The 57,671-nt window shown below is 66.7% G+C and carries 51 protein-coding genes (2 of these 51 running past the window's edge); 31 read left to right on the top strand and 20 right to left on the bottom strand.

Going from position 1 to position 57,671, the window contains the following annotated elements; genetic code table 11:
- The 3 genes from ISO16_RS17840 to ISO16_RS17830 all read left to right on the top strand — a co-directional run.
- On the top strand, window positions 1-106 hold the end of the coding sequence (locus ISO16_RS17840; protein ID WP_072633863.1) for a dienelactone hydrolase family protein. The gene continues 524 nt to the left of window position 1, outside the view; 106 of the gene's 630 nt are visible here — the last part of the coding sequence; the start codon falls outside the window, past its left edge; it ends in the stop codon at window positions 104-106.
- 219 nt (window positions 107-325) lie between these two features.
- Window positions 326-901, top strand: a complete 576-nt coding sequence (locus tag ISO16_RS17835) for a sigma-70 family RNA polymerase sigma factor (RefSeq protein ID WP_029546842.1) — start codon at window positions 326-328, stop codon at window positions 899-901.
- A complete protein-coding gene (locus tag ISO16_RS17830; RefSeq protein ID WP_072633862.1) occupies window positions 891-1,634 on the top strand; it encodes an anti-sigma factor in 744 nt (247 codons plus the stop codon). The genes ISO16_RS17835 and ISO16_RS17830 overlap by 11 nt, the downstream gene beginning before the upstream one ends.
- A 37-nt stretch (window positions 1,635-1,671) precedes the next feature.
- On the opposite strand, the gene ISO16_RS17825 is transcribed toward ISO16_RS17830, so the two are convergent.
- The gene (locus ISO16_RS17825) at window positions 1,672-2,091 is read right to left on the bottom strand and encodes a MarR family winged helix-turn-helix transcriptional regulator (protein WP_072633861.1); all 420 of its coding nucleotides are present in this window, start codon (window positions 2,089-2,091) and stop codon (window positions 1,672-1,674) included.
- A gap of 75 nt (window positions 2,092-2,166) precedes the next feature.
- Between ISO16_RS17825 and ISO16_RS17820 the strand changes: the two genes are divergently transcribed.
- From ISO16_RS17820 to ISO16_RS17805, 5 genes are all read left to right on the top strand, one after another.
- Entirely contained in the window at window positions 2,167-4,239 is a 2,073-nt protein-coding gene (locus tag ISO16_RS17820; RefSeq protein ID WP_072633860.1) for an MMPL family transporter, read from the top strand.
- Window positions 4,240-4,360: 121 nt separating this feature from the next.
- Window positions 4,361-4,714 carry an HPF/RaiA family ribosome-associated protein gene (locus ISO16_RS17815; RefSeq protein ID WP_006931507.1) on the top strand — a complete coding sequence of 118 codons (354 nt, stop codon included), beginning with the start codon at window positions 4,361-4,363 and terminating at the stop codon, window positions 4,712-4,714.
- A 568-nt stretch (window positions 4,715-5,282) separates the two neighbouring features.
- Window positions 5,283-5,405 (top strand): hypothetical protein, encoded by a 123-nt coding sequence (locus ISO16_RS28950; protein ID WP_006931504.1) that lies wholly within the window; start codon window positions 5,283-5,285, stop codon window positions 5,403-5,405.
- Window positions 5,406-5,636: 231 nt separating this feature from the next.
- Window positions 5,637-5,795, top strand: a complete 159-nt coding sequence (locus tag ISO16_RS17810; RefSeq protein WP_006931502.1) for a hypothetical protein — start codon at window positions 5,637-5,639, stop codon at window positions 5,793-5,795.
- Window positions 5,796-5,948: 153 nt separating this feature from the next.
- The gene (locus tag ISO16_RS17805) at window positions 5,949-7,385 is read left to right on the top strand and encodes a hypothetical protein (protein ID WP_195886168.1); all 1,437 of its coding nucleotides are present in this window, start codon (window positions 5,949-5,951) and stop codon (window positions 7,383-7,385) included.
- 234 nt (window positions 7,386-7,619) lie between these two features.
- On the opposite strand, the gene ISO16_RS17800 is transcribed toward ISO16_RS17805, so the two are convergent.
- From ISO16_RS17800 to ISO16_RS17745, 12 genes are all read right to left on the bottom strand, one after another.
- Window positions 7,620-8,414, bottom strand: coding sequence for an SDR family oxidoreductase (locus ISO16_RS17800; RefSeq protein WP_072633857.1), 795 nt, complete (start codon window positions 8,412-8,414; stop codon window positions 7,620-7,622).
- The gene (locus tag ISO16_RS17795) at window positions 8,411-8,908 is read right to left on the bottom strand and encodes a hypothetical protein (RefSeq protein ID WP_072633856.1); all 498 of its coding nucleotides are present in this window, start codon (window positions 8,906-8,908) and stop codon (window positions 8,411-8,413) included. Before ISO16_RS17795 ends, ISO16_RS17800 begins: the two co-directional genes overlap by 4 nt.
- Window positions 8,905-10,050, bottom strand: coding sequence for a thiolase family protein (locus ISO16_RS17790; RefSeq protein ID WP_006931494.1), 1,146 nt, complete (start codon window positions 10,048-10,050; stop codon window positions 8,905-8,907). Before ISO16_RS17790 ends, ISO16_RS17795 begins: the two co-directional genes overlap by 4 nt.
- Window positions 10,047-10,439, bottom strand: a complete 393-nt coding sequence (locus tag ISO16_RS17785; RefSeq protein ID WP_049904081.1) for a Zn-ribbon domain-containing OB-fold protein — start codon at window positions 10,437-10,439, stop codon at window positions 10,047-10,049. Before ISO16_RS17785 ends, ISO16_RS17790 begins: the two co-directional genes overlap by 4 nt.
- 3 nt (window positions 10,440-10,442) lie before the next feature.
- On the bottom strand, window positions 10,443-11,609 hold the full coding sequence (locus ISO16_RS17780) for an acyl-CoA dehydrogenase family protein (RefSeq protein ID WP_072633855.1): 1,167 nt from the start codon (window positions 11,607-11,609) through the stop codon (window positions 10,443-10,445).
- 5 nt (window positions 11,610-11,614) lie between these two features.
- Window positions 11,615-13,297 carry a class I adenylate-forming enzyme family protein gene (locus tag ISO16_RS17775; protein WP_083662361.1) on the bottom strand — a complete coding sequence of 561 codons (1,683 nt, stop codon included), beginning with the start codon at window positions 13,295-13,297 and terminating at the stop codon, window positions 11,615-11,617.
- Window positions 13,294-14,232 (bottom strand): SMP-30/gluconolactonase/LRE family protein, encoded by a 939-nt coding sequence (locus ISO16_RS17770; RefSeq protein WP_072633853.1) that lies wholly within the window; start codon window positions 14,230-14,232, stop codon window positions 13,294-13,296. The genes ISO16_RS17775 and ISO16_RS17770 overlap by 4 nt, the downstream gene beginning before the upstream one ends.
- A complete protein-coding gene (locus ISO16_RS17765; RefSeq protein WP_072633852.1) occupies window positions 14,232-15,368 on the bottom strand; it encodes a CaiB/BaiF CoA transferase family protein in 1,137 nt (378 codons plus the stop codon). Before ISO16_RS17765 ends, ISO16_RS17770 begins: the two co-directional genes overlap by 1 nt.
- Window positions 15,365-15,766, bottom strand: coding sequence for a Zn-ribbon domain-containing OB-fold protein (locus ISO16_RS17760; protein ID WP_072633851.1), 402 nt, complete (start codon window positions 15,764-15,766; stop codon window positions 15,365-15,367). The genes ISO16_RS17765 and ISO16_RS17760 overlap by 4 nt, the downstream gene beginning before the upstream one ends.
- On the bottom strand, window positions 15,763-16,941 hold the full coding sequence (locus tag ISO16_RS17755) for a thiolase family protein (protein WP_072633850.1): 1,179 nt from the start codon (window positions 16,939-16,941) through the stop codon (window positions 15,763-15,765). The genes ISO16_RS17760 and ISO16_RS17755 overlap by 4 nt, the downstream gene beginning before the upstream one ends.
- Window positions 16,942-17,161: 220 nt before the next feature.
- The gene (locus ISO16_RS17750) at window positions 17,162-18,274 is read right to left on the bottom strand and encodes an NDMA-dependent alcohol dehydrogenase (RefSeq protein WP_006931479.1); all 1,113 of its coding nucleotides are present in this window, start codon (window positions 18,272-18,274) and stop codon (window positions 17,162-17,164) included.
- A 31-nt stretch (window positions 18,275-18,305) separates the two neighbouring features.
- The gene (locus ISO16_RS17745) at window positions 18,306-19,811 is read right to left on the bottom strand and encodes an aldehyde dehydrogenase family protein (protein WP_072633849.1); all 1,506 of its coding nucleotides are present in this window, start codon (window positions 19,809-19,811) and stop codon (window positions 18,306-18,308) included.
- 279 nt (window positions 19,812-20,090) lie between these two features.
- On the opposite strand from ISO16_RS17745, the gene ISO16_RS17740 reads away from it, so the two are divergent.
- The 5 genes from ISO16_RS17740 (at window position 20,091) to ISO16_RS17725 (ending at window position 25,193) form a co-directional block, all read left to right on the top strand.
- A complete protein-coding gene (locus ISO16_RS17740; protein ID WP_006931474.1) occupies window positions 20,091-20,822 on the top strand; it encodes a GntR family transcriptional regulator in 732 nt (243 codons plus the stop codon).
- A 633-nt stretch (window positions 20,823-21,455) separates the two neighbouring features.
- The gene (locus tag ISO16_RS17735; RefSeq protein ID WP_170914006.1) at window positions 21,456-22,643 is read left to right on the top strand and encodes an MFS transporter; all 1,188 of its coding nucleotides are present in this window, start codon (window positions 21,456-21,458) and stop codon (window positions 22,641-22,643) included.
- Window positions 22,637-22,771 (top strand): hypothetical protein, encoded by a 135-nt coding sequence (locus ISO16_RS28945; RefSeq protein ID WP_268256877.1) that lies wholly within the window; start codon window positions 22,637-22,639, stop codon window positions 22,769-22,771. The genes ISO16_RS17735 and ISO16_RS28945 overlap by 7 nt, the downstream gene beginning before the upstream one ends.
- Window positions 22,772-22,886: 115 nt before the next feature.
- The gene (locus tag ISO16_RS17730) at window positions 22,887-23,666 is read left to right on the top strand and encodes an alpha/beta fold hydrolase (RefSeq protein ID WP_072633847.1); all 780 of its coding nucleotides are present in this window, start codon (window positions 22,887-22,889) and stop codon (window positions 23,664-23,666) included.
- A gap of 183 nt (window positions 23,667-23,849) precedes the next feature.
- Window positions 23,850-25,193 (top strand): MFS transporter, encoded by a 1,344-nt coding sequence (locus tag ISO16_RS17725; RefSeq protein WP_072633846.1) that lies wholly within the window; start codon window positions 23,850-23,852, stop codon window positions 25,191-25,193.
- Here the strand turns inward: ISO16_RS17725 and ISO16_RS29085 are convergent.
- Complete coding sequence (locus ISO16_RS29085; RefSeq protein ID WP_442800830.1) at window positions 25,108-25,587, bottom strand: alanine racemase C-terminal domain-containing protein; 480 nt, start codon at window positions 25,585-25,587, stop codon at window positions 25,108-25,110. The two genes, ISO16_RS17725 and ISO16_RS29085, sit on opposite strands and share 86 nt — an antisense overlap.
- A gap of 593 nt (window positions 25,588-26,180) precedes the next feature.
- On the opposite strand from ISO16_RS29085, the gene ISO16_RS17715 reads away from it, so the two are divergent.
- On the top strand, window positions 26,181-29,645 hold the full coding sequence (locus tag ISO16_RS17715; RefSeq protein ID WP_072633845.1) for a serine/threonine-protein kinase: 3,465 nt from the start codon (window positions 26,181-26,183) through the stop codon (window positions 29,643-29,645).
- Window positions 29,646-29,650: 5 nt separating this feature from the next.
- Here the strand turns inward: ISO16_RS17715 and ISO16_RS17710 are convergent, their stop codons facing one another.
- From ISO16_RS17710 to ISO16_RS17700, 3 genes are all read right to left on the bottom strand, one after another.
- Window positions 29,651-30,913, bottom strand: coding sequence for an MFS transporter (locus tag ISO16_RS17710; protein ID WP_083662358.1), 1,263 nt, complete (start codon window positions 30,911-30,913; stop codon window positions 29,651-29,653).
- Window positions 30,914-31,009: 96 nt separating this feature from the next.
- Entirely contained in the window at window positions 31,010-31,756 is a 747-nt protein-coding gene (locus ISO16_RS17705; RefSeq protein WP_072633844.1) for a GntR family transcriptional regulator, read from the bottom strand.
- Between the two features lie 9 nt (window positions 31,757-31,765).
- Window positions 31,766-33,052: an MFS transporter gene (locus ISO16_RS17700; RefSeq protein ID WP_083662357.1), complete on the bottom strand. Its 1,287-nt coding sequence runs from the start codon at window positions 33,050-33,052 to the stop codon at window positions 31,766-31,768.
- Between the two features lie 547 nt (window positions 33,053-33,599).
- On the opposite strand from ISO16_RS17700, the gene ISO16_RS17695 reads away from it, so the two are divergent.
- From ISO16_RS17695 to ISO16_RS17620, 16 genes are all read left to right on the top strand, one after another.
- On the top strand, window positions 33,600-34,970 hold the full coding sequence (locus tag ISO16_RS17695) for an MmgE/PrpD family protein (RefSeq protein WP_072633843.1): 1,371 nt from the start codon (window positions 33,600-33,602) through the stop codon (window positions 34,968-34,970).
- Window positions 34,971-35,088: 118 nt separating this feature from the next.
- The gene (locus tag ISO16_RS17690) at window positions 35,089-36,603 is read left to right on the top strand and encodes an aldehyde dehydrogenase (protein ID WP_072633842.1); all 1,515 of its coding nucleotides are present in this window, start codon (window positions 35,089-35,091) and stop codon (window positions 36,601-36,603) included.
- 62 nt (window positions 36,604-36,665) lie between these two features.
- Window positions 36,666-37,775 carry a zinc-binding dehydrogenase gene (locus ISO16_RS17685; protein ID WP_230304380.1) on the top strand — a complete coding sequence of 370 codons (1,110 nt, stop codon included), beginning with the start codon at window positions 36,666-36,668 and terminating at the stop codon, window positions 37,773-37,775.
- Between the two features lies 1 nt (window position 37,776).
- A complete protein-coding gene (locus ISO16_RS17680) occupies window positions 37,777-38,943 on the top strand; it encodes a CaiB/BaiF CoA transferase family protein (RefSeq protein ID WP_072633840.1) in 1,167 nt (388 codons plus the stop codon).
- Window positions 38,944-39,282: 339 nt separating this feature from the next.
- Entirely contained in the window at window positions 39,283-40,041 is a 759-nt protein-coding gene (locus tag ISO16_RS17675) for a GntR family transcriptional regulator (protein WP_006942123.1), read from the top strand.
- 495 nt (window positions 40,042-40,536) lie between these two features.
- Entirely contained in the window at window positions 40,537-41,730 is a 1,194-nt protein-coding gene (locus tag ISO16_RS17670) for an IS110 family transposase (protein WP_072633838.1), read from the top strand.
- A gap of 380 nt (window positions 41,731-42,110) precedes the next feature.
- Entirely contained in the window at window positions 42,111-42,209 is a 99-nt protein-coding gene (kdpF, locus tag ISO16_RS17665; protein WP_065923246.1) for a K(+)-transporting ATPase subunit F, read from the top strand.
- Between the two features lie 7 nt (window positions 42,210-42,216).
- Window positions 42,217-43,917 (top strand): potassium-transporting ATPase subunit KdpA, encoded by a 1,701-nt coding sequence (gene kdpA, locus ISO16_RS17660; RefSeq protein ID WP_072633837.1) that lies wholly within the window; start codon window positions 42,217-42,219, stop codon window positions 43,915-43,917.
- A 94-nt stretch (window positions 43,918-44,011) separates the two neighbouring features.
- Window positions 44,012-46,102 carry a potassium-transporting ATPase subunit KdpB gene (gene kdpB / locus ISO16_RS17655; protein WP_072633836.1) on the top strand — a complete coding sequence of 697 codons (2,091 nt, stop codon included), beginning with the start codon at window positions 44,012-44,014 and terminating at the stop codon, window positions 46,100-46,102.
- Between the two features lie 5 nt (window positions 46,103-46,107).
- On the top strand, window positions 46,108-46,767 hold the full coding sequence (locus ISO16_RS17650; RefSeq protein ID WP_044476248.1) for a potassium-transporting ATPase subunit C: 660 nt from the start codon (window positions 46,108-46,110) through the stop codon (window positions 46,765-46,767).
- Window positions 46,768-46,774: 7 nt separating this feature from the next.
- Window positions 46,775-49,321 (top strand): sensor histidine kinase, encoded by a 2,547-nt coding sequence (locus ISO16_RS17645; protein WP_072633835.1) that lies wholly within the window; start codon window positions 46,775-46,777, stop codon window positions 49,319-49,321.
- On the top strand, window positions 49,318-49,998 hold the full coding sequence (locus ISO16_RS17640; protein WP_072633834.1) for a response regulator: 681 nt from the start codon (window positions 49,318-49,320) through the stop codon (window positions 49,996-49,998). The genes ISO16_RS17645 and ISO16_RS17640 overlap by 4 nt, the downstream gene beginning before the upstream one ends.
- A 124-nt stretch (window positions 49,999-50,122) precedes the next feature.
- Window positions 50,123-53,422: a bifunctional lysylphosphatidylglycerol synthetase/lysine--tRNA ligase LysX gene (lysX, locus tag ISO16_RS17635; RefSeq protein ID WP_072633833.1), complete on the top strand. Its 3,300-nt coding sequence runs from the start codon at window positions 50,123-50,125 to the stop codon at window positions 53,420-53,422.
- A gap of 68 nt (window positions 53,423-53,490) precedes the next feature.
- Window positions 53,491-54,090, top strand: coding sequence for a histidine phosphatase family protein (locus ISO16_RS17630; protein ID WP_072633832.1), 600 nt, complete (start codon window positions 53,491-53,493; stop codon window positions 54,088-54,090).
- A gap of 203 nt (window positions 54,091-54,293) precedes the next feature.
- Window positions 54,294-54,638, top strand: a complete 345-nt coding sequence (locus tag ISO16_RS17625) for a YtxH domain-containing protein (RefSeq protein ID WP_072633831.1) — start codon at window positions 54,294-54,296, stop codon at window positions 54,636-54,638.
- Window positions 54,639-54,786: 148 nt separating this feature from the next.
- A complete protein-coding gene (locus tag ISO16_RS17620) occupies window positions 54,787-54,942 on the top strand; it encodes a hypothetical protein (RefSeq protein WP_006942148.1) in 156 nt (51 codons plus the stop codon).
- Between the two features lie 19 nt (window positions 54,943-54,961).
- On the opposite strand, the gene ISO16_RS17615 is transcribed toward ISO16_RS17620, so the two are convergent.
- On the bottom strand, window positions 54,962-55,255 hold the full coding sequence (locus tag ISO16_RS17615; protein ID WP_072633830.1) for a putative quinol monooxygenase: 294 nt from the start codon (window positions 55,253-55,255) through the stop codon (window positions 54,962-54,964).
- 62 nt (window positions 55,256-55,317) lie between these two features.
- On the opposite strand from ISO16_RS17615, the gene ISO16_RS17610 reads away from it, so the two are divergent.
- On the top strand, window positions 55,318-56,232 hold the full coding sequence (locus tag ISO16_RS17610) for an SDR family NAD(P)-dependent oxidoreductase (protein WP_006942155.1): 915 nt from the start codon (window positions 55,318-55,320) through the stop codon (window positions 56,230-56,232).
- 45 nt (window positions 56,233-56,277) lie between these two features.
- Here ISO16_RS17610 and ISO16_RS17605 read toward each other — a convergent pair whose 3' ends face one another.
- Window positions 56,278-57,111 carry an alpha/beta fold hydrolase gene (locus ISO16_RS17605; RefSeq protein ID WP_072633879.1) on the bottom strand — a complete coding sequence of 278 codons (834 nt, stop codon included), beginning with the start codon at window positions 57,109-57,111 and terminating at the stop codon, window positions 56,278-56,280.
- Window positions 57,112-57,390: 279 nt separating this feature from the next.
- Window positions 57,391-57,671, bottom strand: partial view of a MerR family transcriptional regulator gene (locus tag ISO16_RS17600; protein WP_072633829.1) — the end only. The gene runs 451 nt beyond the window's last position; 281 of the gene's 732 nt are visible here — the last part of the coding sequence; its start codon lies off the right edge, out of view — the gene reads right to left on this strand; its stop codon occupies window positions 57,391-57,393.

Raw genomic sequence — 57,671 nt, 5'->3', positions numbered from 1 at the left:
CCACTTCCTGCTCACCAAGCCGGGCTGGTGGCATGCCGTCACCGCCGAGTTCCTCCGTGAATCCCTGGCCCCGGCCGGCCGGCGGGCAGGAGGAGACCATGCCTGACACCCCGCGCGACGTCGCAGTGATCGGCAGCGGTGGCGTCGGCCAACCGGAACGGGCCGGCGGCGTCGCGCTCGAGAATTCGTCCCGGAGGTGATCGCCTTGCTCGATTCGACTCTTGCCTCGCCCGCCGGTCCCAGCCCCCCGAACGGCCCGGCCGACGGTGGCTTGAGCCGTCCGAATCGCCCGACTAGGCTTTCGCTCGATGAGCGGACAGGGCCGATGACCGGCGTCGGCGGACGTACCGACACACTCGATGCGCTGCTCGCGCGTGTGGCGGTGCAGGACGCGGCTGCCTTCGCCGAGTTCTACGACCTGACCCGTGCCCGCGTGTACGGCATGATCCTGCGCGTCCTGCGCGATCCCGGCTACAGCGAGGAGACCGCGCAGGAGGTGTACCTGCAGGTGTGGCGCTCCGCCTCCGGTTTCGACGCCGCGCAGGGTTCGGCGCTGTCCTGGCTGATCACCCTGGCGCACCGCCGGGCCGTCGACCGGGTGCGGTCCGAGCAGTCCGGGGCCGACCGCGAGGCCCGCTACGGCGCGAGCAACGTCGACGCGGCGTTCGACGTCGTCAGCGAGGAGGCGGTCCGGCGCGAGGACCGGCAGCAGGTCGCCCACTGTCTGGGCACGCTGACCGATCTGCAACGTCGCTCCGTCGAACTGGCCTACTTCGGTGGGCTGACGTACCGCGAGGTGTCCGAACAACTTTCGGTCACGCTACCGACCGTGAAATCGAGAATCCGAGACGGACTGCTCCGTCTGCGCAAGTGTCTGGGGGTGCAGGGCGATGACGAGTGAGGCCCGGCCCGGTTTCGGCGATGTGGACCGCGAACTGACGGACCTCGCGGTCGTGTACGCGCTCGACGCGGTGTCCGATGCCGAACGCCGCAGCATCGAGGCCCGAGTGGCCGAAGCCGATCCCGAAGTGGCGGCGGCGTTCGCCCGGGAGACGGCGGCCGTCCGGGAGACCATGGCCGTGGTGTCCGCGTCGACGGCCACCGAGCCGCCGGCAGGTCTGCGCGAGCGTCTGCTGGACGCGATCGCCGCCGAATCCGGTCCGCCGGCCGCACCGATCTCGCTGGACGAGCGACGCGGCCGGCGCCGCAACTTCCTGCTCGCCGCGGCGGCCGCACTGCTCGTCGCCGTGGGCGGATTCGCCGTCGTCACCCAGGTGCAGGAGAACACCGCACCCACCTCGGCACAGGTGTTCGCGGCGGAGGACGTGCGCACCACGTCGGGTGAGATCGAGGGTGGCGGAGTCGCGACGGTCGTGTACTCGAAGGAAGCCGACGCCGGGGTGCTGGTGATGAACAACGTGGCGCCGCCCGCCGAGGGCAGCGTCTACCAGATGTGGCTGATCACCCCCGAGGGCCCGGAGTCCGCGGGCATCATGGACGCCGAGGCGGTGGCGCCGTCCACCACGGCCGTCCTCGAGGGGGTCGGGCATTCGACCGCCCTGGCATTCAGCGTCGAACCGCCGGGCGGGTCGGCGCAGCCGACGCAGATCTTCGCCCAACTGCCGCTGGGCTGACCCGAGGGGACAGACCTGCCCGCACCTTCGCGGCGGCTCAGCGCTGTGCCGATCGGACCAGTTCGATCAGAAGGGAGCGCAAGGTGTCGGGGTCGGACACCACCGCGGTCGGCTGCGCATCGGTGCGCTCGAGTTCGATCATCGCCCGGTACAGCTCGTATCCCGATTCGGTGATCCGGACGCGCATGCGCCGCTCGTCGGCGGGATCGACGGTGCGCGTGGCGAATCCGGACCGCTCGAGGTGCTCGACGGTCCGGCTCATCGTCTGGTCGGTCACGCGGCAGGCCCGGGCGATCTCCCGCTGGGAGCGTGGACCGTCGGCGATCGTGTGCAGGGCCACCAGCCCGGCGTGGGTGAGACCGTGGGCGCGCAGAGTCGACTCCCAGGCCTGCTCCACCAGCCGGGCGGCCGTGGACAGCAGCCGGCCGGTCGGCCAGCTCTCGAGATCGTCGGTCATGAGATACCTTTTCACTATTGTTCAGTTAGCTGAGTAATCTGGGCTCGGCGTATTTCGAATTCTCCTGGAGGAAGATTGAACACCGTCACCGCGCCGGCCCGTTCACCTCGTCGCATCCGCTGGCTGCTTCCGGCGCTGCTGCTCATCGCGTGGCTCGCGATCGCCGGCGCCGGCGGCCCCTTCGCCGGCAAGCTCAGCGAAGTCCAGCAGAACGACAACAGCTCGTTCCTCCCGGCCTCCGCGGAATCCACCCGGGCGGGCGAGCTCTATGCGGACTTCACCGACACCCGGTACGTGCCCGCGATCGTCGTGGCCGAACGCCCCTCCGGCATCACCCCCGACGACCTCGCCTACCTCGCGGGGGCGTCGGCCGGCCCGCCGCCGGTCCCGGCGCAGGACGGTCAGGCCGCACGCATGATCGTCCCGATCGACAGCACCGGAGAGGTCGGGGACGCCGTCGACGAACTGCGCGCCGAGCTCGCCGATCCGCCCGAGGGGCTGACGGTCTACGTCACCGGTCCCGCCGGGCAGATCGCCGATCTGACGACGGCGTTCGAAGGCATCGACGGCCTGCTGCTGCTGGTCGCCGGTGGTGTGGTGCTGCTGATCCTCGTCGTCGTCTACCGCAGTCCCCTGCTGCCGTTCGTGGTGATCCTCTCGGCGGTGTTCGCCCTCACGCTGGCGAGCCTGCTCGTGTACCTGCTGGCGGGCGCCGACGTCATCGCCCTCAACGGACAGAGCCAGGGCATCCTGTTCATCCTCGTCTTCGGCGCCGCGACCGACTATGCGCTGCTGCTGGTGTCCCGCTACCGCGAGGAACTGCGCCTCGAGCAGGACCGGTTCGCCGCGATGCGCACCGCGTGGCGAGCCACGCTGGAGCCGATCGCCGCGTCGGCGGGCACCGTCATCGCCGGCGTGCTGTGCCTGTTGCTGTCCGACCTGAACTCCAACCGCGGCCTCGGCCCCGTCGCCGCGATCGGCATCGTCGCCTCGTTCGTCGCCTCCATGACGTTCCTGCCGTCCGCACTGGTGCTCCTCGGCCGGGCCGCGTTCTGGCCGAAGCGGCCGACGGCCGACCCCGACGCCGATCGGGACGACCTGGCGTCGGCGCATCGGTTCTGGAACGGGCTCGCACAGCGGGTCGGCGCCCATCCGCGGCGGATCTGGGTGGTGTCGAGCCTCGTCCTCGTCGGCTTCGCGATGCTGCTGCCGCAGTTCAAGGCCGACGGCGTCGCCCAGTCGGAGATCTTCCTGCTCGAGACCGACTACGTGACCGGCCAGGAGATGCTCGGCAGGCACTTCGACGCCGGCACCGGCTCCCCCACCGTGATCATCACCCGCGAGTCCGCGGCCGGCGACGTCGCCGCCGCCGCCCGCGTCGAGGGCGTCACCGAGGTGGCGCCGGTGACCGGCCCGGACGGTGCGACGACCGTCGTCGACGGCCGCGTCGCGCTGCAGGCGACCCTCTCGGATCCCGCCGACTCGACGGCCGCCGAGAACACCGTCGAGCGCATCCGCGACGCGGTCGGCGGAGTGCCGGGGGCCGAGGCCCTCGTGGGCGGGACCACGGCGGTCGATCTGGACACCAAGAACACCGCCACCCGCGACCGCACGGTGATCATTCCCGTCGTCATCGCGGTGGTGCTGCTGATCCTGATCCTGCTGCTGCGGGCCCTCGTCGCGCCGGTGCTGCTGATGCTGACGGTCGTCGTGTCCTTCGCGGCGACCCTCGGCGTGTCGTCGCTGGTCTTCGACCATCTGCTCGGGTTCCCCGGCGCCGACCCGGTGGTGCCGCTGTTCGGCTTCGTCTTCCTCGTCGCGCTGGGCATCGACTACAACATCTTCCTGATGACCCGGGTGCGGGAGGAGAGCGCCCGGGTGGGCACCCGGCGCGGCACGCTGCGGGCCCTGACCGTGACCGGCGGGGTGATCACCTCCGCAGGCATCGTCCTGGCCGCAACGTTCTCGGCGCTGGCGGTGATCCCGCTGCTGTTCCTCGCGCAGATCGCGTTCATCGTCGCGTTCGGCGTGCTGCTCGACGCACTGCTGGTCCGGTCGCTGCTCGTGCCGGCACTGACGATCGACATCGGAAAGCGGATCTGGTGGCCGAGCACGCTCGCGCGCAGGGAACCGGAGGAGGTGGGCTGACACGGCCGGCCTGGTTGCTCACCCGTACCGAGTTCGGGTGGAATCGACACGACGCAGCGCGCGAAGGCACGGAGAACGACCTCCGGCCGTACCGACGCGCTCGAGAAGGAGACAGCTCGCGATGCAGATCCAGCTCAACAAGGACAGCCACATCCAGATCGACGACGACATCGCCCGTCGCCTCGAGGAGGAGTTGGAGTCCGCACTGAACCGGTTCGCCGACCGGATCACCCGGGTGGAGATCCACCTCAGCGACGAGAACGCGGACAAGTTCGGCACCACGGACAAGCGTTGTCTCCTCGAGGCGCGGATCGCCGGCCAGCAACCGATCGCGGTCACCCACAACGCGGGATCGGTGAAGGAGGCCTTCGACGGCGCCGTGCACCGCCTCCGCAGCCTGCTCGATTCCAAGCTCGGCCGCTCGACCGACCACAAGGGCGGCCCCTCCATCCGTCACATGGAGGTCGACGAGTAGACGACTCTCCCGGGAGTCGTCGGGACGAGAATCGCCGCGCCGCAGTTCCTCGTTCCGCACGGTCGACCGTTCAGGACGGCACGACGTGTCCCGCAACACCGCCCCCGACGGCATTGCGGGACACGCCGGGAGCCGCCGACCCGGCACGGCAGGTATCGCCGGCGCGGACACGACCCCACGGGACCGAGCGTGTTCAGCTCAACCCGACACCGAGACCGAACGTCACGCTCAGCCACTTGAGGAACGCGCTGAATGCAACGCCCAGATCGAATCCGGCAGACATCGGACTCTCCTTCACCCTCGAAGATCCCGACCCGACCTCAGTGTATTACCCTCGAAAGAGTCACACCACCAACGGATTTCGGGCAAATACCCCGGAGGGGACTTCTCGGGCGGTGGCGCGTGCTACGGCCCGAACCCCCACCACCTCGAAAACAGCGCGTCTCCGGCGGCACCGCCACCGCGGGCGGGCACCGACGCCGGGCGCCGTTCCGGCGAACTGGACTTTATTTTTTTGTTGGGTATGGTCGTGGCCAGTTTGCGATTGCCGATTCGGAAAGGATTGACAATGGCCGCCAAGCCCGCCGTCAAGAGTTCCAAACAGTCCGCCCGCACCCTGAAGGAGCGGCGCGCGGAAAAACGAGCCAAGGCGCTCGAGTCCACCCAGTTCCTCCGCAAGCGGAAGAGCTGACCGCGGATCGACGACGACCGATCCGAACGAAATGGATTTCACAACAACAGTTCTCGAGAGACTCTACGCGCAGCTCGGAATCGAGATCGCCCTCGTGGACCCCGGGGACGAATTCCTTCCGGGATATCACCGGGGAATTCGGACCGCGCGCCTGTACGTCCTCGACGAATTGGCTCGCCATTCCGCACTGCCTGCCACCATCAGAAAAACGACGAGAGAATCGCATCTCCCATGAACACGGCACAGCACGCGCTCGGGAGAATTCGAGCGAACCTGGAAAATGATCTGGAGACACTCGCCCGCGCCGAGCACACCCGCGGGTTCCGCCGGGGACTGCGTGAGGCGTTGACTCGCGTGACGGAACTCGAGGACGCCACCGCCGCGGGCTGACCCTCCGGATCCCTCCGCCCCGGCCCGGGCGCTGCGTCCCCGGGCCGGGGCGGAGCGCTTCGCGCCGGAGGCGCCGACCTCGTCCCCGTGCCGAAAGCGAAGAATCAGATGCCGCGCCGGTATACCGATGTTGTTGCCACGCACGCCGAACCGATGCCCTCCCCGGCTCGGGCCGGGGTGCTGAAGGTGATGTTCCTGCCGCTGGACGTAGCAGCGAGCAGGCTTCCTCCCGCCGCCGTTCCCGCCGTTGCCGGCACGGAGCCGTTCCTCCCGGCACGCATAGCCGACGCGCCCGGTGCCGATCACGTCGAGCAGGCACCGAGCCTGCTGGCGTTCCGGCACCTCACGGATCCCGGCGACGGCCCCGTCGCCTTCGGACCGGTCCGGCGTCCGGCGGCGGACACTCCACCGTCGGCGCCCGGCCGGACCCGTGTCGGCGCGCCCGGCGCGTGTGCGTCCCTGTGGGAGGTGCCCGGCGGCGGACTGGTGCTGGTGTGCGAGGAGTTGACCGCCGAGGCGCCCGGCACCGTGCTGACCTGGCACAGCGATCCCCTCTTCGACGGTGCCGACACCGGATTCCGTCGTGCGCTCGACGCATTTCTGGCGCCGTTCCGGGTGACCGCCGATGCCGGCCTGGTCGACGTGTTCCCCCGGCTCGACACCCGGCTGCCCGACCCCGCGGTGTACCGCCCGCTCCGCGAGGTGGTCGTTCGCACCGCTCGTCCGCTTGCGGCCGAGCGCACCGTCGAGGGACTGGTCGTGGAGGTCGCCGGGGACGGGTCCGATGCGGTGCGCCGGCTCGTCGGACCTCCCCGCTCCGGCACCCTCGCCGACGGGGTGTCGCGGGCATCCGGACGGTTGCTCATCTGGCATCCGGAACCGTTGGCCGATGCGCCGGTGCGGGCCGGGGCGCGGCTGGGCGTCCGCGACGACGCCCGGGCGATGCTGGTCGATCTCGGCGCCGCAGACCGTCACGGTTACCTCGGGGACGGCACCCGCGAGATGCTCTACCACCTGATCTGCTGGGTCGGCGCCCGGGCACACCTGCACACCGATCGGCGCCGGCTGCTCGGGCACCTGCGCACCCACCGCTCACACGACCGTGCGCAGCTCCTCACCGCGCTCGACGAGGTGGCCGACGTGCGTGCGCGCCTGGTCGAGGTGGCGCTGCTGTGCGCTCCCCCCGACGACGCCCCGGGACGGATCGCGCCGACGCGGTTGCGCTCGTTGCTCGCGCACCGGGCGAGCGCGGAGATCGACGGGGCACAAGCCGAGTTGACCGAGCTGTGCGCCACCGCCGACCTGGTGCTGCACCGGCGCCTGCACACCGCTCGCCCCCGGCCGCAGCCGCTGCCCCCCACGCCCGCCGTCCTGTCGGCGATCGCACTTCCGGCAGCGGCGACGGCGGCGCTGCTCGTCCCGCTGCAGCATCTGCACCCCCCGGCGCTCGTGCCGGCCGCCGTGTCCGCCGCCCTGGCCGTGGCGTTCCTGGCGGCGCCGCGACGAGACGGTGATGCCGCCGGACTCGTGCCGTTCCGGCGTCGGGGCCCGCGGGCGCTGCGCCGCAGGGACGCCGGACCCGGGGTGTAAAGAATTCGTCAGGACATCGGCCGCGGGCGTCAAGATTCCGTATGGATCGCGGTCCACGGACGGGCGCGGTGCGACAGTCATCGGTGACATCGGCTACCAGCGTGGCGACGACCTTGTTCGTAAGATCGTTCGGATTCGCGTAAACGGGATTGGAAGGCATGCTGACCCTTTCGTGGTGTTCTGGCTTCAGCTGAAAGGGCGGTCTTCTGCGCAATGTCCGGACGGGTCTTCTCGTTACGCGGAGACGGTGTCCTTTCTGATCGAGCCGCTGATGCTTCGACCCCCGCATACCGGAATGCTCTGCCCGGTCACGTAACCGGCGTTGGCGTCGCCGAGGAAGGCAACCGCGCGGGCCACATCGATGGGCCGTCCTACCCGGCCGACCGGGATGGAGTGCCGGACCCGATCGAGGATGTGGGCGGGCATCGAATTCGACATCGGTGTTTCGATGAACCCGGGTGCAATGCAGTTGACGGTGATGCCGTCGGGCGCCAGGGACAACGACAGGCTTCTACTCACGCCGGCGATCCCACCCTTGGAGGCGGCATAGTTGGTGGAGCCGAAGTTGCCCAGCCAGGCACGCGAAGTCAACGAGATGATCCGGCCACTTCCTGAGCAGCGCAGCGCTGGCAGAGCTGCGGCGGTGGTGGTCAGCATCCCGATCAGATTGACCTCGATGACCTGGCGGAAAACCGCGGGGTCCATTTTCTCGATGCGGGCGTCCTTGAGGATTCCCGCGCAGTTCACCAGAACGTCGAGTCCACCGAGATCGGCGACGGTGGCATCGACCGCGGCTTGTATGGACTGCCGGTCGGCGAGGTCTGCGGCTCGGGCCGACACAGCTACACCGGTTGCGTCGGCGATGTCGTTCGCTACGGTTTGCAATGCAACTTCGGAGATGTCCGACAGCCCTAGGCTGTATCCGAGTTCGGCCAGGTGTTCGGCGATACCCCGTCCGATGCCGCCCGCAGCGCCGGTGATGAAGGCGACACGAGCACGCGGCGTGGATTGCTGGTGGTCGGGGTTCATGGGTGCAGCCTCCCGAGGTCGGCGCCATTGGCGGCGTAAATTTCTTGGCCGGTCACCGCAGTGGCATGCTCAGCGGTCACCGTGGCGATCAGCTCGGTAACGGCCGGCTCGTTGGGGTCGGTGTCGAAGAAGATCGCGTTCGCGGCACCGCCGTGCCGCTGCAACTCGATCGCGACCGACCGGACGAAGCTGATCAGAGCCCCCGTAACCGCGCAATCCAATGGTCTGAGCGGATCCCCCAAGGCCGCAGACGCGGGGGCGAGGACGACCACCCGACCGCGACCGTGTGTTCCGGTTATCGACGGCCAGTGATGCTGAACGGCGGAGAACGCGGACAGCAGCGGATGTGCCACCGCATGCTCGAGGTCTGCGGTGTCGAGCGTCTGATCACCGTCTGCGCCGCGGAAGACGAGCACCACTACCGGGGAGGCGGCTACATCGGCGGGGTTCGCGGGATCGGTGAGGTCGATTGTAGTGACCGTGGAGGCAGTCATCGCGTCACCAGCAGGACTGTGACCGAGCCACCGTCGGTGCCGCTGACGGTGCCTCCCTTGCAATAGGCGAGCCCGACGTTCGCTTCGTCGACTTGCCGTCTACCGGCTCGGTGGGTGAGTTGCCAGGTGAGCTCGCAGATCTGCGCGACGCCGGTGGCACCCACCGGGTGTCCACGGCTGAGGAGGCCGCCGCTGGCGTTGACGGGAAGTTTGCCCCCGATCGAGGTGTTACCGCTCTCTGTCCATCGCCCACCCTCACCGACCGGGACGACGCCGAGGCCTTCCAGGCGCACGATCTCGGCGATGGTGAAGCAGTCGTGCATCTCCACCAGGTCGATGTCTTCCGGCCCGTATCCGGTGATGTTCCACGCCTGTTCACCCGCTCGACGAGAGACGTCCTCGTCGTTGAGGTTGGTGTCGGCAGTGACGATTTTGCCGCTGACCAGGGCGCAGCCGGCGATACGCGGAGCTGATGAACGCCCTAGTCTGGCGAGACCGGCCGCACTGCACAGAACCACTGCGGCGGCACCGTCGCTGATGGGACTGCAATCGAGAAGTCCCAGTGGCTCGGCGATGGTGCGGGCGTCGAGAACTTCCTGCAAACTGATCGGTCGCTGGTATTGAGCGAACGGGTTGTGCACCGAGTGGGCGTGATTCTTCACGGCCACCGCGGCGATCTGCTCGCGAGTGGCACCGTGGTCGGACATATACCGCCGCGCACTCATTCCATGATTGGCGGCCATGACCAGGCCGTTGATGGCATCGAGGTCCGTCGGGTCGGGCATGACGCCGCCGGAGACACGGTCGGTCATCTTCTCCGCACCGATGACCAAGACGATGTCATACAGCCCGGCCTTGATCGCGATCCACGCTTCGCGGATCGCGGTCGCCCCGCTGGCGCAGTAATTTTCGTGGTTGGAGACGGGAAGTCCGCCAAGACCCATCTGCGCCGCGACGCGTTGACCGGCGACCGGGCCGCCGAACACGTGCCCGACGTAGACGGATTCGATATCCTTGGTGGTCACGCCCGCGTCGGACATCGCTTCGCGGGCAGCGCCGACGGCGAGTTTCTCGAACGTGATGTCGACGGGGTATTTGCCGAATCGCACCATGCCGGCGCCGGCGATGTAGGTCTCGCTCATCGGTTCTCCTCGGTGCCCCGGAATCGGTACCACCACAGTGGTTCTCCGGAGGAATCGGTCTTCAACGTAAACAACTCGACGGCAACTTCGTCGTCGATCGCGACGGTGCCTGTCGCCGCGCCCAACAACCGGACACCGTCGTCGAGATCGACGGTCACCAAGGTGTAGGGCGTCTGTAACGGGGGCGGAGCCTGGTGAACGATGGTCCAGCTGGTGACTCGACCTCGGTCGGCCAGAAGGACGTTGTCGACGGCGTCGGCGCCGCAAATGGGGCACAGCGGCCGCTCCGGGAACGAACGCCGGCTGCACGCCCGGCAGGCGATACCCTTGAGGCCCTGGGGCTCCAAGCTGACAACGTCGCTTCTCAGTGGTGAACCCGTGGAAGTCATGGGCTACATTCCGCCTCTCTGGACCAGCTGCGCTGCAATGATGTTCTTCTGAATTTCATTCGTACCCTCGCCGACGATCATCAGGGGGGCGTCGCGGAAGTACCGCTCGATGTCGTACTCGGTCGAGTAGCCGTATCCGCCGTGAATGCGCAGCGCGGACAGCGCGACCTCCATCGCGGTCTCGGAGGCGAACAATTTCGCCATTCCCGCCTCCATGTCACATCGGAGTCCGGCGTCGAATCGACTGGCGGCAAACATGGTCAGCTGACGCGCGGCAGTGAGTTTGGTTGCCATGTCGGCAAGTTGGTGACCGATTGCCTGATGCTTCCAGATCGGCTTGCCGAACGACTGCCGATCCTGTGCGTATTGCAGCGCGTCTTCGAGCGCGGCGCGGCCGACCCCGAGGGCGCGGGAGGCGACCTGGATCCGGCCGGTCTCGAGGCCCTTCATCATCTGGGCGAAGCCGTGGCCCTCGGCGCCGCCGAGTACGGCCGAAGAGGGAACTCGGAAGTTGTCGAAGGAGAGCTCGCAGCTCTCGACGCCCTTGTATCCGAGCTTGGGGAGGTCACGCGAGACGGTCAGTCCGGGGCCGTGCTCGACGAGCAGGATGGAGATGCCCTTGTGCGTCGGGGTGGCCTGGGGGTCGGTCTTGCAGAGCAGGGCGATGAGGCCGGAGCGGCGCGCATTGCTGATCCAGGTCTTCGAACCGTTGACGAGGTATTCGTCCCGTTCGAGGCGTGCATGGGTACGCATCGCCTGGAGGTCGGATCCGCCGCCGGGTTCGGTCAGGGCCATGGTCGCGCGCAGTTCGCCGGTGGCCATCCGAGGAAGGTAGGTGGCCTTCTGGTCGGGGGTTCCGAAGGTGGTGAGCAGTTTCGCGACGACGGTGTGACCGCCCATGGCGCCGGCCAAGCTCATCCAGCCGCGCGAGAGCTCCTCGGTGACCTGGACATAGCACGGCATCGAAACCGGAGCGCCCCCGAACTGCTCGGGAATGGCCAGCCCGTAGATGCCGATCTTCTTCATCTGTTCGATGAATTCCTCGGGGTACTCGTTCTGGTGTTCCATCTCGTGTACGACTGGCTTCACATCGCGGTCGATGAAGTCGCGGACGGTCTGGACGAGGAGTTGTTCTTCCTCAGGGATGTCGATATTCACGTGAGAGTCCATCTGCGTCAGTGGTCGGAGAGCGGAGTGTCAACCGCCGGGGTGGGCATCCCGGCGGCGTCGAGCCCGAGTTCGGTGAGCGCAAGTTCGCGCAGGCGGGCCTTGGGTACCTTGCCGCTCGCGACCCGCGGGAAACTGGCACTGGTTCCGTAGATCACGTGGTGCGGGGCCTTGTACTTGGCGGCTCTGCTGCGGACGTGGTCCTGGATCCGGTCGAGGGTGACGTCGTCTCGGTCGGCGTCGACGAAGACAACGATCGCCTCCCCGCGCGCGATGTCGGGAATGCCCACGGCATGCACTTCGCGGACGCCGGCGATCTCCCCTACCAGAAGTTCCACTTCGAGTGGGCTGACGTTGATGCCGCCGGGCTTCATCATCTCCGAGAGCCGGGAGTGGAAGTGCAGGTATCCGTGCTCGTCCATGTATCCGAGGTCACCGGTGCGGAAGAAGCCCTCGGGTGTCATGACCTCACGATTGCGGTCGGGATCTTTGTAGTAACCCCGCATGACGTGGCCGCGGATCAGGATCTGTCCGATTTCACCGGTCGGTACGGGCTCGTCGGTATCCGGGTCGGCGATGCGGATGTCCCAGTCGGGGAGGGGACGCCCGATGGTGTCCTCGGCCCGCTCGACGGGGTCGTGGGCATCGGTCAGCGCGCACAACCCGTAGGACTCGGTCAATCCATAAATGCTGGTGCCCAGGGTCAGCCCGAGTTCGGTGCGGGCGAGTCGACGGTCCGCCTTGCTCAGGCCGAGGACACCCTTGCGAAGGCTGAGTTGGCGGCGAGCGCAGTCGGGATGGTCGACGAGGCTTCGGGTCATGTTTCCGAGCCCGTAGTACGCGGTGCAGCGCTCACGTTCGAGCAGTTCGAGGGCTCGGCCCGGTTCGTACACCTCCATGAGAACCACACAGGCGCCGTGGGTCCAGGTCGCGCCGAGGGCCTGGATGACACCGAGTCCGTAGAACAGCGGTGTCGCGAGGAACGACCGGTCGTGTTCGTCGAGCGCCTGCCGTTCGCCGATGTTGAAGGTGTTGACGATGGCGTGGTGATGTTCGAGCGCGACACATTTCGGTCGCGCCGTGCTGCCGCTGGTATAGATCAGGTACGCGAGGTCGTCCGGCTCGACTGCGGCTTCCGCATCGGCCAGCGCGTCGTCGCTGATCTGTTCTCCGCAGCCGAGGAACTGACGGAGCGATACGGCAGCCGGGAGGCGGTGCTGCCCGAGCTCGACGACGTGGTGCAAGGCCGGCAATTTCGTGTCATGGAGTATGCCGTCGGGGCCGGGTGCCTCGGTGACCGCCGCGACGGTGCCCGCGACGATGGGAACGTAGTCCGTATCGCGAAGCCGATCGAAGAACAGCAGGACCTTCACGTCACCGTGGTCGAGCGCGTACGCGAGCTCATCGGTCTTGTACCAGGTGTTGATGGGCACGACAACTGCGCCTATCCGCGCCCCGGCCATCGCGGTGTACAACCATTCGGGGCGGTTTCCGGCCAGTATTGCGATCGAGTCACCACGGCCGATTCCCATGGCCAGCAGCGCCTTCGACCATTGGCTGACCCTGTGATCGAGTTCGGCGAAGGTGGTGGCCGTCCCTTCGAACGAGATCGCGGCCCGGGTGGGGAAGCGGTCGGCCATTTCGTGCAGCAGGGCCCCCCAGGTGCGAGCGGCAGGAGCTGATGCGGTCATTGGAGTTCCTCGCGGTGTGCAGGCGACGAATCGGGTGGGGCCGGAGAAGAAGGCGGGGTGGGTAAGCCGGAGGTTTCGACAGGGAAGGCGAGTACGCGCCCGCCCTTGGCAACGGTGACGATCAGACGGTCGAGCGCGTCGCCGGCGAAGCAGACGCTGGTGGGCATCGTTCCTACACCGATCGCCAACTGCTCACACATCTGGCCGGTCGAGTCGAAGTAGGTGACCTTTCCCGATTTGCTGCCTGCTACCCACAGACCGCCCTGAGCGTCGATGGTGATGCCGTCGGGGGTCGAGACGGTGATTTGCGGGAAGTCATGATCGACGGTCGCGCTGTGTGCTGTGACCACATAGCGGCGTACCCGATTACGAGCGGTCTCGGCGACATACAGGTGTTCCGGGTCGGGCCCGAACGCAATGCCGTTGGGAAAGAAGACGTCGTCGAGAACGACTGAGGCGTGATCGGCCGCGGGGTCGTACCTCCAGACGCGACCCGGCAGGGCTGCGCTGCCGAAGCCGTGGCCGTTCGGGTCGGTGAACCAGAGGGCGCCGTCCGGTCCGAACGTACAGTCCGACGGAGCGTGAACCCTTCCGTTGAAGATGGTGCTCGGCGCGGCGGCCGCCCGGTGATCCCAGACCTGGATGGACGGCGAGACCGGCACCTGTGATCGGGTGGGCATCGCGCCGCCACCATTCTGGGTGATCCACAGTCGCCCGTCGCAGCCGAGAGTCATGCCATTGGGTCCACCACCGGTTTCGGCGACTGCCACAGCCGGGCGCCCGTCGAGGAAGATCTCGTACAGCGCGCCTCGACTGACGCTCGTGACGAACAATCGGCCGTCTGTGGTCCATACGGGCCCCTCGGTGAAACCGATGTTCTTCCCGAGTGTCAGGCCGTCGTGGACTGTTCTGCGGATAATTGTCGGTGCCGCCATCAGTGCTGTCCTGTTCTGATTGTCGCCGGTGCCGCGCGGACGGTCGACGCCCAACGCGTCATCAGGGTCTCGGCTGGCTCTGTGTTCTCGCCGCGGCCACCGGCGGTGCCCGGTGTTCTGCTGTAGCGGGGAGCGGGCGCCGGCTCGACGCGATCACCACGGACGAGGGTGTTCCGAAACTGCATATGCGGATCGGTCACCGCCTCGTCGAGCGCGAGAACGGGGGATACGCACGCGTCGAGTTCGGCGAAGACCAGTGTCCATTCTGCGCGCGTTTTCATCCGGAAGATTCGCGCAAACAGGTCCTTCATGGCGGGCCACTGCGCCCGGTCGTGCTGTGCCGGTAGGTCGGCGTCGGCGAGCCCGAGACCGAGGAGCAGTCGCTGGTAGAACTGCGGCTCGATGCTGCCCACGGCCATGAAGGCGTCGTCCGCGGTCCGGTAGACGTTGTAGAAGTGCGAACCACTGTCGATGCTGTTCGTGCCGGGTTCGCCCGACCAGTTCCCGGTGGCCTTACGGTTCCAGATACCGCTCATGAGCAGGCTGGTTCCGTCGATCATTGCGGCGTCGACGACCTGGCCGGTACCGCTGGATACCCGCTCGTAGAGTGCGGCGAGGATTCCGGTGACCAGCAGCATCCCGCCGCCGCCGTAATCGCCGACGAGGTTCAGTGGCGGAACAGGGACTTCGCCCTGGCGGGCGATGGACCGGAGGGCACCGGTCAGGGCCAGGTAGTTGATATCGTGCCCAGCGGTAGCGGCGAGTGGCCCGTCCTGCCCCCAGCCGGTCATTCGGGCGTAGATCAAGGCCGGGTTGCGGTTCAGGCAGGTGCCGGGTCCGAGCCCAAGCCGTTCCATCACGCCCGGCCGGAATCCTTCGATGAGTACATCGGCGTGGTCGATGGCCTCCAGAGCACGGTCGCGATCGTGTAGGTCCTTCAGATCGAGGCTCAGTGCGGTCCGTCCCCGGCCGAGGATGCCGGGGTCGTCGGTGCGCTGCCCGGGCCGGTTGATGCGCAGAACTTCCGCGCCGGCGTCGGCGAGCATCATCGCGGCGAACGGTGCCGACCCGAGTGCGGCAATCTCGACGACGCGCAGTCCACGGAGCGGGCCGAGGGAGGGGGCTGTGTCGGTCATGTGCCTTCCTTGTCGGCTGCGACGAAGATCAGGTGCGACTCTCCGTCGTCGATGGTGGTGAAGTCGGCGCGGACTCGCTGCCCGATCCAGAGAGAGGACATCGGCGCGCCGACGACGTTGCCGTAGATCCTGGCGCCCTCGTCGAGTTCGATGACCGCGACGACGTACGGGCTCGGCAGGTAGAAGTCGGTCAGGTAAGTCCTGTGGAAGGCGGCGTAGGACCACAACCGGCCCTCACCGCTCACCGTGGTCCACTGCGGGCTTTCCGTGTTTCCGCAGCGAGTGCAGGCCGCTTTCGGGGGGAACTGATGGTTTTCGCAGGCTGCGCATGCGCTGATCAACAGCTCGTGCCGGGCCAGTCCTTCGAGGTGGGCGGTCAACGAATAGCGGGGGTTCATGCCTGTGCTCCGTACACGACCGAGGTCACCACGGGAGCGGCGCACAGGTACTGAGCGATGGTCGCATCGTGCACCTGGCGGTCGCCGCACGTTTTCCTCAACTGGCGGATGGCCTCGACGTTCAGCCCCCACCCTTGCATGTAGCTTTCCGACAGATGTCCGCCGGAAGTGTTGATCGGCAGTTCACCGCGCAGTCCGATGCGGCCGTCCTGGATCCATGCTCCGGACTCGCCGGGAGCGCAGAATCCGAGGCCCTCCAAGGTAAAGAGCACATTGGGGCTGAAGTTGTCGTATGCCATCAGGACGTCCACGTCGGCCCGAGTGCAATCGGCCATTGCATACGCTTGTTGCCCGGCGGTGCCGATTGCCTCGCGCCAGAAGTCGTCCGGCGGGAAATCAGAGTTGCGCAGCTGCCCTTGTTGTCCGAACCCCAGGACGTGAACGGGTGGTTGAGCGCAGTCGCGGGCCCGGTCCGCTGAGGTGAGAATCATGGCCACGCCGCCGTCGTTGATCAGGCAGTAGTCGTAGATCTTCAGCGGTTCGACGATGAAACGGGACTCGAGGTAGATCTTGTGTGAGATGGGATCTTTGAATACGGCTTGCGGATTCCGCGATGCGTGCTCTCGCAGGGTGACCGCAACCTGCGCCAGTTGTTCGGCGGTGGTGCCGTACTGCGCACAGTGCCGCTGGAACATCATCGCGTAGAAGGCTCCGGGCGAGGTCATCCCATACGGCAGGGTCAACGCCGGGTTGGTGCCGTATCCCTCGGCGGCCGCGCTGGCGCTCGCGCCGCCGCCTCCATAGGTGTGCCCACCCGAGCGCCCGTTGTTGCCGTACACCAGCGCGACGGTGGAGGCCACTCCGGTAGCGATGGCCAGCACCGCCATCTGGATGGCGACGCCGGTCATGCGTCCCTCCGCCGGCAGCTGCGCCGACCAGCGGGGCTCAATTCCCATCCGCGAGGCCACCACCTCGTAACTACTCACCCGGTTCACGATCAAGCCGTCGAGGTCGTGCGCGCTGAGTCCGGCATCGGCAAGTGCAGCCTCGAGGGCGGTCAAGCCCAAATCGTCGGCGGAGGAACCCGTGAAATTGCCGAATTCGGTCGTGCCGACCCCAACCACTGCGGTGGCCGCGCGAAGTGCGGCGCGATCTGCGTGACGGTGCGTGTGCACTACAACTCCCGATTTGATAAATGATACGTACGGACAAATTCACTGTGACATGCCCGCGGTGTTTTCGCAAGAGGGTGGACGTGAGGGTTGTACCGTATACCTTTGTGCTGCTGAGGCATTGGGCTAAGAGTGAGTTCACCGGATGTGCGAGCATGCCACGGCGACCTTCCGGTCCCTTGTGAAGAGACCGGAAGGCCCCAAGCGGCCGCGGTAGAAGCGCTCAGAGTGAGAAGTCGATGATTCCGCGGATGTTCTTACCGTCTCGCAAGTCCTGATAGCCCTGGTTGATCTCGGCGAGCTTGTAACGGGTGGTGATGAGTTCGTCGAGTTTGAGCTGTCCTGCATCGTAGAGTCGCAATAGCCGGACGATGTCGTACTGCGGGTTCGACGAACCGAACAGAGTGCCCTTGATGGTCTTCTCCATGAACACCATTTCCTGACCCGACACGTGGACGGTGAGGTTGGCGGCATTGGACACGCCCGTGACCACGACCGTCGAGCCCTTCCCGATCACCTTGAATGCTGCGGTGATGGTTTCCTCGTCCATGGTGCCGATCAGCACGAGGGCCTGATCGGCACCCTGGCCCCAGGTGAGTTCATCGACCTTCGCATGTGCTTCCTCGGCGTTGGAAAAGACGTGAGTCGCTCCGAATTTGAGCGCGGTGTCTCGCTTGAATTCGACGGGGTCAACACAGACGATGTACTTCGCTCCGGCGTGCACCGCACCCTGAACCGCATTGACGCCCAATCCGCCGATGCCGTAGATCACGGTGGTGTCACCGGGGCGAACGTTGCCGGCATTGACGGCGGTGCCCCATCCGGTCGGGACGCCGCACCCAACGAGCACTGCAGAGTCGAGGGGAAGCCAGTCGTCGACCTTCACGACCGAGTACTCGGACACGGTCGCGAGTTCCGAGAAGGCGCCGAGCATACAGAAGGCGCTGTAGTCGGTGCCGTCCTTGTGTAGGCGGAAGGTGCCGTCCGGCATGCTGCCTTCGAGAATTGTCGATCCGGCATCGCAGAGATTCTGGTGCCCGGTCGAGCAGTACCGGCAGATGCCACAACTCGGGGTGAAGCTGCAGACCACGTGGTCTCCGACAGCGACCTTCTTCACGCCTGGGCCGATCTTCTCGACGATGCCCGCGGCTTCGTGCCCTCCCACCATCGGATAGCGCACCGACAGATCTCCGTCCATCATGTGCAGATCCGAGTGGCACAGTCCAGCCGCGGACATTCGCAGCATGACCTCCCCGGGCCCGGGATCGTCGATGTCCAGTTCCATGATTTCGAACGGGGCGTGGGGTGCGGTCAGTACGGCGGCGCGTGTCTTCATTGTTCTTCCGATCGTCGTTCGAAGGATTTTCTCAGCTGTGCATGGTCCATACGGACTTGGTTTCCAGATATCCGTCGAGGCTGTCCGGGCCCAGGTCACGGCCGTAGCCCGACTGGTGGAACCCGCCGAACGGAGCTGCTGGATCGGTCAGCCCCCAGCCGTTGACGTAGACGGTCCCGGCCTGCAGTCTGCGCGTCATCGTCTGGACGGTATTCACATTCGTCGTCCAGATACCCGCGGCCAAGCCGTAGTCGCCGGCATTCGCCCGCTCGATGACCTCGTCGATGTGGTCGAAGGCGAGAACGACGACAACCGGACCGAAGATCTCCTCACGTGCGCATTCCATGTCGTCGGTCGCATTGGCGATGATCGTCGGAGGGTGGAAGTGCCCGGTCAGATCGCCGGGAACCTGCGCAGCCTGATAGACATTGGCGCCCTTGATTTTTGCACGTTCGACGTATCCCCGGACGCGCTCGAGTTGCGCATTGTTGACCAAAGGGCCGAAATCGACACCCTCGTCGAGTCCATGTCCGATCCTCAACTGCCCGGCGATCGCGGTGAGTTGCTCGACGACCTCGTCATGGATGTCTCTGTGTACAAACAATCGTGATGGTGCGCTGCAGGTTTGACCGGAGTGCCAGAAGATGCCGCCCGCAGAACCGGTCAACGCCTCCGTCACGTCGGCGTCGGGCAGGATGATGTTGGCGGACTTGCCACCAAGTTCGAGTGTCACCCGTTTGACGTCGGCCGCGGCTTGGCGAGCGATGTGCTTGCCGACCTTCGTCGAGCCGGTGAATGTGAGCTTGTCGACCCCAGGATGGGCAACCAAGGCTTGACCAGCGGTCCCGCCGGTGCCGGGAACGACGTTGAGCACGCCGGGGGGCAGTCCGGCCTCGCCGGCGAGTTCCGCCAGCCACAACGCCGACAGGGGCGTTTCTTCGGAAGGCTTGAGGACCATCGTGCACCCGGAGGCAAGTGCGGGGCCGATCTTCCATCCGCACAGCAGAAGTGGGAAGTTCCATGCGGTGATCGCGCCCACCACTCCGACCGGTTCGCGTTCGGTGCGCACGTGGATACTCGGATGAGATACCGGGACGGTCGAACCGACGATTTTGGTGGGCCAGCCGGCGTAGTAGTGAAACGCCCGCGCGGCGAACTCGACATCGATGTTTCGTGCTGCGCCGAGGACCTTCCCTGCATCGAGGACCTCGAGCTGAGCGAAGTCATCGGCGTGCTGGTAGATCAGATCGCCGATCCGGTGGAGGATGCGTCCGCGGTCGAGGGGGCTCATCTGCCGCCACGGGGCCGACTCGGCAAACGCGCGCCGGGCCGCGTCGACCGCGTCGGCGACGTCGTCCACTCCTCCGGAAGCCGCAACCGCGATCTGGCGCCCGGTTGCCGGGTCGAAGACGGGCATCTCCTCGCCGGTGCGCGCTGCACGCTGTCCGCCATCGATGAAGACGTGCGGGGCGATCCTCAGACGGTTGACGACAGCCGAGGAGAGAAGGTGATCGGTCGATGCGATGGGTGTCATCATGCCTCTCAGATTGGATATGTGATACATCAGATGTGACTCACGTTACGCCCGCGTGGCCTCGAAGTCGAGTCCGGCCCCGGCGCCGCGGACAGCGAAGTGCCGAGCCAGGAGAAGCGGCCGGCTGACGAACTGCACGAACCCGCTGTTCAGAGCCGTCGATGCGCTACTTGGGGATGATTGGCGTGCGGCGGCGTGTTGCACGCGGCGATGCGTCAGCGGCGCCCCCTACGGATCACGTACACTAGCCCGTGTTGATGATTGATCAAATTAGGAGTCGAGATGACTGCGTCTGACGCCGGAATCGATCTACCGATTCGTGCTGCACAGAACGGTGGCCGGCGTGAGGACGCTCGTCCGCAGGTGGCGCGACGAAACATGAGTGGTCAGGTCGTCGACTACATCAAGAATATGATCTTCGACGGGTCTCTGATTCGGGGACAGCGAGTGCCGCAGGACCAAATCGCCAAAGATCTCGGCGTCAGTCGTCTGCCGGTTCGGGAAGCGCTCATCACTCTCGAGGCCGAAGGATTGATCGACTCCGAGCCGCATCGCGGTTCTTATGTTGTCCCCATCCGGCGCGAGGACATCGACGATCACTACCGGATCTACGGAATGGTGCAGGGGCTCGCGTCACGACGCGCCGCGTCCCGTATCACCCAGCCAACGCTTGCCCGGTTGCAGGAGCTACACGAACTCATGCAGAACAGCGACGATCCTGACGTGCTTCATAACCTGAACTGGGAGTTCCACGCCCTCATCAACCAGACGGGTGGCAGCCGGCGCCTGTTGTCGGTGCTGCGGCAGCTGGCCAAGAACCTGCCACGGGCCGTGTACGAGGCACCGCCCGGCGCGAGTCCCGAAGCCACTCGGAGTCACCAGAAAATGCTCGACGCCTTGAAGCGTGGGGACGGGGCAGCAGCGGAGGCTGCGTCGCGCGAACATGTTCAGTTCGAGGGCGAGTACGTGATAGCCAAGCTCAAGCGCGACGGCATCCTCGCCGACGACGACTGAGGACGGCGAACAGACACGTCGGAAGACGGCGCAGGTCACCGGCCGGGCTGAGACGGTGAACCGGCCGGTGACCTGGCGGGCGAGTGCGTCCGAAACTCGGCAGGTCGAGTTGCTGCTGCATCCACCCCAGCGCGATGGCTTCGGCCCATGTACGCGCGCGCGTAACTTCCGCTCTCGACCGTTCGATGATGTCCAGCGCGTCCAGGGCCCGCGCCATCGACGTGGGAAGAAACGCGGTGAGCTGACCACGGATGTGAAGAGCCGCGCGTCGGGCTGCCGGTCATCCAGCCCGTCTGAACGCCGGGCCCCTCATGGCACGGTGGAGGACGGACCATCCGCTGCGCCGAGATAGGTCTCGTTCCGCGAGTGACAGCGATCGGCCGGGGTGTCGGCACTCCCCCGCCTTCCTTCCTCGTAGGAGCAGGTAACTTGTATCAAATATCCGGGGGATATTCGTCGACATGAACCCTAGCCACACTGCCCTGGCGGTAAAAGTACCAGTTCAGAGCGGTCATACGTGCCACTCCCGATCTCCCCGTGGCTGCACACTTGATAAATGATGCAAAAAACCGCAGACTGTGTGGCGCACGCCACTGCGTGATCCCCTCCTCCTCGATGTCCCCAGGAGCCCCGATGCCAGAAACAGCCATCGACGATGGTTTGCGCGAACGCCCATCCACTCCACTTTCCGCGGAGAGCAACCGCCTGAGGCCCTACCACTGGGCTGTCATGGTGCTCGGGGTGCTCGGCTACGCGACCATCGCCGCCGACGCCGCGATTTTCCCCACGAGCTATCCCCTCATCCAGCAGAGTCTGGGGTTCTCCGACAATGCCGTCGGGTACATCTATGCGGCCGGATTCTTCACCTGCGGCGTCATCGCCATGTTCCTCATCGGCCCGTTGACGGACCGCTTCGGTCGTAAGCCACTCTTCGTCGCAGCTATCGCAATCTGCTCTGCGTTCACTATTCTTGCTGGATTCTCTTGGAACACTCTGTCATTCGGTGTAATGCGATCGATCGCAACAGTCGGGTACGTTTCGTGGGGACTGGCCACCGTGCTCATTGCCGAGTCAGTACCTGCGAAGCACCGGGGATGGATGACCGGGACCGTACCAGTGGGGTGGGCCATCGGATTCGGAACATCAGCCTTCTTCTCCGAACACATCGCAGCCAGCATGGGATGGCGGGCGGTGTTCTGGATCGTCGGCGTACTCCCCTTGGCCTTCGGTATCGCGGTCTTCTTCGTCATCAAGGAAACACCGCACTTCCAGGACCTCCAGCATGCCCGTCGGACGGGGGCGAGCAAGTTCCACGTTGACGTCGCCAAGACGGAGAGAAGTGTGCTCGCTCAGCTGTGGGCAGCGGATATGCGTCGCCGCACCATCGGAGTAACCCTGTTCTTCCTCTTCATCGTGCCCCAATACGCCATCATGTCCTATTTCGGACTGAGCTTCCTGCAGGCGAAGGACATCTCGTTTCTCGAGGCCAACCGCGCAATAACCTGGGCAAACTGGCTCGGTATCGTCACCATCCTCGCCGCCAGTTTCCTCACGCGGGGCAAAGGCGCCCACTACACCCTCACGTCCGTCGGAGTGCTCGGATCTGTCTGCGCCATCTTCATGGTGTACCTGGCCACACCGTCGACGATCTTGCCCTGGTTCGTCGTCTACGTCTTGATCACCATCGGGCTATGGGGCGGATCCTCGAACTTCTTGCAGAAGCCTTTCCCACCCGTATTCGTGGCACGGGTGGAGCATGGGGTTCTGGCATGTTGTGGGCCAGCTACGGAACTCTTGCGCTCATCGTCGCTCCATTGCTGACCGTCTACAGCTGGAATGTACTGGTCATCGTCTTCGGTGCCGTACTGCCGCTGATCGCGCTGATCGGCCTGTGGCTGGTTCCGCAACCGAAGGCGCTCAACTCCAACCTCGAAGACCTGCTGCACTGACATGTTCCCCCGCACACTCCGAGCGATCCGGAGGATTTCGGCGCCGTTGTCGAACACAACCTCCCCGTGCCTCGGCCCTCCGCCTCAGGCCCAATGACATGAAAGGGAAGAGCCGATGAAGGTTTTCGACGTTGTAGACCAGGGACACGGACCAACGGTGCTCTTCTCCCACGGCACGCTCCTGGATCGGACCATGTACACCGAGCAAACCGCTGCTCTGGCCGATCGCTACCGAACCATCGCCTACACCAGCAGGGCCGGAACATCGGAGTATGCCACCGACTACGACCTCGACTCGCTGGTCTCCGATTGCCTGGAGGTGGCCGCCCGAGCAGGAATCGACCGATTCGTACTGGTGGGAATGTCCGTGGGCGGTTTCATGGCGATCGAACTGGCCCTGAAGCACCCTGAACGGCTGGCCGGGCTGGTCCTGATGGACACGATGGCTGACGCCTATACCAGCGAGGAGAAGGCTCGGTTCGCCGATGTATTCCGACCCATGAAGAGCGAAGCCCCCATCTCCGCAAGCTTCGCACAAACCTTCGTTCCCATCATTTTCGGCCCGCAGGCCATCGCGAACCGTCCCGATTTGGTCGATTCGTGGGTGCGCAAGTGGCGGACCAGACCATCGCGGTCGGTGTGGGGCGAATACAACTCGTGGATCGGCAAGCACGAACGCCTTTCCCGCCTGCCGGAGATAGAGATCCCGACCCTCATCGTGCACGGTGAGGACGACAACGGCATCGACATTGCAGCTGCCGAACGGATGCATGCCCGGATACCGGGCTCGGCCTTTGCCCGAATCCCAGGCGCGGGTCACTTGGTGACTGAAGAAAGCCCCGATGCCGTGACAACCGCGCTGACGACCTTCCTCGATGCCCTACCGCGTTGGTAGATCCGGCCGGACAGTCATCGAGCATCCGTGGACTACCTGGTCTCCCGTCGAGCATCGTCGTCACCGGTGCCGATCATGATCGACGGAGGACAGTCCGCGTGAACGTTGCCCGACTCCCGGAAACCGTGCACTACGCAACGGTTGCCGCTTCCTCACATTACTGTTCTCTCTGGAGGAACCATCATGAGCGTGCCTGAAAAGCGCTCCACCACAAAGATGCTTCGTGTAACTGCAGCAGGATTCGCCGGCACCGCACTCGAGTACTACGACTTCTTCCTGTACGGCACCGCCGCAGCCCTCGTGTTCGGACCCCTGTTCTTCCCGTCATACAGCCCACTGGCGGGGACCCTCGCCTCCTTCGCGACTTTCGCGGTGGGATTCCTGGCGAGGCCATTGGGCAGCGTGCTCTTCGGCGGAATGGGTGACAAGGTCGGCCGGCGCAAGACGCTCGTGGTCTCGCTGTTGATGATGGGCACCGCAACGGTTCTGATCGGCATACTTCCGACATTTGAGCAAGTCGGCTGGCTTGCACCGCTCCTGCTGGTCACTCTCCGTTTCGTGCAAGGCATCGCGATGGGCGGAGAGTGGGGTGGAGCTGCACTGATGCTCGTCGAGCATTCACCCCCGCGCCGGCGCGGGCTGTATGGCAGCACCGTCCAGATGGGGGTGCCCGGTGGACTCCTGTTGTCGACCATCGCCGTCACCGTCAGTGACCACATCTCCGGCGACGCTTTCGAAACGTGGGGATGGCGGATTCCGTTCCTGCTCAGCGCCGGACTCTTCGCCATCTCGATGTTCATTCGCCTCGGCGTCGAGGAAACCCCGGACTTCACCGAACTGCAGAATGCATCGGCCCAGCAAAGCACCCCGGTGCGCACACTACTGCGCAGTCAATGGCGGGACGTCGCATGGGCCGCGGGCGTCATTGCTCCCGGAGGCATCCTGTTCTATCTGGTTTCCACCTATGCCGTCTCCTACGGCACCACCATCTTGGATATCAGCCGTACCACGATGCTCAATGCACTGCTCGCCGCATCGATCGTTTATTTGATAAGTCTGCCGGTATCCGGTCATCTGAGTGACCGGTTCTCACGCCGTACTGTCCTTCTCGCCGGGTGCTTCACCGCCCTGTTCGGAGGGTTCGTGCTGTTCGCACTGATGAACACCGGATCGGGCTGGGCCGCGTTCTTGGGTATCACCTTCATGCTGGCGGTGGTGCATTCGGCACTGCAAGCCCCGCAGCCGGCCTTCCTCGCGGAACGATTCAGTGCCGATGTCCGGTTCAGCGGCGTCGCGTTGAGTCAGGCACTGTCGGTCAGCGTCATCGGCGGCACCGCCCCCTTCATGGCGACGCTGTTCTATAGCTGGACGCACTCCACCTGGCCGATCTGCACCTGGCTCGCACTCTGGAGCGTGGCTGGGGCCGTCTCGACGATCGCGCTCAGCAGGAGACCATGTGCGATCGACGATGCCGGGCAGCGACCGGCCGATACCGACCGGGAACACCGGCTCGGTGCGACACGTTAACTGACCGGCACTCACGACAATTTCCGCGGGTGTGCTGTTCCGTCCGCTCGGTGGACAGCGCACCCGCGGCGCTCTGAACCGTAAATATGTTGCGCGCCAATGATATAACGCCACTCGATCCGACTACGCAGTCCGCCGAGGATCTCGGCGGGGGTCGTCCCGAACGCGCGAGCCCACCGATGCGCGCCCCCGGTGGTGCCCTCAGTTCCTCGAACAACACCGCACGATCTCCTTCCGTGACATCGGTGTCCGTCCCGAGGTAGACCACAATCCGATCCATGCACACCAGCCCGATCCGAGGGCGCCACCTACCGCCCAGCAGCACCGGCATACTGCGGCCAGCGCACGCGCGCTCCCGTCCGCGTGCCCCACGGGCAGCAGCGCGACCGAACAGTCCCTCTCTGCCACCCGACCGAGGTCGGCATGGACCGGATCGAAACGCAGGTCACCGCGGCACCTGCTCGAGGTGAACGTTCGCAGTTGACGGCCACCTGATCCCTCGCGGCGGTCCCGTGCCGTGCCACCGCTATTACCCGGCCAACGCACTGACCGCGATCTTGCACCGCACGGTGGCTGTACGCGTCTGGCTCGACTGCCGCCATCGACGACGCCGGCGGGGTCGGAGCCGACAGGGCCATCGTGCTGCGGGAGACGGGGGCGAGGTTCACACAGGCTTCGATGACAGGTCGTCGGTCCTTCAGAGATGCGGTGCTGGGAGCGCCATCGTTATCCCAGTAACGATTGACACGGTTACGGCCCTCGATTCGATGCTCCGCACCCGCCCACACAGGGTGGGGGATGACGGGTAGTGCCGCGGACGAGGCCGCGAATCCTGCTTGACCCCTCCTCAGCCACCATCGCGGTCATCGAGCGTGTATTGACGCGTTCAGGGCCGGTTCGGTCGGCTACCAGATTATCCTTGATTCAGTAGGCGCGAGGTGGGTGATGAGCCGATTCAAGGCACCAGGTGCCGGTTCGAGGTCGTAGGTGGCCGAGACCGATCCGGGGGCAACGCAGCGCGACCAGACTGCAGCCATCGCCACGGAGCTGGCTGCGGAGGGATTCGAGGGCGCCACGGAGATCGGACGGGGCGGCTTCGGTGTGGTTTATCGCTGCGAAGAGCGGGCTCTCGATCGCGTCGTAGCGATCAAGGTGCTCACGACCTATCACGACCCGGAAGGCGTGGATCGCTTTCTCCGTGAGCAAAGAGCAATGGGACGCTTATCCGGGCACCCCAACATCGTCACCATCTATCGCGTCGGGACGACGGGTGCCGGTCACCCGTACCTCGTCATGCAGTACCACGAGCCGGGCTCCCTCCAGTCGCTGATCGAGTCGGGTCCGATCCCCTGGCCCCGTGTCCTACACCTCGGTATCAAGGTGGCCGACGCGCTCGAGACTGCCCACCAGCAATCCATCCTGCACCGAGACGTCAAACCCGCGAACATCTTGATCGACACCTACGGAGAGCCGCAGCTGACAGATTTCGGCATCGCGCGCATAGCCGGCGGGTTCGAGACCGCGGCCGGTGTCGTCACCGGGTCACCCGCCTACACCGACCCCGACGTGTTACTCGGGCGTCCCCCCAGCCCGGCGAGCGATATCTATAGCCTCGGAGCCACCCTGTTCTGCGCGCTCACCGGGCACGCGGCCTTCGAGCGGCGCCGCGGAGAGTCTCTGATCGACCAGTTTCGGCGCATCACCAATCCGAGCGGCTCCCTGCTACGCGACTGGTATGGAGAGATTCCGGAGGAGGTCTGCACTGTGATCGAGCACGCGATGGCACGCGATCGCGGCAATCGTCCCCGCACGGCAGCCGACTTCGCCGACCAATTACGCCGCGCCCACCACAACGCCGAAGGGAGCGCGACAGACTCAGGTGCCGCTCCGGACTACGCTTCACCAGCGTTCGGATTCGGATTCCCGGCACCGCACTCACGGACCCCGATGCCCTCCGGCCGGTACTCGGCACCCCCAACACCCGCCACCAGATTCCGACCCCCACCACCGAGCCGTACGCTGGTCACCCGGGACCGTCTGATGCAGGCCCTTCACACCGATCGACGGCGACGCCTGACCGTCATCCACGCACCCACCGGCTACGGAAAGAGCACCGTAGCGGCACAGTGGCTCCATCAGCTCGCCGACGAGGGCATTGCCACCGCATGGCTGACCATCGACCGAGACGACGACAATCCTCTCTGGTTTCTCGCACATCTCATCGAAGCCATCACCACCGCGTTGCCGGCCTTGGCGACCGAATTGCGTGACACCTTCGAAGCACACGGTGACCGCGCGTGCCCACACGTGCTGACAACGTTGATCAACACACTGCACGATCAAGACCAACACCTGGCTCTCGTCCTCGACGACTGGCATCGGGTCTCGGATCCCTCGAGTGTGGCTACGCTGACGTACCTGCTGGACAACGGTTGCCACCACGTCCAGATCATCGTGACCAGTCGCACGCAAACTGGACTGCCGATGAGCCGGATGCGCGTTCGCAACGAACTAGTCGAGATCGATTCAGCAGTATTGCGATTCGACGAAGAAGAAACACGCAGCTTCCTCATGGAAGCCTCGGGACTGGACCTGGCAACAGAGGACATCGCCGACCTGGCGAGGTCGACCGACGGCTGGGCCGCCGCCATACAGCTGGCGTCGATTTCTCTGCGCTCGTCCGCGGACCCTGCCCAGTTCATTGCACACCTCTCGGGCCGCCACCACGCGATCGGTGACTTCCTCGCCGAGAACGTCCTCGACTCCCTCGATACGGATACGCGCGCATTCCTACTGGCCACCGCCATCCCCGACCGCATCTGCGCCGACCTGGCCTCGACCCTGACCGATGTGCGACGCGGTCAGGCGATGCTCGAGCTGATCGAAGCGCGTGACCTTTTCTTGCGCCGAGTCGACGACGAAGGGCACTGGTTCAGATACCACCACATGTTCGCAGAATTTCTGCGTGGCCGACTCGACACCGAGTTCCCCGGGCGATCGGCGCAGTTGCATCGATCCGCATCCACCTGGTTCGCCGAGCACCGCTTTCTCAGCGAAGCAGTCGATCACGCACTGCGTGCCGGCGATACGCCCGGTGCAGTGAAACTGGTCGAACGCGACGGGACGTATCTGCTCGAGCATTCGCAGATGTCGACGTTGCGTGGACTTGTCGACAAGCTGCCGACAGACAGCACAATGTCCAATCCGCGGCTGCAACTCGCCGCCGCGTGGTCGAACATCCTGCTCTACAACCCCGGCCCCGCTCTGCAGGCACTTGACCGCGTCGATACCGCGCTCACCCACCTCAGCGCGTCGGAGACCCCCGCGCTGCGTGCCGAAGCCTCGGTGATCAGAGCGGTCGTGGAATTGCGTGCAGACCGAGCCTCGCGAATCGACGACTTGGTGCGTCCGTGTCTCGATCGTCCCGATGACTTCCGGCCGTGGGTCGTATCCGTCGCAGCGAACGTTGCGACGTTCGCCAAGATCTGTCGGGCGGACTACCGCGCCGCCTATGCCCTTCAGCACTGGGCCGCAGCGTATCACCAGCGGAACAACGGACCGTACAACTCGGTACACGGACACTGCTGGGTGGGTATAGCGGCCTTCGAGCAACTGGATGTGAAGCTGGCGGAAGCGAGTTTCCGCACCGCGATGAAGATCGCTCAGCAAGTGGATGGTCGACGCTCCTACACCGCTCGGTTAGCCGGCGGGCTCCTCGGTGAAGTTCTGTACGAACAGGGACACACCGCCGAGGCCGAGCGCCTACTCGACGACGGATACGACCTCGGACCACACGCGGGCGCTGTCGACTTGAAGATTGCCCGGTACGTCGTCGGAGCCCGGATCAAAGTGATACTCGGCGACCGGTCAGCGGCCGTTGCACGACTGGACGAGGGAGCACGATTCTCCATGCAGAGGCAACTGCCGAGGCTCTACAGCTCCATCGTCAACGAATCGGCGCGCCTGGATCTCGTCCTACCATCCTCAGATGCCTCGCAAACTGCAGATCTCACCTACGCCGAACGTGCGGAGCAGGTGTCCGGTCTCGACGAGGTTATCGCGCAGAACCGGGAGGAGGCGGCCATCACGCGATTGGTGCGAACCGGATCCCTGGCGAATACCGAGCTCGCATGCCGGTGGGCCGGAGAGTGGGCGGAGCGACTTGCGGGCAGCGAACGCCACCGGGCTGAGCTACGGGCCCGCAGGCTGCTGGCCGGCTGCCTCGCCGCATCCGGCCGTAGCGAAGAGGCTGGAAGCCTGCTCACCGGGGTAGCAGCCCAATGCGCGAAAGCCGGGTTGGTGCGGTTTCTCGCCGATGGCGGAGTACACGTCATGGACACCCTCCGACAAATCGCCGGCAACGTCCATCCCCCCAGCCGTCCGCCGCTGTCGTCGGACCTGCCGGACGAATTCGTGTCGGCCGCGCTCGCGGCTGATGCCGGCCTGCCCTGAGCTCCCTACCGCAGGGATGACACAGCGCCCTCGGTGCTGTGTTGAATCGATCGTCGGGCCCCGGCTCCTGCGGAAGAGACGAGGATCAACCCCGCCCCGATGACGAGCCAGATGGCCGCGGCAAGCATGCCGATCCGGAAACCCCAAGGGCTGACCACCGAGGCGAGGGCTGGTCCGGCGCTGGCACCGAGAAAGGTGAAGGATCCGTACAGTGCCGTTGCACCGCCCGTTTCCTCCGGACGCACCTGCACCAGAAGGGACTCGACAATGGCTGACGCCGTAGCGGAAATCGCCGCCACGAGCAGCAACACCGCTATCGACAGTCCTATCAAGTAGTCCGACGACACCGATCCGGCGGCCACGGACATCGCCGCCACACCCAACGCCGCCGCGCCCCGGCGGGCCGGTCGCCACCGCCTCAGCACTCGACCCAGAAATGGAATGACGAGAAGTGCTGGCACGGTGATCAAGCGCAGCACCTGCAGGGCCTCGGGATTTCCGGCAACCGACGGCGGGCCCACCAGCGAGATGGTGGTGAAAACGCTGACATACCCACCGAGGAATGTGGCCGAAGCACCGAACAGCGCGACCAACCGCCACCTGCACAGAATCGTCACCAAGACCCCGAAGAGCCGCGCACCACGAGGGTGGCCGATGGCCCGCGCCCTCGGAACGAACACAACAACGACCACGGCGGCCACCGCGAGCGCACCCGCACCGAGCACAAAGACCGCGCGCCAACCGGCCGCAACAGCGATCACCTGTGCGGCGACGGGAACGACTGCCGCCGCTCCGAGGAAACCGCTGGTCAAACAGCTCAAAGCCAGCAGACGCTGGCGCGGATCGATGTTCTCGGCAATATACGTGAACGCGGCGGGGGCGAAGGCGGCTGCCGCGCAGCCCTGCCCCGCGCGAGCGATCAGTTCGAGAAGCAGCGTGGAAGGAAGGGCTGCCAGCAGCGTGGTGACGGCAGCGGTGCACAGACCCACAGACATCACGGTATGGGAACCGAACCGCGACGCCAGCGGCCCCGCCGCGAGGAACCCGACAGCATAGGCGACGCCGAACACAGTGGAGGTCGCCGTCACCTGTGCAGGGTTGACATCGAAGGAAGCGGCCATCTGCGGTAACAGCGCCAATACCGAGTACATCTGTCCTACCGCGGTGACAGCCGTGGCGGTGAGAATGATGATCACTCGCCGGGGCGGGACATACCGATCCCGGACGACGTCGATCGAACCGATATCGGTGCTCGTCTCTCGACCCACACCGCCTCCTTCGTGCGTTCCTGGTAGGTCAACCGTGTAATCGATTGCCACCCCGACCACTTCGTGGTGGCTCAGTGCGGACCGCGGACGTCCCGATCAGCGGTGCCGGCGCAGGTCCATCCGGTAGCTGTAGCGGCGGGGATTGAAGCGGGAGGCGGTGAACTCGACCGGCCGCCCACCGGCGTCGTGGTACAGCCGCTCGATGAGCAAGACGGCGTCCCCTACCGAGCATCCGATCAGTTCGCTCTCAGTTTCTTCCGCTCGAGTGGCGTGGATGCTCTGGGTCGCCGAGACGATGCCCTCGGGCAGTAACCGCTCCGCCGATTGAATGATCGTGCTGTCGGTCTCCCATGCTGCCCGATCGATCACGTTGTCCGCCAATGAGGAAGCCATGTAGTGCCGAGTCAGGGCGAAGGGCGCATCGTTGTAGCAGCGTTGGACGAGGGCACAGCGAACATCTGAGATGTCCGCGCCGAGGTCACGAGCGATCGCAGGCTCGCTCACCCCCCGCCGGAAAGGCTCGAGCAACCGAGTGGTGGTGCCGGGCCAGCTCATGATCTCGTCGAGCGATCCGATCGCACGCTGATAGCGAACGGAGTTCGTCTCGTACCCAATCAAATACGTGCCGCTGCCCTGAACACGGTGCACCATGCCCACCTCGACCAGGTGTCCGATTGCTTGCCGGATCGTGTGCCTGCTGACGCCGAAAGCGTGCCGAAGTTGATCCTCGGTAGGCAACTTGTCACCCACGGCGTACTCACCGCGTTCGGCTCGCCGCCGAAGTTGTTCGGCGACGAGCCGGTACGCGGGACGCTTCAGATACGAATGCGTCTCCACAATCATGCCTGCCTGTCAGTCCCTCACCGAGGGTGCTTCGTCACTGAACAGCGACACTCCGCGAGTCTCGGGGAGATACCGCAGCAGGATCAAGAACGACAGCGCTGCAACCGCGACCAGATAGAAGGCGGGAGCGACGATGAGCGCGGCCGCCGCCGCGATGGCGGTAGCGATGAACGGGCCGGGCCCGCCGATGAGAGCCTGCGCGACGTTGAAGCCGATCGAGCTACCCGTCACCCGCAGTCGGGCCGGGAAGAGCTCGACCATGAGAACTCCGAGCATGACATTGGCCAGTGCCTCGAACGCCGCCAGGATTGCCAGACCGATCAGTGCGAGGTACCAGGTGCCGGTCGAGAGCAGCGCGAAGCAGGGGACCGCGGTCAGAGCAATGCCGACGGCGCCGAGCAGCATCGTGCGTCGGCGGCCGATGCGGTCGCCGATCATGCCTGCAACGGGGCACATGAGTGAGTAGATGAGCAATCCGAGCACCGCGAGTTCGAGGGCGGAGGTCTTGGCCATGTGGACCTCGACACTGAGGAAGGTGACCACGAAGGTTGTGAGGTAGTAGAAACCGAGGCCGGTCACCGCGGTGCAGACGAACACCAACAGGATTCCGGATCGACTGTGCTTGCCGACGTTGCGCAGCGGGGCATGCTCGACCTCGTGAGCGCGCTGGAGCTCCTGGAACACGGGAGTGTCCTCGAGCCGGAGCCGGACGTAGAGACCCAGGACGGCCAGTGGGCCGGCGACGAGGAAGGGGACACGCCACCCCCAGCTCGTCATCTGGTCGTCGGACAGCAGGGCCGTCAACAGCAAGGTCACCGCACCCCCGGCCATGACCCCGATGCCGGCGCCGGCGGAGACCACACTGCTCCACAGCCCGCGCCGGCGGGCCGGTGCATATTCGACGAGGAAGGCAGCCGCGCCCGCGTATTCGCCACCCGCAGAGAAACCTTGGGCACACCGAAGGAGCACCAGAAGAGCGGGAGCAGCGACGCCGATTGTGGCGTACGTCGGCAGGACACCGATGCCGATCGTGCAGATGCCCATGACGACGATCGCGAACGAGAGCGCCGCGCGGCGACCGGCACGATCGCCGAAAGCCCCGATCAGCAGCCCGCCGAGCGGACGAAAGAGGAACGCGACGCCGAAAACGGCGAGGGAGGCCAACAGCGACGTCGTGGCGTTGCCGGACGGAAAGAACAGCTGTCCGATGGTCGCGGCCAGAAACCCGTACACCGCGAAGTCGAACCACTCGAGGAAGTGGCCGATGCCCGCGGCGACGGCGACGCGTCGAGACACCCGGGGTGCCAGCGTCCCCGATGAGGTCAGCGCATCAGTCGTCGGCGCCTCTCCCGGAGTGGTGGGGGGTGACGGCAATACGGGGGGTGGGTTCGTCATCGAGGTCTCCTCGGGAAGCGTCGTGGACTTCTTTCGCCACGACGTGAATTTGGTCCTGCGCGAATCTGATGGTGTTTCTGGCGCGCCCATGATCCTCCGCCCTGGCGGCCCACAGTGAGATGAGCCACAGTTGTACGGATGATTGGAAGGTAGTCATGGTCGACGCTTGCGTCAACCCCTTGGAGTAGGCGGGTTCGCCGCTACGTGGAACTTGGACAACGGAAACGCCTTGAACAGGCAATTACCGTCAAATAGCGGGACCGTCGTGGTCGGATCCTGGAGGTGGACGGGTTCGATTCGCGTCGTGATTGACAGACGCATCGTTGCGCAATAGTGTCTCAAGTCATACGGACAAATTGTGAAACGGTGGTGGTCGGATCCGCTTCCGCGGGCAGCTCCGGCAGGAACTGCAACTGACGCGTCCACGAATCACGGAAGGGATGTGCGCATGGCTGGCAGCACGATCGCCGAACGACTCGGCGCCTTCGCCGCAGATCTGGAGGTCGATGCGCTTCCGCTACCAGTCGTCAAGCGGGCGAAAGGGTGCCTCATCCACGCTTTGGCGGTGGGGATGGCCGGCTCGGCCGCTGGCTTCGGGCGACGGGCCGAGCAGGTTACCCCCGGAGTGAGCTCGCCACCGAACCGCCGGGGATACGCCCGCTCGCTGGTGACCGGCCAGTGGCATCCGGCCTCGACGGCGGCCTTCATCAACGGAGTGCATCTACATGCCCGGGCGCAGGAGGACACACATGGCACGTTCCATCCAGGCGTAAGCGTCGTACCCGCCGCTCTGGCGGCAGCAGAGGCCAGCGCTGTCGACGGTCGGACTCTGCTTGCAGCGGTCGTCGCGGGTTACGAGGTGGGCATCGCGCTGTCGAAGCCACTCACGGACCTGACCACCCCGCCCTTTCGCGCCACGGCGGTGTTCGGACCGGTAGCTGCCGCTGCCGCCGTCGCACGAATCCGCGGCCTGAGCGGCGAACGCACGACCTCCGCGCTGGCAATCGCCGCATCGATCTCGGGTGGCACGTCCGAATCGTTCGGTGCCGGAACTGACGAATGGCATTTCCAGTCGGGAATTGCGGCGACGAGTGGACTGATGGCAGCGCAACTTGCCGAAGCCGGAGTTGCGGGCTCGCGGGCCGCTTTCGAAGCCGAAGCGGGATTCCTCGACTGCTTCTCGCGATCGCGTGAGGCAGCGGAAATGATCGCCCGCGACCTCGGGCGGTCCTGGAACATGCTCGAAGTAACCTTCAAGCCCTACCCGGTGTGTGCGTTCAATCAGGCGCCGGCCATGCTCGCGGTGCGGCTGCGCGAGTCCGGTCTCCACGCCGACGAGGTCGCATCGATCCGGCTGCAGATGAACGAACGCGAGGCAACCTATCCGGGCATGCCCTCGCGCGGGCCCTTCACCAGTACCTCACAGACACTGATGAGCGCCAGATTCGCCTTCGCAACCGGGCTCGTCCACGGCGACATCACCTACGGCCTGTTGCAACACTTCACCGATCCGCAGGTGCTCGACCTCATCGGCAAGATCGACCTCGTCGCCGAGTCGGCACGCCCGGCGAAAACCGCACACGCCACTGTGGGCCTGGTCGACGGGACCGCGGTCCAAGACGCCATCGAGGACTCCGATGCGATGCTGTCGTGGGACACCGACGGCGTCGTACGCAATGCCGAACGCCTCGCACACGAAATTCCGCTGTCCACAAAGGAACTGGAAACTTTGATCGACAGCGTGGCCACGTTGCCCGACGCGCCGTCCGTCGACCCGTTGATCCGTGCGACTTTGGCGGGTATCTCCGTCAAAAAGTGAGGACAGCTCCTTTCCAGTCGTCCCCCTCGACATGCGGGGTACATCGAAACCCGAAACCGACGCTCCCAATTCAACAGTGCCGGGCACTCGATCCGGCCGAGAAACGAGAAAGAGCACTATGACCGAGAACGTCGCCATCGCCGAACGGCGAAACAGCGAACTCCAACACCGAAAGATGTACATCGACGGCGAATGGGTCGACGCCATCTCCGGTGAGATTTTCGAGACCGTCAACCCCTACAACGGGCGGGCCTGGGCCACTGCCCCACTCGCCGGACCGGAAGATGTCAAGAATGCTGTCGAGGCCGCGCGACGCGCGCTGTCCGGGCCGTGGGGATCGATGTCCGCGGCGCAGCGAGGCGCCCTGATCCGTAGACTGGCGGCGCTGATCGAGCCCCACGCAGACGAGCTCGCGCGTATCGAGACCACCGACAACGGCAAGGTCATCCGCGAGACGCGCGGCCAGATGGCCGGATTGCCGGCGACCTACGAGTTCTTCGCCGGCGCTGCCGACAAGATCTTCGGTGACACCATCTCCGCGCCCCAGACGAACTTCTTCACCTACACTCGCCGCGAGCCAGTCGGCGTGGTCGCCGCGATCCTTCCCTGGAACAGCCCTCTGTTCCTGCTGGCGAGCAAGCTCGCGCCCGCCTTGGCCGCCGGCTGCACATTCGTCGCCAAGCCCGCAGAGCAGACGCCGACGTCGACCCTCGAATTCGCCAAGCTCGTCGATGAAGCCGGTTTCCCGCCCGGAGTGTTCAACGTCGTCACCGGCGCGGGGAACACAGGAGCCGCACTGACCGCCGAACCCGGCGTGGACAAAGTCACCTTCACCGGCTCCACTGCCACCGGAATCGCGGTCATGAAGAGCGCCGCCGACCACATCGCAGAGGTCACCCTCGAACTCGGCGGCAAGTCCCCCAACATCATCTTCCCCGACGCCGACATCGATGCGGCCGTCAACGGGGTGATGGCAGGAATCTTCGCCGCCACCGGCCAGACCTGCATCGCCGGAAGCCGTTTGCTGGTCCACGAATCGATCCGCGATACCGTCGTCGAGCGACTCGCACGACGCGCACCCCAGATCAAGATGGGGGATCCGCTCGACATCGAAACCGAGATGGGCCCCATCGCCTTCGCCGAGCAACTCGAGAAGGTCCGCTACTACGTCGACCTCGGAGTCGACGAAGGAGCCACAGTGGTGTGCGGCGGAGAGCGTCCGCAGGACACCGAACTGGCCGACGGGTACTTCTTCCAGCCCACCATCCTCAGCGGCGTCGACAATTCGATGCGCGTGGCACGGGAAGAGATCTTCGGACCCGTGCTGTCGGTCATCACCTTCACCTCCGAAGAAGAGGCGGTCCAACTCGGCAACGACACGACCTACGGACTCGCCGCGGCGGTGTGGACGAAGGACGTCCAACGCGCGCACCGCGTGGCGCACCGGCTCAACGCCGGCACGATTTGGATCAACTCCTACCGTGTGCTCGCCAACAACGTCCCGTACGGCGGCTTCGGGCAGAGCGGAATCGGCCGCGAAAACGGCATCGAAGGCCTCGACGCGTATCTGCAGACCAAATCCATCTGGGTCGAACTCACCGGTGAAAGCCGTGACCCGTTCAAGCTCGGCTGAACCAACAGGAGCAGAAACTGATGACCACCACATTCGACATCCCCAAGACCAGCCAGGCGGCGGTGCTCACCAAGCACAGTGAGCCGCTCGAGATCCGCGAAATTCCGGTACCCCAGACCCTGGAACCGGGCGCACTCCTGGTCCGTATCGAAGCAGCGACGGTGTGCGGCTCGGACCTGCACCTATGGGATGGCTCCCTCGGCGGCAGCCAGGCGCTGGACCTACCTGTCATTCCCGGACACGAAATGGTCGGGCGGGTGATCGCATTCGGTGACGGCGCCGAGCGAGACACCTTCGGGACACCGCTCGAAATCGGCGATCGCATCTGCTTCACCCACGCTTCATGCAACCAATGTGACCACTGCCGGTTCGACAACCAGCCCACCCTGTGCACCAACCGGCAGTACTACATGTTCACCAACTGCGAGCGTCCCCCGTACCTGGTCGGCGGCTTCGCCGAGTACGCCTACGTCTTCCCCAATTCGGGACGAGTGCGCGTGCCGGACGAGGTGGAAACCTCTTGGGCATCGGCGGCCAGCTGCGCACTGCGCACAGTTGTGCACTCTTTCGAACGCATCGGCAAGATGAATCCCTGGGAAACCGTCGTTATCCAGGGAGCGGGCCCGCTCGGCCTGTTCGCTACCGCCCTCGCCGATCATCTCGGCGCCGGACGAATCATCACCGTCGGCGCTCCCGATACCCGCCTTGCCATTGCCAAGCAGTACGGGGCAACCGACCTCGTCTCTGTCGCCGAACATCCCGAACCCGAAGACCGGGTCGCCGCGGTCCGCGAATTGCTCGGCGGGCACGGCGCCGAAGTCGTCTTCGAGTTCTCCGGCGCACGCACCGCGTTCCCAGAAGGTCTGGGAATGATCAAGGAAGGCGGCCGCTACATGGTCACCGGCCAGATCGACGGTCCAGGCAAGGAAGTCGCGGTCCGGCCCGGCTTCATCACCCGACAGCAGCTGACCATCATGGGAACCTGGTCCGGGCACATCGCCGAATATCGCAAGGCTCTCGACTTCATGAAGAACACACATGGTAAGTACGACTTCGGCGCACTGGTCCCGAACCGGTACCGGCTCGACCAGGCGACCGAGGCACTGACGCGGATGCGGGCACAGGAGGACATCAAGCCGATGCTCGTCCCGCACGCAACCGAAGGAATCTGACGTGAGGCCCCTCGACGGCATTCGGGTGCTCGAGATGGGCCAGTACATCGCCGCCCCCTACTGTGCGATGATGCTGGCCGACCTGGGCGCGGAAGTCATCAAGATCGAGAAGCCCGACGGCGGCGATCCGCGCAGAATCTACGATCCGCTCGAGCAGACCGAGACCGGATCTATGAGCGGCGGGTTCCTGAGCTACAACCGCAACAAGAAGTCCGTCACGCTGGACTTGAGCACAGAAGGCGACCGAGCCCGATACCGGACCCTTGCGGCGACCGCGGACGTAGTCGTGGAAAACCTCCGTCCCGGTGCCGTCGACCGTATGGGAGTCGGATACGAAGCGCTCAAGGAGGCCAATCCACGCCTGATCTACTGCGCCATCAGCGGCTACGGACGGTTGCGGACGCATCGAGGTGAATTTGCCGAACGGCCGGCCTTCGACACCGCCATCCAGGCAGTCGGCGGATTGATGGCGGTGACCGGAGAACCCGGGGGCCCGCCGCTGCCGACGGTGACCGGTTTCGCGGACGTCTTCACCGCGGTCCACGCCACCGTCAGCGTGCTCGCCGCTCTACAGGGACGTCAGAATACCGGTGTGGGCGCGTTCGTCGATCAGAGCATGTACGACTCCGTGGCGTCCCTGCTCGAACGCGAACTGATGCTGTGGGATTTCACGGGCGAGCATCGAGTGCGCGGGGTGGATCGCTACTCTCCACTCGGTGCCCTCGAGGCCGAGGATGGTTATGTTGCACTGATTCTGCCCACCCACGAAATGTGGCGGCGGCTGTGTGTGGCAATCGAGCGGACCGACCTGCTCGACCATCCACTGTTGGACACCGTCGTTCACCGGGCCGAGAACTTTGCATCGGTGATCCGCCCCGAAGTCGAACGGTGGACACGGTCGCGCACCCGCCGAGAGATCGTCGAACGCTTCGCCGCCCATGGGCTTCCCGCCGGGGAAACCCAGACCGTGGACGAGCTCTACCGGTGCCCTCACCTTGACGCGCGTCGCATGTTCCTCGAGATCGACGATCCGTATGCCGGTCGCCGAAGGATGATCCGGACACCGTTCCTGACCGACACCTACGAGGAGCCACGCACCGACTCGGCGCCCCAGCTCGGCGCCCACAACGACGAACTGCTTGCTGAGGTGGAACCGACCACGGCCTGAGGCGCCGACATGGATGGCGGGGACACCAGCACCACCGCGACAGGGCCCACATCCGTATCGGGTCCGTCGTGCTGCGGTGACAGACGTCCATCGGTCGCCCAACTCCGGCGCCGGAAGGACCGAGTGTGGAGGTGTGATCGCAGACGGTCACACCTCCACACTCGATTCATCAGTATCAATTTGCGAGGTAGCAGAAGTAGTATGCAATCTGACGCCACGAATATGCTTTTGTTGCAGTCAATTCCCGTTACCGAGTCTCCCACGTTGAAGATTCATCCGTACGAGCGCTAGTGTGGTGGATGACACCCTGCCGATCGCATCAGGGAGAAGGAGGAGCCCGTGGTGACGAAGAAGGCCGCTCCCGCGGAGCGTGGTGTCCCAGCGTACCGAGAGTTGGCCGAGAAGTTGCGGGCCGACATCGAGGCAGGTGTCTACTCGGTGGGACGGAAAATGCCCACCGAAAGCGTGTTGCAGTCGGTCCACAACGTCAGCCGCCACACGGTGCGTGAGGCGCTCCAGATACTGCTCTCGGACGGGCTGATCTACCGCGTCCAAGGCAGCGGAACCTATGTGAGCGGGCGTCAACAGGACACCCGGGGCCGCTATGTCCGCTCGATCGGCTCCCTCGACGAAATTATCGTCTGGCCCGATACGAACACCGAGGTGATCGAGCCATTCACCGTCGTCGTCGAGCCCTCCATCGCGGCCCGATTGGAATTGCCGTACATCGAGGTCAGCAAGGCCACCGTTCGACGTTCCTATGAGGGACTCCCCTTCGTCCTGACACGTCACTACGTCGAACCCGAACTCGGTGCGAAACTGGCCGCGGACGGGGTCCCGTCGGTCGGCGAAGGAACCGTGATCGGGGCGGCCGAAAAACTCCTCACCAAGCCGATCATGGGCGCGCGCCAGGAGATCACCGCCATGAACGCCCCCGAGCACGAGGCTGAGCTGATCGGATGTCAAGCTGGAGACGCCATACTGCTGATCGAGCGTCTGTATTACGACGCGGACGGCAAGTTCGTCGAGTTCACATCCTCTCATTTCAATCCACGTCGGTACTCGTACCGCATGGAACTGAGGCGGCGAGGAGCCTGAACAGGTCGTATTCCTTCTCGGCCTCGAAGTAGAAGGTAGTCACGTCGTAGAGCAGCAGGTTCAGATCACCGGCTGCGACAACATGTTCGAAGCAGCACTCCGCGATTCGGTCACGGTAGCCGCGGTCGGTGCAGCGGTGCGGTGTCCGCACGAACGTGTTGATCTGCTGGGTGGGCGCCCGGGCGCACCTGCACACCGATCGGCGCCGGCTGCTCGGGCACCTGCGCACCCGCTACTCGTACGACCGTGAGCAGCTCCCCCGTTACGTTATTTACGGTCCTTCACAGAAGGACTACGGTCGCCAGACCCGGTATGACTCCTTGCCCCCTGTCTCACGCATGATCCGGGGGGTGGTGTCGCCGGGTGTGGTGGCGTCGACGGACCGCTGATAGGGACACGGCCAACCGAAATTGGGTAGGTCTCTTTGTAACGTGGGTGCCGGGCGTCGATGCCGGATCGGCGACCGGCCGACCGAGACACAAGGGACGACCCCGAATGGACTCGAACTATGCGGTGTATTGCGGCATCGACGTCGGCAAAGGTGAGCACCACGCCGTCGGACTGACCGCCGCCGGAAAGAAGATCTACGACAAGGCGTTGCCGAACGACGAAGCGAAGCTGCGGGCGGTATTCGACCGCCTGGCCGAACACGGCCCGGTGCTGGTGGTCGTCGACCAACCGAACACGATCGGCGCCCTGCCGGTCACCGTCGCCCGTGTCTGCGGCCACGAGGTCGGCTACCTGCCCGGGCTGGCGATGCGCCGCATCGCCGACCTGTACCCCGGGCAGGCGAAAACAGACGCCCGAGATGCGTTCATCATCGCCGATGCCGCCCGCACCATGCCGCACTCCCTGCGCCGGGTCGATACCGGCGACGAGGCCCTCGCCGAGCTCGAGGTCCTCGTCGGGTTCGATGACGATCTGGCCGGTGAAGCCACCCGGGTCAGCAACCGGATCCGTGGTCTGCTCACTTCCATCCACCCCGCGCTCGAGCGGGTCCTCGGACCCCACATCGCCCATCCGGCCGTTCTCGAGGTCCTCTCCCGCTGCGGTGGACCGGCCGGAATCCGGCAGGCCGGCAAGCGCAAGCTCACCGCGATCGCGGTCAAGCACGCGCCCCGCATGGGCACCCGGCTCGTCGGCGAGATCCTTGTCGCCCTCGACGAGCAGACCGTGGTGGTCCCCGGCACCCAGGCCGCCGAGACCATCCTCCCCAAACTCGCCGACACCCTGAAAGAGACTCTCCAGCAACGGAAAGCGGTCGCCGAAGACGTAGAGAGAGCCCTCGATGAACACCCTCTTTCCCGGGTCCTGACATCGATGCCCGGCATCGCTTTCAGGACTGCAGCCCGGATCCTGATCGAGGTCGGTGACGGCTCCGCCTTCCCCTCCGCCGCCCATCTGGCTGCCTACGCCGGCATCGCACCGGTCACCCGTAGATCGGGCTCCTCGATCCATGGCGAGCACCCCGCCCGGTCCGGGAACAAAAAGCTCAAACGAGCACTGTTCCTGTCCGCGTTCTCCGCCCTCCACGACCCCACCAGTCGGGCCTACTACGACAAAAAGCGTGCCGAGAAGAAGAAGCACAACGCGGCCCTGATCTGCCTCGCCCGACGCCGCTGCGACGTCCTCTACGCCATGCTGAAGAACAAGGAACTCTACCGGACACCACTCCCCTCGGCGGCTTGACAGGAACCATAGGGACACCCCCCCGCTCGACGAGGTGGCCGACGTGCATGCGCGCCTGGTCGACGTGGCGCTGCGGTGATGCCGGCGGCCCCGAGCCGTTCCGGCGTCGGGGCCCGCGGGCGCTGCGCCGCAGGGACGCCGGACCCGGGGTGTAAAGAATTCGTCAGGACATCGGCCGCGGGCGTCAAGATTCCGTATGGATCGCGGTCCACGGACGGGCGCGGTGCGACAGTGTGGTGCGGGGCGCCGATCGGCGCCTGATTCGTGTCTACGACAAGGGAAGACGACATGGCCGACACCGCGTACGTGGTGCTGATCCTGGCAGGGTTCCTGGTATGCGCTCTGGTCCTGCGCGCGCTGCATGTGCGAGGTGAGAGCCGATGACCTGGGCAGGGGTGGCGAGCGTCGCGCTCGTCGTGCTCACGACGGCACTGGTGGTGTACCTGCTGATCGCGCTGCTCGATCCGGAGAGGTTCTGACGATCCGATGACTCCAGCTGTTGCCGCGGGACTGCAGATCGGCCTGGTCGTTGCAGTCCTGGCGTTGGCATACGTTCCACTCGGCGACTACATGGCGAGGGTGTACACGACCGACACCGACCTGAGGTGGAAGGACCTGCGGATCGAGTCCCTGATGTACCGGCTGTGCCGGATCGATCCGCGCGCAGAACAGACCTGGTACGGATACGCCGCGAGTGTGCTCGGTTTCTCGCTCGCGAGCGTGCTCTTGCTGTACACGGTGCAGCGACTGCAGGGTGTCCTGCCGCTCGGCCGGGACCTGGGTGGAGTGAGTCCGGCGGTGGCATTCAACACCGCGGTCTCGTTCGTCACCAACACCAACTGGCAGTCCTACGTGCCCGAGACGACGATGAGCCCACTCACCCAGTCCGCCGGCCTCGCGGTGCAGAACTTCGTCTCGGCGGCGGTCGGCATGGCGGTCGCGATCGCCCTGATCCGCGGCCTGGTGCGCGTCGGGCGCGGCGGCGAGATCGGCAACTTCTGGGTGGACCTGACCCGCGGCACCCTGCGGATTCTCTTGCCGCTGGCGTTCGTGATCGCGTTGATTCTGTTGTCCCAGGGCGTGATCCAGTCGTACCGCAGCGGCTTCTCCGCCACCGGACTGGACGGCAACGCGGTCACCACCGCGCTGGCGCCGGTCGCCTCACAGGAGGCGATCAAGGAACTGGGCACCAACGGCGGCGGCATCCTCGCCGCGAACTCGGCCCACCCGTTCGAGAACCCCACCCCCGTCACCAATATCGTCGAGATCCTCGCGATCCTGCTGATCCCGGTAACGCTGACGCGCACGTTCGGCACGATGATCGGCAACCGACGGCAGGGCCTGACCGTCCTCGGCGTGATGGCGTTGCTCTACGGCACCGTCCTGGCGGTGACGCTGGCCGCCGAATCCGGCACGCGGGGCGTGGCGGCGAACGCCGCCGGCGCGATGATGGAGGGCAAGGAAGTCCGGTTCGGGATCCCCGGTTCGGTGCTGTTCGCGGTGTCGACCACCGGCACGAGCACCGGTGCGGTGAACTCGGCGCACGACAGCATGTCCCCGCTCGGCGGTGGGGCCGTCCTGCTGAACATCCTGCTCGGCGAGATCGCGCCGGGCGGAGTCGGCACCGGCCTGTACAGCATGCTGGTGCTCGCAGTGATCGCCGTGTTCGTCGGGGGCCTGCTCGTGGGGCGCACGCCCGAGTTCCTCGGCAAGAAGCTGCGCAGGCGCGAGATCACCCTTGCCGCGCTGGCGGTGCTGGTGATGCCGGCGCTGGTGCTGACCGGCACCGCGATCACCGTGATCCTGTCCACCACCACCGGGTATCTCGGCAACTCCGGGGATCCGGGCACTCCGGGCGCGATCCACGGGTTCACCGAGGTGCTCTACGCCTATGCCTCGGCGTCGAACAACAACGGCAGCGCCTTCGGCGGGCTGACCGTGACCAGCGACTGGTTCCAGTCCTCGCTGGGCATGTGCATGCTGCTCGGGCGGTTCCTGCCGATCGTGTTCGTCCTGGCCCTGGCCGGATCGCTGGCCGCCCAGCGTCGCACCCCGGCCGGTGCGGGCACGCTGCCCACCACCGGTGCGGCCTTCGCCGGGCTGCTCACCGGAACGGCCGTCCTCGTTGCGGCTCTCACCTTCTTCCCGGCCCTCGCTCTGGGCCCCATCGCGGAAGCACTTCAATGACCCTCGTCTCCCCCTCGGCGCCTCACACGCACCTGCGGCGCCGCGACCACGGCTCTTCCTCCCGCCCCGCGGCGGAGATCACGGAGATACTTCGGTGACCATCGACCTTCATTCCCACCGGGAGACCATCGCCTCCCACCCGCATCGTGTCGGCGGGGGCGTGTTCAGCCCCCGTCAGCTGGCAGAGGCCCTGCCGGGAGCGATCCGCAAGCTCGATCCCCGGCATGTGGCGCGGAATCCGGTGATGTTCGTCGTGCTGGTCGGATCGGCGGTCGCCACCGTCGCGGCGATGGTCGAACCCACGCTGTTCGCGTGGTCGATCGCGGCGTGGCTGTGGTTCACCGTGCTGTTCGCCAACCTCGCCGAGTCGGTCGCCGAGGGGCGCGGCAAGGCGCAGGCGGCGAGCCTGCGAAAGGTCAAGCAGGACACGACAGCCCGTCGCCTCACCGGTCCAGCCGCCGAGGAATCCGTATCGGCCACCGAGCTGCGCGTGGGCGATCTCGTCGTGGTGGAGACCGGTCAGACGATCCCCGGTGACGGCGACGTGATCGAGGGCATCGCCACGGTCGACGAGTCGGCGATCACCGGAGAATCGGCGCCGGTGATCCGCGAGTCGGGTGGCGACCGATGCGCCGTCACCGGCGGCACCACCGTGCTCTCCGACCGCATCGTCGTGCGGATCACCGCACCACCCGGGCAGACCTTCGTGGACCGGATGATCGCTCTCGTCGAAGGGGCCGCCCGGCAGAAGACCCCCAACGAGATCGCCCTGAACATCCTTCTCGCGGCGTTGACGATCGTGTTCCTGCTCGCGGTCGTCGCGATCGGTCCGATGAGTGCGTACGCCGGCGCCGAGCAGGGACCGGTCGAGCTGATCGCGCTGCTGGTGTGCCTGATTCCCACCACGATCGGTGCCCTGCTCTCCGCGATCGGCATCGCCGGGATGGACCGGCTGGTGCAGCGCAATGTGCTGGCCATGTCCGGTCGTGCCGTCGAGGCGGCCGGGGACATCGACACCCTGCTGTTGGACAAGACCGGCACCATCACCTACGGCAACCGGCGCGCCACCGCACTGCACCCCGCCCCCGGCGTCACGGATCTCGAAATGGCTTCTGCGGCAAGACTGTCGAGCCTGTCCGACGGAACCCCCGAGGGGCGCAGCATCGTCGAGTTGTGCGCCGAGCGGTTCCACCTCGATCCGAGCCCGTCGGGCGCCGAGCGCTCCGCCGAGTTCGTCGCATTCACCGCGCACACCCGGATGAGCGGCCTCGACACCGCCGGAGACGCCGGCATCCCGGTCCGCATCCGGAAGGGCGCCGCCGACGCGGTGACCCGCTGGGTGGCCGAGCAGGGCGGACGGATCCCCGAGGCGGTGAGCACCGTCGTCGACGACATCGCCCGCGGCGGCGGAACACCGCTCGTGGTGGCCCGATCCGACGATCGCGGCGCATCGGCGGTCGGCGTCGTCGAGCTGTCCGATGTCGTCAAGCCCGGCATGGCACAGCGATTCGCCCAGCTGCGGGCGATGGGCATCCGCACGGTGATGATCACCGGGGACAACCCCCTCACCGCGAAGGCGATCGCAGCCGAGGCGGGGGTCGACGACTTCCTGGCCGAGGCGACCCCCGAGGACAAGCTGGCGCTGATCCGCTCGGAACAGCAGGGCGGACGGCTGGTCGCGATGACAGGTGACGGTACCAACGACGCGCCCGCCCTCGCCCAGGCCGACGTGGGGGTGGCGATGAACACCGGCACCTCCGCGGCCAAGGAGGCGGGGAACATGGTCGACCTCGACTCCGATCCGACGAAGCTGATCGAGGTGGTCGAGATCGGCAAGCAGCTGCTCATCACGCGCGGGGCACTGACCACCTTCTCGCTGGCGAACGATCTCGCGAAGTACTTCGCGATCCTGCCCGCGTTGTTCAGCGGGATCTACCCACAACTGGCGGGGCTGAACATCATGGGACTGGCCACCCCGCAGAGCGCGATCCTGTCGGCGGTGATCTTCAATGCCCTCGTGATCGTGGCGCTGATACCGCTGGCCCTGAAGGGTGTGCGGTACCGGCCGGCGAACGCGTCGTCGCTGCTGGGGCGGAATCTGCTCGTCTACGGCCTCGGCGGGGTGATCACCCCGTTCGTCGGGATCTGGCTGATCGACCTCGTGGTGCGTCTGGGAATCGGGTGACACTGATGGGATTCGGTAACTTCTTCGCAGGGTTGATGCGGCAGGCGCGAGCCGGCCTGCTGATGCTGGTCGCACTGACCGTGATCGTCGGAGTGGCCTATCCGGCGGCGGTGTGGGCGGTGGGACGGCTCGGTTCGGCGAGCGCCGAGGGCTCGCCACTGACCGACACGAACGGTTGCGTCGTCGGCAGCCGGCTGATCGGCGTCGACCCGCAGGTCGCGCCCGGCGAGCCCGATCCGTTCTTCCACACTCGGGTCGTCGGCTCGGTCGCCGACGCAGACGCCTTCGCGCCGGGCGACCCGGCCGCCGCGCTGCCGTCCAACCAGGGCCCGAGCAGCGAGGTGCTGGCCGCCTTCGTCGACGAACGGCGTGCCGTGATCGCCGCGCGCGAGCAGGTGCCGCCGCAGGAGATTCCGGTCGATGCGGTCACCGGGTCCGGCTCCGGCGTCGATCCCCACATCTCCCCGGCCTACGCCGCGGTGCAGGTGCCGCGGGTGGCGCGGGTCACCGGCATCCCCGAGCAGCGGGTCCGGGAGCTGGTCGCCGCGCACACCGAGGGCCGGCAACTCGGGTTCCTCGGCGCCGAACGAGTGAACGTGCCCGAGCTGAACGTGGCGCTGGGACTGACCGCACCCGACTGCGACGGGGTCCCCTCGGGTGGATGATGGCGTCGTGACCGGTACTGCACGCACCGCCGCCCCCGAGGCGTCGCGCCGGGGGCGGCTGCGGATCTACCTCGGTGCCGCCCCCGGCGCGGGCAAGACGTTCGCCATGCTGGGCGAGGCCCATCGGCGGATCGCCCGGGGCGGTGACGTGGTGGTGGCGATCGTGAACACGCACGGTCGTGCCCGCACCGCCGAACAACTGGCCGGCCTGGAGACCGTCCCGCCCCGACGGATCGGCTACCGGGACGCGGTGTTCGAGGAACTGGACCTCGATGCCGTGCTGGCCCGCCGGCCGGCCGTCGCCCTGGTCGACGAGCTCGCCCACACCAACGTTCCCGGCAGCCGCCACGCGAAACGGTGGCAGGACGTCGAGGAACTGCTCGACGCGGGAATCGACGTGCTGTCGACGGTGAACATCCAGCATCTCGAGTCCCTCAACGACGTGGTCGAGCAGATCACCGGCGTGGTGCAGCGCGAGACCGTCCCCGACGACGTCGTGCGCCGCGCCGACCAGGTGGAGCTGGTGGACATCACCCCGCAGGCCCTGCAGCGACGCCTGGCGCACGGGAACGTGTATGCGCCCGAGAAGGTCGATGCCGCGCTGCGCAACTACTTTCGGGAGGGCAACCTGACCGCCCTGCGCGAGATCGCCCTGCTCTGGCTCGCCGACCAGGTCGACCTCGCGCTCGCCAAGTACCGCGGCGAACACGCCATCACCGACACCTGGGAGGCCCGCGAGCGGGTCGTCGTCGCCGTCACCGGTGGGCCCGAATCGGAGACGTTGGTGCGCCGGGCCAGCCGCATCGCCGCCAAGGCGAGTGCGGAACTGATGGTCGTGCACGTCGTCCGCGGCGACGGGCTCACCGGCGTCTCGGCGCCGCAGATGGGGAAGGTCCGGACTCTGGCGGCGAGCCTGGGGGCAAGCCTGCACAGCGTCGTCGGCGACGACGTGCCCACCACGCTGCTCGACTTCGCGCGGGAGGTGAACGCCACCCAGCTGGTGCTCGGCACGTCCCGGCGCCCGCGGTGGGCACGCATCCTCGACGAGGGCATCGGGGCGGCGGTCGTCCGCGACTCCGGCAAGATCGACGTGCACATGGTGACCCACGAGCACACCGCCCGTGGGCCGAGGATGGCGTTGCTGGGCCGCCACGAGCGGCGACTGCAGTCCTGGATCGCGGCGTTCGTCATCCCCGTCGTCGCCACCGGCGTGATGGCGCTGATCGACCACTTCACGGGCTTCGAGGGCCAGCACACGCTGTATTTCGTCGTCGTGCTCGCCGTCGCGCTGTTCGGCGGAATCGGTCCGGCCATCGTCGCGGCCCTGCTGTCGGCCCTGCTGTTGAACTTCTTCTTCACCGAGCCGCGCTACAGCTTCACCATCGCCGAGCCGGCCAATTTCGTCACCACCGTGGTGCTGCTCGTCGTCGCCGTGGCGGTCGCCGCACTGGTCGATGCCGCCGCGGCCCGGGCCCGCGAGGCCCGGCTCGCGTCCCAGGAGGCCGAACTGCTCGCGCTGTTCGCCGGCGCGGTCCTGCGGGGTGCGGACCTGCCCCGGCTGCTCGAGAAGGTCCGGGAAACCTACGCCCAGCACGGCGTCAGCCTCGTCCGCACCGACCGGGAGCCGGCACAGGTCCTGGGGACGGCCGGGTCGGCGCCACCGACGTCGATGCAGGCCGCCGACACCGTCTGCGAGGTCGACGACAGCGCGTACGCCCTCCTGCTCGGTGGTCCGCAGCTGCGCGCCCGCGACCGCCGGATCCTCACCGCGGTGGCCGGACAGGCCGCCGGACTGGTCCGGCAGCAGGAACTCGCCGCCGAGGCCGCCCAGGCGTCGGCCCTGGCCGAGACCGACCGCCTGCGGCGGCTGTTGCTGTCGGCGGTGAGCCACGACCTGCGCACCCCGCTCGCTGCCGTCAAGGCCGCGGTGTCGAGCCTGCGCAGCACCGATGTCGAGTTCTCCCCCGAGGACACCGCGGAGCTGCTCGCGACCATCGAGGAATCCACCGACCAGCTCACCGGCCTGGTGTCGAACCTGCTCGACTCCTCCCGGCTCGCGGCCGGGGTGATCACGCCCGTCCTGCAGCCGGTCTACCTCGACGAGGTGGTGCACCGGGCCATGGTCACGCTTTCGAGCGGCGGTTCGGACACCGCCCGCAACGTTCGCGAACGCATCGAGGTCGACGTCGACGACACCGTGGTCGGCGCGGACAGCGGGCTGCTCGAACGGGTCCTGGCCAATCTTCTCGACAATGCCCTGCGCTACGCACCCACCGGTCCGATCCGCGTCGGCGCCGGCACCTCCGGTGACCGCACCACCGTCACCATCGCGGACTGCGGTCCCGGACTCGCACCCGGCGACACCGGCAACGTCTTCGCCGCCTTTCCCCGCGCCGGGGACCACCGCAGCAGCCGCGGGGCGGGGCTCGGGTTGGCCGTCGCCCGCGGATTCGCCGAAGCGATGGGCGGGACCGTCACCGCCACCGAGACACCCGGTGGCGGGACCACCATGGTGGTCGAGCTCGCCGCCGCGCCGGCCAGGGTGCCGCGATGACCCGCATCCTCGTCGTCGACGACGAACCACAGATCCTGCGTGCGTTGCGCATCAACCTCGCCGCACGCGGGTACGAGGTGATCACCGCCGGCGACGGACGCTCCGCCCTCCGTGCCGCCGCCCAGCAGCATCCCGATGTGATCGTCCTCGACCTGGGCCTGCCCGACCTCGACGGGATCGAAGTGCTCGCCGGGCTGCGCGGCTGGTGCACGGCCCCCGTCATCGTCCTCTCGGCACGCACCGACGCCCTCGACAAGGTGGCCGCCCTCGATACCGGAGCCGACGACTACGTCACGAAGCCGTTCGGGATGGAGGAGTTCCTCGCCCGCATCCGCGCCGCGGTCCGCCGGGCCGGCACCACCCCGGACACGACCGAACCGACGATCGACGCCGACGACTTCACCGTCGACCTCGTCGCGAAGAAGGTCACCCGCGACGGCGCACCGGTGCACCTGACCCCCACCGAGTGGGGGATGCTCGAGATGCTGGTGCGCAACCGCGGCAAGCTCGTCGGCCAACGGGAACTGCTCGAAGAGGTGTGGGGACCGTCCTACACGACCCAGACCCATTACCTGCGGGTGTATCTCACGCAGCTGCGCCGCAAACTCGAACCCGATCCTGCGCACCCTCGCCACCTGCTCACCGAACCGGGAATGGGATACCGCTTCGAACCGTGAAGCCACTCGCGCGGGACGAAGCGGGGCGGTCCGAGCAGCGCCGCCGGACGTCCGGCACGACGGATTCGTAACCAAATCCCGGTTCCGAGCAGCACGACGTCCCGGGCGGCGCTACCGTCGACGCATGTCAGCGGACGTTGCTGCGGCACCTGCGGCGCACCCCCACCTGCCTGCCCGGCCCCGCGGCCGCCTGAACTCGGTCCCGCACGTGGTGGGCCTGACCCTCGGGATCTTCGCCGTCGCGGTGGCGCTGTGGTCGATCTCCCCCACCCTGCGCTACTTCGTCCATACGCCACGGGAATACGTGGACACGTACCTGTTCGACGCGCCCGACACCAGCCTGTCGTACGCGCTGGTGCTCGGCCTGCTCGCGGCGGCACTGGCGAGCCGCAAGCGGATCGCGTGGTGGATCCTCACGGTGTACCTGGCCGGATTCGCGATCTACAACGGGTTCGTGGCGGTGTCGGACCGCAGCATCGACGCGGCGATCGGTCTGGTGCTGCAGGTCGCGGCGGTCGGGCTCCTGCTCGCGGCGTATCCGGAGTTCTACACGCGGGTTCGTCGCGGGGCGGTGTGGAAATCGCTGGGCGTCCTCGTCGCCGGGCTCGCCGTCGGCACCCTGATCGGGTGGGGGCTCGTGGAATTGTTCCCCGGGACCCTGCCGTCCGACGAGCGGTTGCTGTGGGCGGTCAACCGGGTGACCGCCCTGTCCCTGCTCGACAACGACCAGTTCAGCGGGCGCCCACACGGATTCGTCAACACCCTGCTCGGCCTGCTGGGGGCGCTGGCGCTGATCGCGGCGGTGATCGTGCTGTTCCGGTCGCAGCGGGCGACCAACGCACTGACCGGGAGCGACGAATCCGCGATCCGGGGCCTGCTCGAGCGTGGCGGCGACGATTCGCTGGGCTACTTCGCGACCCGCCGCGACAAGGCGGTCGTCTTCGCGCCCAGCGGTAAGGCCGCGGTGACCTACCGCGTGGAGGTCGGGGTGTGCCTCGCCAGCGGTGACCCCGTCGGCAATCCGGAGGCGTGGCCGCACGCGATCGACGAGTGGCTCGCGCTCGCTCGGGGTTACGGCTGGGCGCCGGCCGTGATGGGTGCGAGCGAGGCCGGCGCCACCGCCTACCGCCGGGCCGGTCTGTCGGTACTGCAACTCGGCGACGAGGCCATCCTCCACACCGCCGGATTCTCGCTCTCCGGCCGGGAGATGCGGCCCGTGCGCCAGGCCGTCTCGCGTGCCCACAAGCAGGGGGTGACGGTGCGCATCCGCCGGCATCGGGACGTCCCCGAGGCGGAGATGACACTAGCGATGCGACGCGCGGACGAATGGCGGGACACCGAGACCGAGCGCGGATTCTCGATGGCCCTCGGGCGCCTCGGCGACCCGCTCGACGGGAACTGCCTGCTCGTGGAGGCGATGTCCCACGACGAGGTGGTGGCGATCCTGTCGCTGGTGCCGTGGGGGGCCGACGGCGTGTCGCTCGATCTGATGCGCCGGAACCCGCAGGCGCCCAACGGTGTCGTGGAGATGATGGTGTCGGAGCTCGCCGCCCACGGCGGCGAGTTCGGGATCACGCGGATCTCGTTGAACTTCGCGGTGTTCCGCTCGGTGTTCGAGGAGGGCGCACGGATCGGCGCCGGTCCGGTGCTGCGGCTGTGGCGTTCGGTGCTCGTGTTCTTCTCCCGCTGGTGGCAGCTCGAGGCGCTGTACCGGTCGAACGTGAAGTACCAGCCCGAGTGGGCGCCGCGGTTCCTGTGCTTCGCGGACAACAGGGTGCTGCCCCGGGTCGGGATCGCGTCGGCGGTCGCCGAAGGCTTCCTCACGCTGCCCAGCTTCGGCCGGGAACGAAGCGCCCGCCGCCACACCGGGACGCAGACGTCCGCTCCCCCGGCGCTCGTCGAGTCCGGAACCCTGCACGACGACGGTGCCGCCCCCGACGTCGAGCCGACGCCGGAGTCGCGCACCGGTCCCCGGCGGCCGGAGCAGGTGCGGGTGCGGATGACGAAGCTCGAGCGGCTCGTGGAGTCGGGCGTGGACCCGTACCCGGTGGCGAACCCCCCGTCGCACACCGCCGCGACGGCCGTCGCCGCACCCGAGGGCACCGCGGTGCGGATCGCCGGCCGCATCCTGCGGCTCCGGGACTTCGGCGGCGTGCTGTTCGCGGTGCTGCGGGACTGGTCGGGCGACGTGCAGATCCTCGTCGACCGCGGCCGCGTCGGCGGCCGCCGCTTCGTGTTCGACCTCGGCGACCTCGTCGAGGTGAGCGGGGTGACGGGCCGCAGCCGCAGCGGCGAGCTCTCGGTGCTTGCGGAGGACTGGCGGCTCGACGGCAAGTGCCTGCACCCGCTGCCCGACAAGTGGCGGGGCCTGACCGATCCCGAGGCGCGGGTACGCCAACGGTACGTGGACCTCGCGATCAACCGCACCGCGCGCCGGCTGCTCACGGCTCGCAGCGCGGTGGTGCGGTCGCTGCGCGAGCAGCTGCAGGCCCGCGGCTACCTCGAGGTGGAGACACCGATCCTGCAGCCCGTGCACGGCGGCGCCAACGCCGCACCGTTCACCACCCACATCAACGCCTACGACCTGGACCTGTACCTGCGGATCGCACCCGAGCTGTACCTCAAGCGCCTGTGCGTGGCGGGTATGGAACGGGTCTTCGAGATCGGCCGGGTGTTCCGCAACGAGGGCGCGGATTTCAAGCACAACCCGGAGTTCACGATCCTCGAGGCCTACGAGGCACACGCGAACTACGAGGTCATGCGGGTGCTGGCGCGCGAGTTGATCCAGGCCGCGGCCGTCGCGGCCCACGGACGCGAGGTGATCGTCCGGCCCGGCCCCGACGGGCGGCCCGTCGAGATCGACATCTCCGGCGAGTGGCCGGTGAAGACGTTCCACGGGGCGGTCTCGGAGGCACTCGGCACCGAGATCGACGCGCAGACCCCCGTCGAGGAGTTGCGCCGGCTGTGCGACGAGCACGAGATCCCGTACAACCCCGAGTGGGACGCCGGCGCGACGGCGCAGGAGATGTACGAGCATCTCGTCGAATCCCGCACCGAGTTCCCCACCTTCTACACCGATTTCCCCACATCGGTCTCCCCGCTCACGCGCCCGCACCCGACGAAATCGCTCGTCGCCGCCAAGTGGGACCTCGTCGCGTGGGGCATCGAGCTGGGGACGGCCTACAGCGAGCTGACCGACCCGATCGATCAGCGTGCCCGGCTCACCGAGCAGTCGCTGCTCGCCGCGGGCGGCGACGAGGAGGCCATGGAGCTCGACGAGGACTTCCTGCAGGCACTCGAGCACGCCATGCCGCCCACGGGCGGCCTCGGCATGGGCGTGGACCGGATCGTCATGCTGGTCACCGGCGGCAGCATCCGCGAGTCCCTCGCGTTCCCCCTCGCCAAGCCGCGCCCTCGACGCTGAGGCCCCGGTTTCACGTGAAACACCGGGTCGACCGAGCGCGCGTTCGGTCGCCGTGGGATCGTGGTGACGTGCAGCTTCTCCTTATTCGCCACGCCCTACCCGAGCTCGCGCGGGTCAGCGAGGGACGCGCCGACCCGTCGCTGACCGACGAGGGCCACGCACAGGCCGCGCGGCTGCCCACCGCGCTCGAGCCCTACCGCATCGCGCGGCTGTTCAGCAGTCCGCAGCGCCGCGCCCTCGAGACCGCGGCGCCGCTCGCCGAGATCCGGGGACTACCGATCACTCAGCTCGAGGGCCTGGCGGAGTACGACTACCACCTCGACCACTACATCCCGTTCCACGTCGCGCAGGAACTCGCGCCGGATGCCGTGGCGCGCATCCGCGCCGGTCAGCTGCCCGATTTCGTGGATGCGGAGGAATTCCGCACCCGCGTTCTCGCCGCCACGCAGCACATCGTCGACACCTGCGACCACGGGCACACCGTCGCCGTGTTCGCCCACGGGGGCGTCATCAACGTTCTGCTCCAGGATCTGCTCGGGCTCGACCGGCCGCTGATGTTCCCCATCGAGTACACGTCGGTGACCCGCATCCTCGTCTCCCGTAACGGCGCCCGGCGGGCCGCATCGGTCAACGAGACCGGGCATGTGCGCGACATGCTCCGCGTCTGAATCCGGACGGATGCCGGTAGTTCGTCGCAACCGGTGTGAAGCGGACGGGATCCGGGTATCGGTACGGGGTGGGCGGAGCCGCGACGACGCAGGCTCAGCGAGGGCGCAGCCGACCGGGCGGTGAGTATCCGTCGGGGGCGACCGCTGGCCGGCGTCGACGATGCCGGGCCTCACGACCGAGATTCGACGAGCAGGAGATTGCCATGATGAGAGTTCTGACCTTCGCCGCCGGCGCCGCCGTGGGCTTCGTGCTGGGCACCAGAGCCGGGCGCGACACCTACGAGAAGATGCGGGATCAGTCCGCGCAACTGTGGAACAAGCCTGCCGTGCAGCAGAAGGTCACCGAAGCGAGGACGACCGTGCAGGAGAAGGCACCGCAGGTGCAGGAGAAGGCCGGCGACCTGGCGAAGAAGGCCGCCGAGAAGGCCCACCTCCCGGGTGGCGGCAACACGGCGCCCGGCGCCGCCGGGGGTGGGCCCGCCGTCACTTCCCCCGCCGCGGGCGCGCCGATCGTCCCGCCTGCTCCGGAGGGCAAGCACTCGCTGTAGGACCCCGGCCGCGAACCGGCCCGGTGCCGCATCGGCCGCGTTCCGGTGCGGCACCGGCAGGCGTACTCGCGTGCCGAACGGGTACACCGAACGCATACGGGCCGGGGCCCGAACGGCCCGGCCCGACACGATTGCCACAGGAGGCGACATGACCAGACCCGACGGCGACGGTGACCCGGCAACCGCCGACACCGACAGCGGAGCCCCGGGCGCCGACGACGACGTCCTGTCCGACCCCGCCGAGTGGTCCGGGGAAGGCGGCGCCACCGAGGAGGGCCCGTCCACCGACGTCGAAAACGGGTGAGATCGGACCGGTCGAGCCGCTAGGCCACGACCGTGAGCGGATGGATCATCGGGGCGGCCGCGAGATGCTCCCCCACGGTCGCCAAGGCGGACGTGATGTGCCGGGAGGTCATATGCGCATCGAACGCCTCCTGACCCGTCCAGACCTCGACCGTGACGAACGTGCCGGGCGCCGAGGCGGATTCGAACAACTCGTACGAGACGCAGCCGTTTTCGTCGCGACTCGCGGCCGCCAGCGCCACCAGCGCACCGCGCACCGCATCCTCCGACCCGGGCTTCGCCGGAATGGTCGCCACCACGCGCAGTTCCGTCATCTCTCGACGGTACCGCGCGCGCTTGCCGTGCACGAGCGGCCCGGGCGAGGAAGATGTAACCCATGGGATCGCGGATCGCGGAGATGCGCCGATGGCGCGCAGGGACAGTGGTACATCAGCGCCTGCACGACCTGACCGGGACGCTCGCCGTGGTCACCGGGGCAGGCAGCGGCATCGGCCGCGCGACGGCCCGGGCCTTCTCCGACGTGGGGGCGATCGTCGTGGTCGCCGACCGCAACCTCGACACCGCCCGCGAGACCGCCGAGATGCTCAACACGCCCGACCCCCAGGCCGGCGGCTCCCGAGCGGTGTACGGCGGTGGCGCGCACGCGTACGAACTCGATGTCGCCGACGAGGAGCAGGTGCGGCGATTCGCCGCGACGGTCCGCTCCCAGCACGGCGTGCCGGACGTGCTCGTCAACAACGCCGGCATCGCCGTGATCGGCACCTTCACCGGCACACCGCAGGAGACGTTCGAGCACGTCATGGACGTCAACTTCTGGGGTGTGGTGTACGGGTGCCGGGCGTTCGGGGACCAGATGCTCGAGCGCGGCACCGGCGGGCACATCGTGAACGTCGCGTCGGCGGCCGCGTTCACCCCACAGAAAAGCCTCGTCGCCTACTCGACGAGCAAGGCCGCGGTACTGATGTTCACGGACTGCCTGCGGGCGGAACTGATGGGCCACGGGATCGGCGTGAGCGCGATCTGTCCGGGGCTGGTGGGCACCAACCTGGTTCCCAGCGCCGAGATGGTGGGACTCGGCGTCCGGGAGCAGCGCAAGCTCCGCGAGCGGGTCACGGCGCTGTATCGCACCCGAAGCTACCCACCGCAGAAGGTCGGTGAGGCGATCGTCGCCGCGGTGCGGCACAACCGAGCCCTGGTCACCGTGATGCCGGAAGCGAAGGCCCGGCAGTGGATCAGCCGGCTCGCCCCGCCGGCGATGCGATTCGGCGCACGCTTCGAGCCGGACCGATGAGCGCCGTGCGGGGCTGCACCGGCCGGCGCAGCCCCGCACGGCGTTCTACTTGGCGAGGAACTCGAGCAGGGCCGCGTTGACCTCTTCGCCGTGCGTCCACAGCAGCCCGTGCGGGGCGCCTTCGATCTCGACGTAGTCGGCGGCGGGCAGGCGCTTGGCGAACTCCCGAGCGGTGGCGTCGATGGGCAGGATGTTGTCGGCGGTGCCGTGGACGATCAGTGCCGGCACGTCGATCTTCGGGATGTCCTCGCGGAAGTCGGTGAGCCAGGTGGCCTGGGCGGCGACCGACGCGTACGGTGAGGCCCCCGCGGCCACCTGCCAGCTGGCTCGCAGAGCCTCCTCGCTCAGCCGGGTGCCGAGGTAGTCGTCGGTGTTGAAGAAGTTCCGGAAGAAGTCGGTGAAGAAGGCGTACCGATCCGCCTCTACCGCGGCCCGCAGTCCGTCGAAGACCTCCCGGGGTACACCGGTCGGATTGTCGTCGGTGCGCAGCAGGAACGGTTCGAGGGAGCCGAGGAAGGCCGCCTTCGCCACCCGCTGCGAGCCGTGAGTTCCCAGATAGCGGCCGACCTCACCGGTGCCCATGGAGAAGCCGACGAGAACCACGTCCCGCAGATCGAGGGTGGACAGGACGGTGTGGAGGTCCGCGGCGAAGGTGTCGTAGTCGTAGCCGATCGTCGGTTTGCTCGAGCGTCCGAAGCCCCGACGGTCGTAGGTGATGACGCGGTAGCCGGCCTCGAGCAATGCGGCGGTCTGCTTCTCCCACGACGTGCCGCTCAGCGGATAGCCGTGGATGAGTACCACCGGTTGCCCGGAACCGTGGTCCTCGTAGTAGAGCTCGATCGGGGTGGAGTTCTCGGTGCCGACGGCGATGTAGCCCATCATGGTCCTCTCGTAGCTGGAGACGTACCACTGGTTTCGGAAAGCCAGGTGCGAGCCTATAGCGATCTGTCGGACATCTCCGCCCGTCACCACGAATTCACCGCCGACACCGGCATACCCGTCTACTTCTGCGAGCCACACCCACCCTGGCACAGAGAACCAGCGAGAACGCAGATCAGCTTGTGCAGCAGCACTTTCCACGAGCACCGCATCCTGCGACGTTTGCCCTGTCGTTACGCGGCGACCGCCGACGGATTCACCGTTGTCCGCAACGTCGACTCACGGGTCCAGTTCTGTGCGGATGAGCGTGTCGAGTCGCTGCCATGCCGGGGACGAGGCGTTGACCGCGCCCTGGATGAGTGCGGCGATATCGGAGGCTTCATCCAGCTCCGGTAGTTCGTCCTTGCCGTAGCGTTCCCGGGTCGCCCCGGTGATCCGGCGGGCGAGGTCGTCGATGCGGGGATCGTCGGCGTCGAGGTCGTGCGCGTGGTCGTAGTCGAGGAAGAGTTGCCGCAGCGCCGGGTCGGCCAGGATCTCGGCTTGGTCGTGAAACAGTGCGA

The sequence above is a fragment of the Rhodococcus sp. M8 genome (assembly GCF_015654185.1).
GTDB lineage: Bacteria > Actinomycetota > Actinomycetes > Mycobacteriales > Mycobacteriaceae > Rhodococcus > Rhodococcus aetherivorans.
The sequence above is the reverse complement of the archived record's forward strand: the minus strand, read 5'-3'. Positions and strand labels throughout refer to the sequence as shown.

Excerpts from the sequence above, each read along its gene's own strand:
- ISO16_RS17835 (WP_029546842.1), top strand. The coding sequence starts at position 326 with ATGACCGGCGTCGGCGGACGTACCGACACACTCGATGCGCTGCTCGCG.
- ISO16_RS17830 (WP_072633862.1), top strand. The coding sequence starts at position 891 with ATGACGAGTGAGGCCCGGCCCGGTTTCGGCGATGTGGACCGCGAACTG.
- ISO16_RS17825 (WP_072633861.1), bottom strand. The coding sequence starts at position 2,091 with ATGACCGACGATCTCGAGAGCTGGCCGACCGGCCGGCTGCTGTCCACG.
- ISO16_RS17815 (WP_006931507.1), top strand. The coding sequence starts at position 4,361 with ATGCAGATCCAGCTCAACAAGGACAGCCACATCCAGATCGACGACGAC.
- ISO16_RS28950 (WP_006931504.1), top strand. The coding sequence starts at position 5,283 with ATGGCCGCCAAGCCCGCCGTCAAGAGTTCCAAACAGTCCGCCCGCACC.
- ISO16_RS17810 (WP_006931502.1), top strand. The coding sequence starts at position 5,637 with ATGAACACGGCACAGCACGCGCTCGGGAGAATTCGAGCGAACCTGGAA.
- ISO16_RS17805 (WP_195886168.1), top strand. The coding sequence starts at position 5,949 with ATGCCCTCCCCGGCTCGGGCCGGGGTGCTGAAGGTGATGTTCCTGCCG.
- ISO16_RS17800 (WP_072633857.1), bottom strand. The coding sequence starts at position 8,414 with ATGAACCCCGACCACCAGCAATCCACGCCGCGTGCTCGTGTCGCCTTC.
- ISO16_RS17795 (WP_072633856.1), bottom strand. The coding sequence starts at position 8,908 with ATGACTGCCTCCACGGTCACTACAATCGACCTCACCGATCCCGCGAAC.
- ISO16_RS17790 (WP_006931494.1), bottom strand. The coding sequence starts at position 10,050 with ATGAGCGAGACCTACATCGCCGGCGCCGGCATGGTGCGATTCGGCAAA.
- ISO16_RS17785 (WP_049904081.1), bottom strand. The coding sequence starts at position 10,439 with ATGACTTCCACGGGTTCACCACTGAGAAGCGACGTTGTCAGCTTGGAG.
- ISO16_RS17780 (WP_072633855.1), bottom strand. The coding sequence starts at position 11,609 with ATGGACTCTCACGTGAATATCGACATCCCTGAGGAAGAACAACTCCTC.
- ISO16_RS17775 (WP_083662361.1), bottom strand. The coding sequence starts at position 13,297 with ATGACCGCATCAGCTCCTGCCGCTCGCACCTGGGGGGCCCTGCTGCAC.
- ISO16_RS17770 (WP_072633853.1), bottom strand. The coding sequence starts at position 14,232 with ATGGCGGCACCGACAATTATCCGCAGAACAGTCCACGACGGCCTGACA.
- ISO16_RS17765 (WP_072633852.1), bottom strand. The coding sequence starts at position 15,368 with ATGACCGACACAGCCCCCTCCCTCGGCCCGCTCCGTGGACTGCGCGTC.
- ISO16_RS17760 (WP_072633851.1), bottom strand. The coding sequence starts at position 15,766 with ATGAACCCCCGCTATTCGTTGACCGCCCACCTCGAAGGACTGGCCCGG.
- ISO16_RS17750 (WP_006931479.1), bottom strand. The coding sequence starts at position 18,274 with ATGAAGACACGCGCCGCCGTACTGACCGCACCCCACGCCCCGTTCGAA.
- ISO16_RS17745 (WP_072633849.1), bottom strand. The coding sequence starts at position 19,811 with ATGATGACACCCATCGCATCGACCGATCACCTTCTCTCCTCGGCTGTC.
- ISO16_RS17740 (WP_006931474.1), top strand. The coding sequence starts at position 20,091 with ATGACTGCGTCTGACGCCGGAATCGATCTACCGATTCGTGCTGCACAG.
- ISO16_RS17735 (WP_170914006.1), top strand. The coding sequence starts at position 21,456 with ATGCCAGAAACAGCCATCGACGATGGTTTGCGCGAACGCCCATCCACT.
- ISO16_RS17730 (WP_072633847.1), top strand. The coding sequence starts at position 22,887 with ATGAAGGTTTTCGACGTTGTAGACCAGGGACACGGACCAACGGTGCTC.
- ISO16_RS17725 (WP_072633846.1), top strand. The coding sequence starts at position 23,850 with ATGAGCGTGCCTGAAAAGCGCTCCACCACAAAGATGCTTCGTGTAACT.
- ISO16_RS17705 (WP_072633844.1), bottom strand. The coding sequence starts at position 31,756 with ATGATTGTGGAGACGCATTCGTATCTGAAGCGTCCCGCGTACCGGCTC.
- ISO16_RS17695 (WP_072633843.1), top strand. The coding sequence starts at position 33,600 with ATGGCTGGCAGCACGATCGCCGAACGACTCGGCGCCTTCGCCGCAGAT.
- ISO16_RS17690 (WP_072633842.1), top strand. The coding sequence starts at position 35,089 with ATGACCGAGAACGTCGCCATCGCCGAACGGCGAAACAGCGAACTCCAA.
- ISO16_RS17670 (WP_072633838.1), top strand. The coding sequence starts at position 40,537 with ATGGACTCGAACTATGCGGTGTATTGCGGCATCGACGTCGGCAAAGGT.
- kdpF (WP_065923246.1), top strand. The coding sequence starts at position 42,111 with ATGACCTGGGCAGGGGTGGCGAGCGTCGCGCTCGTCGTGCTCACGACG.
- kdpA (WP_072633837.1), top strand. The coding sequence starts at position 42,217 with ATGACTCCAGCTGTTGCCGCGGGACTGCAGATCGGCCTGGTCGTTGCA.
- ISO16_RS17650 (WP_044476248.1), top strand. The coding sequence starts at position 46,108 with ATGGGATTCGGTAACTTCTTCGCAGGGTTGATGCGGCAGGCGCGAGCC.
- ISO16_RS17640 (WP_072633834.1), top strand. The coding sequence starts at position 49,318 with ATGACCCGCATCCTCGTCGTCGACGACGAACCACAGATCCTGCGTGCG.
- lysX (WP_072633833.1), top strand. The coding sequence starts at position 50,123 with ATGTCAGCGGACGTTGCTGCGGCACCTGCGGCGCACCCCCACCTGCCT.
- ISO16_RS17625 (WP_072633831.1), top strand. The coding sequence starts at position 54,294 with ATGATGAGAGTTCTGACCTTCGCCGCCGGCGCCGCCGTGGGCTTCGTG.
- ISO16_RS17620 (WP_006942148.1), top strand. The coding sequence starts at position 54,787 with ATGACCAGACCCGACGGCGACGGTGACCCGGCAACCGCCGACACCGAC.
- ISO16_RS17615 (WP_072633830.1), bottom strand. The coding sequence starts at position 55,255 with ATGACGGAACTGCGCGTGGTGGCGACCATTCCGGCGAAGCCCGGGTCG.
- ISO16_RS17610 (WP_006942155.1), top strand. The coding sequence starts at position 55,318 with ATGGGATCGCGGATCGCGGAGATGCGCCGATGGCGCGCAGGGACAGTG.
- ISO16_RS17605 (WP_072633879.1), bottom strand. The coding sequence starts at position 57,111 with ATGGGCTACATCGCCGTCGGCACCGAGAACTCCACCCCGATCGAGCTC.